42 protein-coding genes and 1 tRNA gene (1 of these 43 only partly in view) are annotated in these 57,671 nt (G+C 44.4%); 16 read left to right on the forward strand and 27 right to left on the reverse strand.

The window, feature by feature from the left end; translation table 11 throughout:
* The first annotated feature begins 40 nt into the window (after nt 1-40).
* A complete protein-coding gene (gene mdh / locus WG943_RS13195; protein WP_340409657.1) occupies nt 41-982 on the forward strand; it encodes a malate dehydrogenase in 942 nt (313 codons plus the stop codon).
* Nucleotides 983-1,224: 242 nt separating this feature from the next.
* Here mdh and WG943_RS13200 read toward each other — a convergent pair whose 3' ends face one another.
* The 3 genes from WG943_RS13200 to mutL all read right to left on the reverse strand — a co-directional run bounded on the left by WG943_RS13200 (nt 1,225) and on the right by mutL (nt 4,920).
* Nucleotides 1,225-2,136 (reverse strand): rhomboid family intramembrane serine protease, encoded by a 912-nt coding sequence (locus WG943_RS13200; protein ID WP_340409659.1) that lies wholly within the window; start codon nt 2,134-2,136, stop codon nt 1,225-1,227.
* Nucleotides 2,137-2,145: 9 nt separating this feature from the next.
* Nucleotides 2,146-2,925, reverse strand: a complete 780-nt coding sequence (locus WG943_RS13205) for a rhomboid family intramembrane serine protease (RefSeq protein WP_340409660.1) — start codon at nt 2,923-2,925, stop codon at nt 2,146-2,148.
* A gap of 129 nt (nt 2,926-3,054) precedes the next feature.
* Entirely contained in the window at nt 3,055-4,920 is a 1,866-nt protein-coding gene (gene mutL / locus WG943_RS13210; protein WP_340409662.1) for a DNA mismatch repair endonuclease MutL, read from the reverse strand.
* A gap of 455 nt (nt 4,921-5,375) precedes the next feature.
* Here mutL and WG943_RS13215 point away from each other — a divergent pair, with 455 nt between their 5' ends.
* The 3 genes from WG943_RS13215 to serA all read left to right on the forward strand — a co-directional run bounded on the left by WG943_RS13215 (nt 5,376) and on the right by serA (nt 11,500).
* A complete protein-coding gene (locus WG943_RS13215) occupies nt 5,376-8,300 on the forward strand; it encodes a glycoside hydrolase family 3 N-terminal domain-containing protein (RefSeq protein WP_340409664.1) in 2,925 nt (974 codons plus the stop codon).
* Nucleotides 8,301-8,373: 73 nt separating this feature from the next.
* On the forward strand, nt 8,374-9,510 hold the full coding sequence (bshA, locus tag WG943_RS13220) for an N-acetyl-alpha-D-glucosaminyl L-malate synthase BshA (protein WP_340409666.1): 1,137 nt from the start codon (nt 8,374-8,376) through the stop codon (nt 9,508-9,510).
* Nucleotides 9,511-9,607: 97 nt separating this feature from the next.
* A complete protein-coding gene (serA, locus tag WG943_RS13225; RefSeq protein WP_340409667.1) occupies nt 9,608-11,500 on the forward strand; it encodes a phosphoglycerate dehydrogenase in 1,893 nt (630 codons plus the stop codon).
* Nucleotides 11,501-11,584: 84 nt separating this feature from the next.
* Here the strand turns inward: serA and WG943_RS13230 are convergent, their stop codons facing one another.
* Nucleotides 11,585-12,115 (reverse strand): DUF7935 family protein, encoded by a 531-nt coding sequence (locus WG943_RS13230; RefSeq protein WP_340409668.1) that lies wholly within the window; start codon nt 12,113-12,115, stop codon nt 11,585-11,587.
* A gap of 159 nt (nt 12,116-12,274) precedes the next feature.
* Here WG943_RS13230 and WG943_RS13235 point away from each other — a divergent pair, with 159 nt between their 5' ends.
* Nucleotides 12,275-12,622, forward strand: coding sequence for a HesB/IscA family protein (locus WG943_RS13235; RefSeq protein ID WP_340409669.1), 348 nt, complete (start codon nt 12,275-12,277; stop codon nt 12,620-12,622).
* A 186-nt stretch (nt 12,623-12,808) separates the two neighbouring features.
* Nucleotides 12,809-13,006: a hypothetical protein gene (locus WG943_RS13240; RefSeq protein ID WP_340409670.1), complete on the forward strand. Its 198-nt coding sequence runs from the start codon at nt 12,809-12,811 to the stop codon at nt 13,004-13,006.
* Nucleotides 13,007-13,070: 64 nt separating this feature from the next.
* On the opposite strand, the gene WG943_RS13245 is transcribed toward WG943_RS13240, so the two are convergent.
* The 10 genes from WG943_RS13245 to WG943_RS13290 all read right to left on the reverse strand — a co-directional run bounded on the left by WG943_RS13245 (nt 13,071) and on the right by WG943_RS13290 (nt 24,357).
* A complete protein-coding gene (locus WG943_RS13245; protein ID WP_340409671.1) occupies nt 13,071-13,955 on the reverse strand; it encodes a ChaN family lipoprotein in 885 nt (294 codons plus the stop codon).
* 84 nt (nt 13,956-14,039) lie between these two features.
* Nucleotides 14,040-15,392, reverse strand: a complete 1,353-nt coding sequence (locus tag WG943_RS13250; RefSeq protein ID WP_340409673.1) for an ABC transporter permease — start codon at nt 15,390-15,392, stop codon at nt 14,040-14,042.
* Nucleotides 15,385-16,296 (reverse strand): ABC transporter ATP-binding protein, encoded by a 912-nt coding sequence (locus WG943_RS13255; RefSeq protein ID WP_340409675.1) that lies wholly within the window; start codon nt 16,294-16,296, stop codon nt 15,385-15,387. The genes WG943_RS13250 and WG943_RS13255 overlap by 8 nt, the downstream gene beginning before the upstream one ends.
* Before the next feature lie 203 nt (nt 16,297-16,499).
* Nucleotides 16,500-17,645 carry a molecular chaperone DnaJ gene (dnaJ, locus tag WG943_RS13260; protein WP_340409677.1) on the reverse strand — a complete coding sequence of 382 codons (1,146 nt, stop codon included), beginning with the start codon at nt 17,643-17,645 and terminating at the stop codon, nt 16,500-16,502.
* Between the two features lie 3 nt (nt 17,646-17,648).
* On the reverse strand, nt 17,649-18,218 hold the full coding sequence (locus WG943_RS13265; protein ID WP_340409678.1) for a nucleotide exchange factor GrpE: 570 nt from the start codon (nt 18,216-18,218) through the stop codon (nt 17,649-17,651).
* Between the two features lie 327 nt (nt 18,219-18,545).
* Complete coding sequence (gene obgE / locus WG943_RS13270) at nt 18,546-19,538, reverse strand: GTPase ObgE (protein ID WP_340409679.1); 993 nt, start codon at nt 19,536-19,538, stop codon at nt 18,546-18,548.
* A 21-nt stretch (nt 19,539-19,559) separates the two neighbouring features.
* A complete protein-coding gene (locus tag WG943_RS13275; protein ID WP_340409681.1) occupies nt 19,560-20,156 on the reverse strand; it encodes an adenylate kinase in 597 nt (198 codons plus the stop codon).
* 115 nt (nt 20,157-20,271) lie between these two features.
* Nucleotides 20,272-20,814 carry a hypoxanthine phosphoribosyltransferase gene (gene hpt, locus WG943_RS13280; protein WP_340409682.1) on the reverse strand — a complete coding sequence of 181 codons (543 nt, stop codon included), beginning with the start codon at nt 20,812-20,814 and terminating at the stop codon, nt 20,272-20,274.
* Nucleotides 20,815-20,908: 94 nt separating this feature from the next.
* Complete coding sequence (locus WG943_RS13285) at nt 20,909-23,161, reverse strand: sodium-translocating pyrophosphatase (RefSeq protein WP_340409683.1); 2,253 nt, start codon at nt 23,159-23,161, stop codon at nt 20,909-20,911.
* A gap of 281 nt (nt 23,162-23,442) precedes the next feature.
* A complete protein-coding gene (locus WG943_RS13290) occupies nt 23,443-24,357 on the reverse strand; it encodes a M20/M25/M40 family metallo-hydrolase (RefSeq protein WP_340409684.1) in 915 nt (304 codons plus the stop codon).
* Nucleotides 24,358-24,468: 111 nt separating this feature from the next.
* On the opposite strand from WG943_RS13290, the gene WG943_RS13295 reads away from it, so the two are divergent.
* Entirely contained in the window at nt 24,469-25,731 is a 1,263-nt protein-coding gene (locus WG943_RS13295) for a tetratricopeptide repeat protein (RefSeq protein ID WP_340409685.1), read from the forward strand.
* Here WG943_RS13295 and WG943_RS13300 read toward each other — a convergent pair.
* The 3 genes from WG943_RS13300 to WG943_RS13310 are packed head-to-tail and all read right to left on the reverse strand — an operon-like array spanning nt 25,728 to nt 29,084.
* Entirely contained in the window at nt 25,728-26,789 is a 1,062-nt protein-coding gene (locus tag WG943_RS13300) for a glycosyltransferase family 4 protein (RefSeq protein WP_340409686.1), read from the reverse strand. The two genes, WG943_RS13295 and WG943_RS13300, sit on opposite strands and share 4 nt — an antisense overlap.
* Nucleotides 26,786-28,006 (reverse strand): glycosyltransferase, encoded by a 1,221-nt coding sequence (locus WG943_RS13305; RefSeq protein ID WP_340409687.1) that lies wholly within the window; start codon nt 28,004-28,006, stop codon nt 26,786-26,788. The genes WG943_RS13300 and WG943_RS13305 overlap by 4 nt, the downstream gene beginning before the upstream one ends.
* Nucleotides 28,007-28,013: 7 nt before the next feature.
* Nucleotides 28,014-29,084: a glycosyltransferase gene (locus WG943_RS13310; protein ID WP_340409689.1), complete on the reverse strand. Its 1,071-nt coding sequence runs from the start codon at nt 29,082-29,084 to the stop codon at nt 28,014-28,016.
* 44 nt (nt 29,085-29,128) lie between these two features.
* Here WG943_RS13310 and WG943_RS13315 point away from each other — a divergent pair, with 44 nt between their 5' ends.
* Nucleotides 29,129-30,367 carry a hypothetical protein gene (locus tag WG943_RS13315; protein WP_340409690.1) on the forward strand — a complete coding sequence of 413 codons (1,239 nt, stop codon included), beginning with the start codon at nt 29,129-29,131 and terminating at the stop codon, nt 30,365-30,367.
* A 38-nt stretch (nt 30,368-30,405) separates the two neighbouring features.
* Here WG943_RS13315 and WG943_RS13320 read toward each other — a convergent pair whose 3' ends face one another.
* From WG943_RS13320 to asnB, 3 genes are all read right to left on the reverse strand, one after another.
* A complete protein-coding gene (locus WG943_RS13320) occupies nt 30,406-31,368 on the reverse strand; it encodes a UDP-glucuronic acid decarboxylase family protein (RefSeq protein ID WP_340409692.1) in 963 nt (320 codons plus the stop codon).
* A complete protein-coding gene (locus tag WG943_RS13325) occupies nt 31,369-32,721 on the reverse strand; it encodes a UDP-glucose dehydrogenase family protein (protein ID WP_340409694.1) in 1,353 nt (450 codons plus the stop codon).
* A gap of 96 nt (nt 32,722-32,817) precedes the next feature.
* Nucleotides 32,818-34,722, reverse strand: coding sequence for an asparagine synthase (glutamine-hydrolyzing) (gene asnB / locus WG943_RS13330; RefSeq protein WP_340409695.1), 1,905 nt, complete (start codon nt 34,720-34,722; stop codon nt 32,818-32,820).
* 154 nt (nt 34,723-34,876) lie between these two features.
* Between asnB and WG943_RS13335 the strand changes: the two genes are divergently transcribed.
* Nucleotides 34,877-35,773: an alpha/beta fold hydrolase gene (locus WG943_RS13335; protein ID WP_340409697.1), complete on the forward strand. Its 897-nt coding sequence runs from the start codon at nt 34,877-34,879 to the stop codon at nt 35,771-35,773.
* A 25-nt stretch (nt 35,774-35,798) separates the two neighbouring features.
* Nucleotides 35,799-36,044 (forward strand): hypothetical protein, encoded by a 246-nt coding sequence (locus tag WG943_RS13340; RefSeq protein ID WP_340409699.1) that lies wholly within the window; start codon nt 35,799-35,801, stop codon nt 36,042-36,044.
* 57 nt (nt 36,045-36,101) lie between these two features.
* Here WG943_RS13340 and WG943_RS13345 read toward each other — a convergent pair whose 3' ends face one another.
* The gene (locus WG943_RS13345; RefSeq protein ID WP_340409701.1) at nt 36,102-37,505 is read right to left on the reverse strand and encodes an FAD-binding oxidoreductase; all 1,404 of its coding nucleotides are present in this window, start codon (nt 37,503-37,505) and stop codon (nt 36,102-36,104) included.
* Between the two features lie 73 nt (nt 37,506-37,578).
* Here WG943_RS13345 and WG943_RS13350 point away from each other — a divergent pair, with 73 nt between their 5' ends.
* From WG943_RS13350 to WG943_RS13375, 6 genes are all read left to right on the forward strand, one after another.
* Complete coding sequence (locus WG943_RS13350; RefSeq protein WP_340409703.1) at nt 37,579-38,214, forward strand: C40 family peptidase; 636 nt, start codon at nt 37,579-37,581, stop codon at nt 38,212-38,214.
* Nucleotides 38,215-38,342: 128 nt separating this feature from the next.
* Nucleotides 38,343-41,528, forward strand: coding sequence for a TonB-dependent receptor (locus tag WG943_RS13355; RefSeq protein WP_340409704.1), 3,186 nt, complete (start codon nt 38,343-38,345; stop codon nt 41,526-41,528).
* Nucleotides 41,529-41,756: 228 nt separating this feature from the next.
* Entirely contained in the window at nt 41,757-44,888 is a 3,132-nt protein-coding gene (locus WG943_RS13360; protein WP_340409705.1) for a TonB-dependent receptor, read from the forward strand.
* Between the two features lie 467 nt (nt 44,889-45,355).
* A complete protein-coding gene (locus WG943_RS13365) occupies nt 45,356-48,625 on the forward strand; it encodes a TonB-dependent receptor (RefSeq protein ID WP_340409706.1) in 3,270 nt (1,089 codons plus the stop codon).
* 118 nt (nt 48,626-48,743) lie between these two features.
* Nucleotides 48,744-48,817 (forward strand) — tRNA-Ala (locus WG943_RS13370).
* Nucleotides 48,818-49,139: 322 nt separating this feature from the next.
* Nucleotides 49,140-51,863, forward strand: coding sequence for a family 10 glycosylhydrolase (locus WG943_RS13375; RefSeq protein ID WP_340409707.1), 2,724 nt, complete (start codon nt 49,140-49,142; stop codon nt 51,861-51,863).
* 89 nt (nt 51,864-51,952) lie between these two features.
* On the opposite strand, the gene WG943_RS13380 is transcribed toward WG943_RS13375, so the two are convergent.
* From WG943_RS13380 to WG943_RS13405, 6 genes are all read right to left on the reverse strand, one after another.
* Nucleotides 51,953-52,693 (reverse strand): DUF4184 family protein, encoded by a 741-nt coding sequence (locus WG943_RS13380; RefSeq protein WP_340409709.1) that lies wholly within the window; start codon nt 52,691-52,693, stop codon nt 51,953-51,955.
* A 161-nt stretch (nt 52,694-52,854) separates the two neighbouring features.
* The gene (cysK, locus tag WG943_RS13385) at nt 52,855-53,772 is read right to left on the reverse strand and encodes a cysteine synthase A (RefSeq protein WP_340409710.1); all 918 of its coding nucleotides are present in this window, start codon (nt 53,770-53,772) and stop codon (nt 52,855-52,857) included.
* An 11-nt stretch (nt 53,773-53,783) separates the two neighbouring features.
* Nucleotides 53,784-54,626 (reverse strand): serine O-acetyltransferase EpsC, encoded by an 843-nt coding sequence (gene epsC, locus WG943_RS13390; RefSeq protein WP_340409712.1) that lies wholly within the window; start codon nt 54,624-54,626, stop codon nt 53,784-53,786.
* A gap of 164 nt (nt 54,627-54,790) precedes the next feature.
* Nucleotides 54,791-55,900 (reverse strand): hypothetical protein, encoded by a 1,110-nt coding sequence (locus WG943_RS13395; protein WP_340409714.1) that lies wholly within the window; start codon nt 55,898-55,900, stop codon nt 54,791-54,793.
* A gap of 303 nt (nt 55,901-56,203) precedes the next feature.
* A complete protein-coding gene (locus WG943_RS13400) occupies nt 56,204-56,926 on the reverse strand; it encodes a hypothetical protein (protein WP_340409716.1) in 723 nt (240 codons plus the stop codon).
* Between the two features lie 292 nt (nt 56,927-57,218).
* Nucleotides 57,219-57,671, reverse strand: partial view of an MFS transporter gene (locus WG943_RS13405; protein ID WP_340409718.1) — the end only. 747 nt of this gene lie beyond the right edge of the window; 453 of the gene's 1,200 nt are visible here — the last part of the coding sequence; its start codon lies off the right edge, out of view; its stop codon occupies nt 57,219-57,221.

Raw genomic sequence — 57,671 nt, forward strand, 5'->3', positions numbered from 1 at the left:
GATAACCGAATTCTCAAACTAACATAAAGTATATCCGATAATGAAAGTAACTGTAGTTGGAGCTGGTAACGTAGGTGCTACATGCGCTGATGTGCTTGCTTACCGCGAAATCGCGAACGAAGTAGTTTTAGTGGATATTAAAGAAGGTTTTGCTGAGGGCAAAGCGCTTGATATCTGGCAGAAAGCCCCTATCAACCTATACGACACACGCACAGTAGGTGTAACAAACGATTACAGCAAAACTGCTGGTTCGGATGTAGTTGTGATCACTTCTGGTTTGCCACGCAAGCCAGGCATGACCCGCGACGACCTTATTTCAACTAACGCGGGCATCGTAAAATCAGTAACTGAAAATATTGTAAAGCATTCACCTGATGCGATCATCATCGTGGTTTCTAACCCACTTGATGTAATGACGTACGCAGCACACATTACTTCTAAGCTTCCACGCACAAGAGTAATGGGTATGGCCGGTATCCTGGATACAGCGCGTTACAGAGCATTCCTTGCTGAGGCGCTGAACGTATCTCCGAAAGACATCCTAGCAGTATTGATGGGTGGCCACGGCGATACAATGGTCCCGCTTCCGCGTTACACTACAGTTGGCGGTATCCCGGTAACGGAGCTGATCGGCGAAGAAGAACTGAATGCTATAGTTGAGCGCACTAAAAACGGTGGTGGCGAGCTTGTAAAACTGATGGGTACTTCTGCCTGGTATGCACCGGGTTCGGCAGCTGCTCAGATGGTAGAGGCTATCGTGCGTGACCAGCGTCGTGTATTCCCGGTTTGTGTGAAACTTGAAGGTGAGTATGGCATTGACGGTGTATACTTGGGCGTACCAGTTATACTTGGCAAGAACGGTATCGAAAGAATTATTGAGCTTGACCTGAACGAAGATGAGAAGCAACTGCTTGAGACATCTCGCGGTCACGTAAAAGAAGTAATGGACGCGCTTGACAACATTAACGCTGCCAAAGCTTAATACATAAAGTATACTTATTGATTTAAAAGCGCCGCTCCTTTACAGAAGCGGCGCTTTTTTGTTGAAAGCAGGTTAATGGGTTTAATGTATTTCTAGGATTACCTGCAGTGCCGCTTCCACCCCTTAGCCCCTCCTTGATTTTTAAAGAGGGGATAGGGGTGGGTGAAAGCGGTAACTACCGAAAAAAAAGCCAACCCTTGAACAGGATTGGCTTGTAAAATCTTAATGAAGCAGGATCTGTTCTACTCCTTCTGACTAGCCTGAAACAGCTTTTGCTTTTCCTCTTTAGATAAACTTTCGTAACCTGAGCTGGAGATCTTATCCAATATACGGTCTATCTCGTGCTGGCTTGGTTTACCGCTTGGCTGGGTAGTAGTGGTGCTACGGCCATTGGAGAAAGGATTGGCGGCACGGTGAGTTACCTTAAGCTTAGGACGTTTCTTAAACAGATTACCAAAGAAATCAGTGATCGCTAGTATAGGTCGGCCCAGGTCGATGCCCCGCTGCAGCTGTTTTACAAAGATCCAACCAATAAGCGCTCCCCCTAAGTGGGCAATGTTACCTCCTGCGTTTCCGCTTCCCTCGCGTGCAAATGCCCACGACATCAGCACAAGAGCAGCTGCGATCCATTTTATCTTTACAGGACCAATCAACAGCAGGTTAAAAGTATAATTAGGAAGCAAAGTAGCTGCACCCACCACTATGGCCAACGCACTGGCAGATGCCCCAATTAACTGTGCGTTTGCGCTTCTTGCAGAGAAGCCTGGTAACAGGTTATACATGGCTATATAAAGCAGTCCTCCAGCGATGCCCCCCAAAATGTAAAGGCTCAGGAGTCTACGGTTACCTAAGTACTCGTTTAGCAACATGCCAAACCAGTAGAGGTTAAGCATATTAAAGAGGATGTGAAAGAAACCTTCGTGGGTAAAGAAGTAAGTGATCAGTGTCCAGGGCTTCAGTATAAACTCCATTGGATCTGAAGGCAGGGACAGGTAATAAAGTGTAATCTGCTCTACCCAGGAGAATCCCATCCAGCTCAAAGGTGTGCCAATGATCAGAAAGAACAGGAACACGATCACGTTAATCAGGATAAGCTGCTTAAGTGTGTTGTTTGGCTGCCTGAAAGAGTGTTTTATATCTTCAAAAATGCTCATTAGTAGTCGTTAGTAATTATCCTGATAATCGCTGCGATGCCACATCTTTACAAGTATATACGCGAACAACATACCGCCAAGGTGTGCAAAGTGTGCTACGTTATCGCCGGGCATGCGGTTAAACCCGGAGTATAACTCAAAGGCGCCATACATCAGTACAAAGTACTTTGCTTTTATGGGTACCGGAAAGAACAGCAGCATAAGTTCGAGGTTCGGAAACAGCAATCCAAAAGCCATCAGTATACCGAACACAGCACCAGAGGCACCCAGCATTGGCACATCTATTAACCTATTATAAATCTCCTTTACCGCTCTTTTGCTCTCTTCTACATAAGTCGGATTATCTGGATTGCGCCTGTACTCTACCACGAACTGCCGCTCATACCTTCCTTCAAAATGGTCTTCTAGGTAGTTGTAGAAAGCCATTGGGCTAGGGCTTTCTATATAAGCTGCTGCATCTTCTTTTACCTGGTTCAGTTCATAAGCCCTAACCCCAGTGTAAAGCAAACTTGCTCCAAAACCAGTGATCAGGTAAAAAGCCAGGAAGCGCTGTGGCCCCCAAAAGCGCTCCAGCAATGGCCCGAAGATAAACAAGCTGAACATGTTGCTGAACACGTGTGCCCAGCCGCCATGCAGGAACATGTGCGTAAACAGCTGTACCGGCTGAAAAAACTCAGAGCTAAAGTGGTACAAAGCAAACTGCCCGGTCGGGAACAGCCTGTCCTGAAGTATAAATACGACCACGTTGATGATCAGGAGATTTCTGACCATTGGGGTGATGTTGAACATGCGATTTTTCTTTTTATAAGTATAGGTCCAAGCTTAAGCCCATTCTTATACTTTAAATCAGTAGTAGTGTTTTAAATTAAGCTACTTCCGACTCAACTATTAAACAATCAACAATTTTACAATTAACTACTATCCTTTTAGGAAAAGGTCGTGCAACTGACTTAGCTCCATAATGACTAACGTCTTCTGCCCGCCTGGCGTATAGTTTGGCACCTGGCAGGCAAACAGCTTATCAACTAGCGAATTCATCTCAAAGTCAGACATGCGCGCTAAAGACCTTGATGCCAAGCGTTTTGCCATAGCCCTTGCCAGATTTTCTCTTTTATCAAGCTTTAACGTAGTCAAATTGTTTTTGTATTGCTCGATTAGTTCTTCGAGCAACTCCTTTTCGTTGGCAGCGTGTACATCAGCTGGAATACCGTTTAGTATAATCGTATTGCCTCCAAAATCCTCGAACTGGAACCCTATATCCTTAAACTCGCCAGCTAGTTCTTTTACAAGTATAGCATCTGCCGGTGAGAGCTCTATAGTTTGCGGGAAAAGCAAAGCCTGCGAGGCACCTGTTTTCTTCTGCAGCGAGCTAATGTACTTTTCGTAAAGTATACGCTCCTGCGCCGCCTGTTGGTCTATGATCATCATCCCAGACTTTACCTGCACCAGCAAGTACTTTTGGTGTACCTGGATAGCCTTATTTGCACTACCAGCTCCTATTGATTCGGCTGCAAAAGCATCGTCCAGCAGGCCCATATCTGAGGTAGCTGAGCTTACACGCTCTTCCTGAGCTGGGTCGTTGCGCATTGGCTCGTACAGCTGCTCCCAACCTTTGGAAGTTGCCCTTCTGGCCGAAGCCGGCGGTGTAAAGCCCGGAAAAGATGTACTCCCTCCCCCACTGTTGCCGGAAGAGGTTCTGTCTTCGTTGTCAAACTCGTTAAACCCACCCTGCACGCGTATCGGCTGCAAAGGGGCAAAGTTTACGTCTCCGTCAAAATCAAGAGATGGTGCTATATTATAGGTGCCTAAAGCTTTCTTAACAGCTGCATGCACAATGGCGTACACCGTTTTCTCGTCCTCGAACTTGATTTCGGTTTTAGTGGGGTGCACGTTAATATCGATCTTCTCCGGTTCCAGCTCTATAAACAGCACATAAAACGGATGGCTGTCTTTTGGCAACAGACCTTCAAAGGCCGTCATCACTGCATGGTTCAGGTAGCCGCTCTTCACAAAACGGTTGTTTACAAAGAAGAACTGCTCGCCACGTGTTTTCTTGGCATGCTCTGGTTTTCCCACATAGCCTTTCACGCTTAAGAACGAAGTGTCTTCCTCGCAATAAGCCATCTGCTCTTTGTAGTTGCTGCCAAGTATGCCCACAATGCGCTGGCTCAGTTTGGTAGCTGGCAGGTTAAACACCTCCACATCATTGTGGTACAGACTAAAAGCAGCCTCCGGGTAAGCCAGTGCCACCCGCTGAAACTCATCCAGAATATGCCGCATCTCCACAGCATTTGTTTTCAGGAAGTTGCGTCGTGCAGGCACATTATAAAACAGGTTTTTAACAGAAATAGAGGTACCCTCTGGCGTTGCAACAGGTTCTTGCAGCACCACCGCAGATCCTTCTATTAGCAACTTAGTACCTGTATCAGCATCTTTGGTTTTTGTCTTAAGCTCTACCTGCGCTACCGCACCTATAGATGCCATAGCTTCTCCTCTAAAGCCCATTGTTCTGATGCGGAACAGGTCTTCGGTTGTGCTGATCTTGGAGGTTGCATGGCGTTCGAAACACATACGGGCATCTGTTTCAGACATGCCAATGCCATTGTCTACCAGTTGGATAAGTTGCTTTCCTGCTTCCTTTACAATTAGTTGTATACTTGTTGCTTTGGCATCTATGGCATTTTCCAGCAACTCCTTCACAACTGAAGCAGGGCGCTGTACCACTTCACCGGCGGCAATTTGGTTAGCAAGGAAATCAGGCAATAAGTGTATGATGTCGGGCATCCGGTAAATCAGTTTCCTTTATAACTATATTTTTATACTACGAATCAGGCGCTTAACTAAATTCCGGTAAAGTATTTGCTCTTTTATAAATTGAAAACAGAACTTATTCAGAATTAAAATTATTACTAATTTACAGACTGATTCATAATTAGACGTTCTGAAAAGTGCTAAAAGGTACGATGTTCTATTAATTTCCAAAAAAGAAATCAATATGTGTATCTGTGATGGGGCTGGTGGCGTTAGCATACTATAGGCTGCTACTCTTGGTGCCACGAAAGCTTTAGGCTGGCAATCAGGTTAATCGCCTTTCTCCCCGATCAGCAATTAGCCCAAGGCAGTACTTCTGATTAGTAGCCTTTTTTTCTGAACCGTCTATTGCAAAATTAGGCTTATTTTTTACTTGTTGCAATTAAATATAGGAGCGTAGGATGTTGAAGAGATTTAGCTTAGGGTTATTGATTTTAGTTTTTCTTGGAATGGGCTCACTGATGTCTTTAAAGTCATCAGACAATGTTATTGTGAGTTCTAAAGAGCAAAGCTGGGTTGATAGCGTTATGACTACTCTTACTCCAGAGCAGCGCATTGGGCAGCTGTTTATGGTGGCAGCCTACTCTAACAAAAATGAAAAGCACTTCCGTGAGATAGACACCCTCGTTTCTCGCTACAACATTGGCGGTGTGATGTTTATGCAGGGTGGGCCCTTACGCCAGGCAAAGCTCACCAACCGTTTCCAGAGCCGAGCCAAAGTACCAATGCTTGTAGCCATGGATGCCGAGTGGGGCTTAGGAATGCGCTTAGACAGCACCATGCAGTTTGCGCGCCAGATGACTTTGGGCGCCATGAACGACGAAAAGTATGTGTACCTGATGGGCCGTGAAATAGCACTGAAGATGAAGCGCCTGGGTGTAAACGTAAGCTTCTCGCCAGTGCTGGATGTGAATGTAAACCCTAACAACCCTGTAATCGGCAACCGTTCTTTTGGAGAAACCAAAGAAGAAGTTACCCGCAGAGGTATTGCTTATATCAGGGGCTTACAGGACCATGGTGTAGTAGCGGTTGCAAAACACTTTCCTGGCCACGGCGACACAGATGTAGATTCGCACCATGCCCTGCCGGTTGTAAATCACGACATGAAGCGCCTTACTGAGGTTGAGCTTTATCCATTCCATAAATCTTTTGAAGCCGGTGTGATGGGTGTAATGGTAGCGCACCTGTACATGCCTAAAATAGACAGCACAAAAAACCTAGCTACTACTTTATCAAAGCCGCTTGTAACAGGCCTGCTTCAAGAAAAAATGAAGTATAAAGGCCTTGTGTTTACCGATGCCCTTAACATGAAGGGTGTAAGTAAATATTACAAGCCCGGCGAGGTAGACTTAAAGGCATTGATGGCCGGTAACGATGTGCTTTTGTTCCCGGAAGATGTGCCTGCGGCAGTTAAAAAAATTAAAGGTGCTATTGCTGCCGGACAGATAGCACAGGAAGAAGTAGACCAGCACGTACGCAAAATCTTACATACAAAATACTGGGCAGGCCTGAATAGTCCTAAACCTGTTGCGCTGAATAATCTTGCAGAAGATATTACAAGGCCAGTTAGCCAGGTGGTACAAGAGCAGATTTATGACAATGCTGTAACTGTAGTACAAAACAAGAGCAGCATACTTCCTTTCCTTACTTTGGATACCTTAAGTATAGCTTCTGTAGCAGTGGGCGTTACTGAGGTTAACAAGTTTCAGGAGACACTAGGCTATTATGCACCGGTAAACAAATTCGCTATCTCAGACCGCTTTGCACCTGATTCTGCTTTTGCCAGGATCATCCCTAAATTAAAAGATAACAATGTGGTGGTGGTAAGTATCCACAACATGAACTCTACTGCTGCCAAAGATTTTGGTATTGGTTTGGGTACAAGAGCTTTTATTCAATACCTGCAAGAGCGTACTAACAAAAAAGTTATTGTAGCAGTAATGGGCAATCCTTATAGCCTCAAGTTTTTCGAGAAGGCAGATTGGTTACTTTGCGGCTACGAAGATAACCCAGTTGCACAGGCACTGGTGCCACAGGTAATGTTTGGCGCCAGACCAGCAAACGGCAAGTTACCTGTAACTGCCTCTGCTAAGTTTAAGGTTGGCACTGGTGTTGTAACCGGCACTCTGGGCCGCTTAAAGTATGGCGTACCAGAAAGTGTAGGTATGGATTCTAAAGTGCTGGCACAGATAGACAACGTAGCCCGCGAGGCCATTGCTTATGCCGCTACTCCGGGTGCTCAGGTAATGGTGGTAAAGGACGGTACAGTTATATTTAACAAGTCTTACGGCCACTATACTTATGACAAGACTAAACCGGTAACAAATAGCACAGTATATGATGTTGCCTCTATTACAAAGGTGGCTGCTACCCTGCAAGCTATCATGTTCCTGAAAGACCAAGGCAAAGTTGACCTAAATGCGAAAGTATCCACGTACCTGCCAGAGCTAAAAGGGACAAACAAGCAGAACATTGTGCTGCGCGATGTGCTGGCGCATCAGGCGGGACTGCAGGCAGGCTTACCTGCATGGCAAAACACCCTCAAGTCTATCGAAACAAAAAAACTTTTCTACGCCAGCCGCCAAAACGATATCTATACAAACGAGGTAGTACCGGGCTTCTACTCTATCAAAAGTATGGAAGACTCGCTTTGGACCTGGACAATGAAATCAAGGATGCTGCCGCCGCGTAAAGATGGCAAAGGCTACGACTACAAGTATAGCGACCTCGACTTTTACGTGCTGAAGCGCCTGGCAGAGCGAATGCTGAACCAGCCGCTGGATGAGTTTATGGACCAGAACTTTTATGCACCGCTTGGCCTTAGCACCATGACTTACAAGCCGCTGCTGAAGCATACACAAGATGTAATTGCCCCTACCGAGGATGATAAATACTTCCGTCATAACCTGTTGTGGGGTAGCGTGCATGACCAGGGAGCAGCCATGATGGGTGGAGTAGCTGGCCACGCTGGCTTGTTCTCTAATGCGAACGATCTGGCTATACTTATGCAGATGAATCTACAGAACGGCAGCTACGGCGGACACAAATACTTTAACACCGAGGTGGTAGCAGAGTTTTCTAAAAAGCAATTTAAGAACAGCCGCCGTGGCCTTGGTTGGGATAAGCCAGATCCTGAAAGTGGTGGCCCTACCTCAAGTATGGCATCGCTTAGCACCTTTGGCCATACCGGATTTACGGGCACAGGCGCCTGGGTAGACCCAGAGAACAACTTAATCTATATCTTTTTGTCTAACAGAGTGTATCCGGATGCAGGCAACAACAAATTAGTTACTTACAACATCCGAACCCGTATACATGATGTGATATATAAAGCGATAATTCCTAAAACTTAAAAGATATTATGTAGTTTAGCAGGTGCAGCCACTTTATATGGCTGCACTTGTTGTTTACATAGCACACGCAACTATGAGAATCGGAATAGTTTGTTATCCTACTTTTGGCGGTAGCGGGGTGGTAGCCACAGAGCTTGGCAAAGAGCTTGCACTTAAAGGCCATAAGGTCCATTTTATCACCTACAGCCAGCCAGCACGCCTCGATATTTTTAGCGAGAACCTGTTCTACCACGAAGTATACATTCCTACTTACCCCCTTTTCCAGTACCCCCCATACGAACTGGCACTAGCCAGTAAGATGGTAGACATCGTAAAATTTGAAAAACTGGATGTGCTGCACGTACATTATGCCATACCACATGCGTCGGCCGCCTTTATGGCCAAGCAGATTCTGAAGACAAAAGGCATTAATATACCTGTAATAACTACCTTGCACGGCACCGACATTACATTAGTTGGTAAAGACGCCTCTTTTGAGCCGGTAGTTACCTTTAGCATTAACCAGTCTGATGGCGTAACAGCTGTATCCGATAGCCTGCGCACCGAAACATACGAGTACTTCCAGATTGAGAAAGACATTGAAGTTATCCCAAACTTTATCAACTTAGATAAATTCCGCCGTCAGAAAAAAGATCACTTCAGGATGGCCATCAGCCCAAACAACGAAAAGCTGCTGGTGCATACTTCTAACTTCAGATCGGTGAAGCGTGTGGATGACGTAATACGCATTTTTGCACAGGTGCGCCAGCACATGCCAAGCAAACTGCTACTGGTTGGCGATGGCCCTGACCGTCCTAAAATGGAGAAGCTATGTCGTGAGCTGCAAATTTGCAATGATGTGCGTTTCCTTGGAAAACTAGAGGCTGTAGAGGAGGTATTATCCATTGCAGACTTATTCCTGATGCCATCCGAAAAAGAAAGCTTTGGCTTGGCTGCTTTGGAGGCAATGGCTTGTGAGGTGCCTGTTGTATCATCGAACACAGGTGGTATACCTGAGCTAAACATTGATGGCGTTACCGGTTTCACCAGCCCGGTTGGTGCCGTAGACGAAATGGTGCAGAACGCGCTTACTATACTTGATGATGCCAACCTACCCATTTTTAAAGCAAATGCACTAAAGCGTGCCCACGATTTCGACATTGATAAAGTGGTGCCGAAGTATGAGGAATTTTACCAGAAGATTATAGATGAGCAGCTGGCATTACTGTAAGCATCAGCTTGTTATTTTAAAAATCCGGTTGCGACATAAGTAACCGGATTTTTTTATGCCTATATTTAAGTAGACACCTTTTGCTAGCTTGTATACTATGAACAAGGACAAATACTTTATACTTGATTTCGACAGCACCTTTACCAAAGTAGAGGCGCTGGATGAGCTCGGAGAAATATCGCTGCGCAACGAGCAGAACAAGGAAGCCTTGCTTCAGGAGATAAAGAACTTAACCGACAGCGCCATGAACGGCACAAGTTCTTTCTCTGAGGGCTTAACCAAACGCCTACAACTGCTAAAGGCAAATCAAAACCATCTGCAGGAGCTCATCGCTATACTTCAGGAAAAAGTATCAGATTCCATTCATCGCAACAAAGCTTTCTTTGAAGAATATGCTGACCAGGTACTTATCGTATCAAGTGGGTTTAAGGAGTTTATAGTGCCTATTGTTTCGGCTTACGGCATAAAAGAGGAAAATGTATACGCTAACACCTTTCAGTTTGATGAGCAGGGCAATATTATAGGGTACGATCCGGAGAACGTGCTGTGCCAAGACAAAGGAAAGATAAAACTGCTGGACCAGTTGGGCCTGAGTGGGGATGTGTATGTGCTGGGCGATGGCTACACTGACTACGAAATAAAAGAGGCCGGACTAGCTAATAAGTACTACGCTTTCACAGAAAACGTAGTACGCGATAAAGTGGTAGAGAAAGCGGAGCATGTGGCACCAACGCTGGAGGAGTTTCTGTACCAGAACAAGCTACCCATGGCCATCTCTTATCCTAAAAATCGCATTAAGGTATTGTTGCTGGAGAACATCCATCCAAATGCTGTAGAACTTTTTGGCAAAGAAGGCTACCAGATAGAAACTATACCAGGGGCCCTAAGCGAAGAGGATCTTTGCGAGAAAATAAAGAATGTATCTATACTTGGGATACGGTCTAAAACACAGGTAACAGCCAAAGTACTGGAGCACGCCAACCGACTCATGAGCATCGGAGCTTTCTGCATCGGCACAAATCAAATTGACTTGGATGCTTGTCTTAAAGCTGGAGTTACTGTTTTTAATGCACCGTTTAGCAACACCCGAAGTGTGGTGGAACTGGCGCTTGGAGAGATTATTATGCTGTCGCGCAGGATTTTTGACAAAAGCATCAAAATGCACCAGGGCATCTGGGACAAGTCCGCTGCCGGAAGTATAGAAGTACGGGACAAGAAGCTGGGCATTGTAGGTTATGGCAATATTGGTTCGCAACTGTCGGTATTGGCTGAGGCGATGGGCATGCAGGTATACTATTATGATGTGGTAGAGAAACTGCAGCTAGGCAATGCCCGCAAATGCGAATCGCTGCAAGAACTGCTGCAAATAGCTGATTTTGTAACGCTGCATGTAGATGGCAGCCCAAGCAACACCAACATGTTTGGCAAGGCTGAATTTGATGCCATGAAGCCCGGAGCTATTTTCCTGAACCTGAGCCGTGGACATGTGGTGGAGATTACGGCACTGGTAGATGCGCTAAAATCTGGAAAAATAGCTGGCGCAGCGGTAGATGTGTTCCCGTATGAACCCGCCACCAACGACGAGCAGTTTATAAGCGAGCTGCGTAGTTTACCAAACGTTATACTTACACCGCACATTGGAGGCAGCACCACCGAAGCCCAGGAAAACATTGCCCGTTTCGTACCAAGCCGCATCATGCAGTATATCAACACCGGCAACACCTATCAGAGTGTCAACTTCCCCAACATACAATTGCCTGAGCTTAAAAACGCGCATCGCCTTATTCACTTACATGCCAACGTGCCGGGTGTACTCGCTAACATTAACAATGCTCTAGCTAAGAATGAGGTAAACATACTTGGGCAATACCTGAAAACAAATGAGCAGATTGGCTATGTAATTACTGATATAGACAAAGTGTATGATAAACAAGTAGTAAGTGATCTAAAGAAAGTGCCTCACACTATTAAGTTCAGGATACTATACTAGGAATGCCTATAGTACATAATTTTGACGAATTGCTTTGAAGCATAAGTGCAAAATCTTCACTCCCTAACGCTCTAACTCCCAAACTCAAAATACTTGTCCTATCTCCTGTTTCACGTAGCTAATGGCGCGGGCAGTAGGGTCGGTTTCTGAGGCTAGTATGGTTTCTAATATCTTCTTGGCTAAATCTGTTCCCTTGGCGTTCTCTGGAAGTTCGCGGTAAGTCTTATTGATCAGATTTGCTACCTCTTCTCGTGCATGCTTTACCTGCTGCCATGCTTGCTCCGTCATGTACACTTGCTGAGACATGTTGTGGTTAAACTCGTTACGGATTTCAGCTAAAAGCACACGATGATACTCTGCAGCTGATAGCCCTGCAGCACCTACGCGTAGCAACATATTGCTTGGTGTAATTCGCTCCAGCAACAGCACTACTCTCTCGTAAGCCTGCAATCTGATTGGCAATACTGTATCGGAGTTCTTCTTGCGCAGGTCCAGTAATCTAAGTTTATAGTCGCGTTCGTAATGCTTCTTTACAATGTAATACATGGCTGCTGCTACAATCAGAGCTGGTAATGTTATTTTTAAGAGTTCTATGATAAAAGCTACTACTTCCATGGCGGTATAATGTTGAACTATAAATATCGCAAAAAATTAATCTATTCCACATGAATCATTTCTAGGCTTTACCTGTTTAACTATTACAAGGGTTTGTCACAAGCATATTTAAGAAGAATTGCTTAAGTTTGTGGCTACAAATAATGAATAGCTTATACTATGGCAACAGAAACTAAAACTGCACCTATCACTCTGACGGAAAGGGCTTTAGCTGAGGTTAAAAATATAATGCAGGAAAAAAGTGTACCAGCGGAATACGGTTTGCGCGTTGGCGTGCAAGGCGGCGGCTGCTCTGGCATGTCTTACCTGTTAGGCTTCGATAAGCCGAAAGATTCTGATGAGATCTTCCAGTTGGAAGGCGTTAACCTGATTATGGACAAGAAGCATGCTATGTATGTTCTTGGCATGGAGGTTGATTTTCAGGATGGATTGAATGCACGTGGCTTCGTTTTTAACAACCCTCAGGCATCAAGCACCTGCGGTTGCGGAAGCTCGTTCTCAGCATAACACAGACCTTCTTTCTCTTTAGAATAGGCGAAGCCCGACTATAAAGTCGGGCTTCGCTGTTTTAGATCAGGATTTACAGGATTGCCTTCAGTACCGGGTCCAACCACCCCTGCCCCTCCTTGTCTAAGGCGGGGAATTTTCACTTACTACTTCAAATGCAATCACAATAGTTAAAGCCATTCCTCTTTGTCATCTTGGAAAGATCTTGTGAGAAGGGAGGTTAGGCATAAGCTACAGCGTTTATACTTAACTAAAGTAATACAGGGAATCTCCGCCTTAGACAAGGAGGGGCAGGGGTGGTTGGACCCGGTATTTCAGAAATACGAGTCTGGAGACTCGTACGCACCCAAAGTCACGGATTGGATACCCGCGCCAGAAGTATAATGGTAATAGGTCCGAAACAGCAGCTTATACCTCTCTAACTTGCAAACTCTCTAACTCCTAAACTCTAGTATGTTCTCGTCATACTTGCTGGTACCACAAGTATAAAATCGGCCTTATTTTTATGCTCATCCAGCAAATCCTCAAGATCCTCCTGAAGAACTGTGGTAATGGTAAGTGTTTTAGGCTGTGGCCTGCTTTGATTTAAATACCAACCTATACCTTCAAAATTATCGGAGTGGTAAGCGCCGTTAAAGTGCAGCAGCTTTTTACCATTATTTACTTGACTAAGTATAAAATGCGCCATGGTGGCATCTTTTAGAGCCTGGGCCTGCACAATGTTCTGGCTTTTGGTGTTGCCGTGCGTGCTGTTACCGAACATGGCTAGCATGTTCTTGTAACCAGGCAATTCCATATCCACTTTTACCGGAAGCGGGGCAATAAACTTTTTAGCATCCGAAGATAAATTATCTAAAGCTGTAAGGCTGCCAGCAGCTACGGTAGCTGCATAGCGGCGGGGTACATTAGTGGCAATAAAAGGCAGCTTGTTGTCTTTTGCATAGCGCACCAGCGGCTTGTAGTCTGTTTTGTAGTTCGTCCAGATGCGCGATTCCTGCTCAAAGTTGTTTTCCGGCACCTGCCCTGCCAAGTACTCATTTAGCACCAGCTGCACATCTGCCTCAAACATCTCGGCTCCTAAGGCAAAGTTCTGCTTGTGCTCCTTGTGCAGGTCTTTTGCTACTTCCAGCTGTAGCCAATGGGCAATCGGATCGTTATGCTGCTCCCCAAACAGTACTACATTTGCCTCCTTCAGTTCATCCAGCATTTTGCTATACTTTATACTTTTACCGCTTTTGGTAAACAGCTGGTAGGCCGGCTTATCTTTTTGCGCAAATGCTGTTTGTGTAGTCATCATCAAGAACAAAATGAGAGCAGGTACAATCTTTTTCATCAGGGTGTAGTTTTATACTTCAAGATACAAAAAAGCCGATACTATAGTAGCACCGGCTTTTTATACTTTATACTTATAATGACTTTATACTCTATAAAACAGCCACTTCGACAACTCTTTGTAGTTAATCTTTTTGCCGTACATCAGGATGCCGATACGGTAAATACGAGATGCAATCCAGGTGGTAAAGATAAAGCCTAGCACCAGGAGCGCCATCGATAACAGCAATTCCCAGGCAGGCACTCCAAACGGCACGCGTACCATCATCACAATCGGAGAGGTTAACGGGATAATCGACATCCAGAAAGCCACCGGTCCGTCAGGGTTTTTGAGAACCAATGTATAAGACATAATAAAGGAGATGATCAGCGGTATGGTGATCGGGAACATGAATTGCTGGGTGTCCGTCTCGTTATCTACGGCGGCGCCAATGGCTCCGAACAGCGAACCATACAGCAAGTATCCTCCTAAAAAGTAAAACAGGAAACAACCAAGTATAAGTGCAATAGGAAGGTTTGAAAACGCTGTCATACCTTCGCTTACCATTCTGGCAGCTTCGTCGTCCTGCTGTGCCTGCGTTGCCTCATCAGTATCTACATCCTGACCGAGTGCAGCATCGCGGCCGCTGGCCATTTGCTCTAAAGGCGTTGGCGGCGGTTTTACCCCAAACGCTGCCTGTACTCCTCCTACTACAATCAACGAAAGTATGATCCAGAGCAGAAATTGCGTTAAACCAACGGCAGCAATACCTACCACTTTGCCCATCATCAACTGAAATGGCTTAACCGAAGAGATAATGACTTCTATGATACGGTTGGTCTTCTCTTCTATTACACCGCGCATAATTTGCACACCGTACAAGAAGATAAAAAAGTAAATGATTACCGCACCGGCCACGCCAGCAATAGAGGTAACTACGGCATTATTGTCTTTTTCGCCTTCATCGCTGATGCTCACAGCGGTAAGCGAGATATTAGCTTTCATTTTCTCCAGCGTGCTGCGGTCTACTCCAGAAGCTACGAAACGTTGGTTTTCTATCTCCTTTTCAAGGGCATTTTCAAGGCGCACCTGTGTTTGCAGGCTGGTGTTCTTTTTAGAGTAGATTACAACACCTTCGGGATTATTAATATCAAACTCCTTCGGAATGTATAGCAGCGCTGTGTTATCTGTCTCTCGATATACCGTTTTGGCCTGATCCAGAGAGCCAGCCAGGGGCAGGTATTTAAGGTCTTTTTTATCTTCCAGCTTATCTTCGAACAACCCGCTTTGGTCTAGCACCATTACAGTTTCGGCACTATCAGATATTGTAACCAGCCAAGCAGGTATAACCATAAAGGCAGCCAGCAACAGTGGGGTAAGCAGCGTCATGATGATGAAGCTTTTCTTACGCACACGGGTTAGGTACTCACGCTGAATTATTAGCCAGATTTTATGCATGGTGGGTTTCGGTTACTTTTCGGATGAAGATATCATTTATACTTGGCACCAGTTCTACAAACGAGTGCACTTCCACACGCTGGATCAGGTATGCCAGCAGGTCGTTGGGTTTTGTATTGTTCAGTAATTTGATGTTCGCTCTGAAAACACCATGTGTATCATGTTGCTCCAGCACTTCAAAATCAGGGGAGGTAATTAGCAGATGACCATTGCCTATAACCTGGTAGGTGTCGGTTTTATACGCATCCTTTACTTCTTTTACGGGACCATCCAGCACTTTGTGTGAGCGGTTTATCAAAGCGATGTAATCGCAAAGCTCCTCTACCGACTCCATGCGGTGCGTTGAGAAAATGATGGTGGCACCACGCTCCCGAAGTCTCAGTATTTCGTCCTTTATCAGGTTTGCGTTAATTGGGTCGAAGCCAGAAAAAGGCTCGTCAAGTATAATAAGGGCCGGCTCGTGCATAACAGTTGCTATAAACTGCACCTTCTGCTGCATGCCTTTGGATAAGTCCTCAATGTTCTTTCCCATCCAGTCTTTTATCTCGAAACGGTCTACCCACACTTTTATCCTAGATTTAGCTTCGTCTTTACTTAGGCCTTTGAGTTGGGCTAAATATAAAAGCTGTTCCCCTACCTTCATTTTCTTGTAAAGGCCACGCTCCTCTGGCAGGTAACCGATATCTTTAATATGGTCTGGCTTTAGGCGCTCTCCCTTAAAGTATACTTTGCCGCTATCGGCTCCGGTAATTTGGGTAATAATTCGGATAAGGGAGGTTTTACCGGCACCGTTAGGCCCTAGCAAACCAAATATACAACCTTGCGGAATTTCAAAGCTCACATTATCAAGGGCGGTGTGGTTGCTGTAGCGTTTAGTTACGCCGTCAATTTTAAGGATGCTCAACGTTGTATGGCTTTTGATGTACTCAAATATAGCTTTATGCTATGTATAGGACAAATTTGTCTGAAGTAAAGCCTATGCTTTATCGACTAAGCAGCATATACGCCTGACAAATGAGAAAGTATAAAAGATGAAGAAGTATAAAAATAAAAAAGGCCACCTTCCACGTGGAAAGGCGGCCCTGATGTAGTTAATATCAGCTTTTGTTACTGAAAATAGTCTTTAACTTTCTCAAAAAAGCCTTTTTCATTTTTGCCCGGGTGTGGCGCAAAGTTTCTGGAGTCACGTAGGCTTTCCAGCGCTGCACGCTCTTCGTTGCTAAGCGATTTTGGAGTCCAAACATTAATGTGGATCAACTGGTCACCTGTGCCGTAACCGTTTATATCTTTTACGCCTTTGCCGCGTAGCCTAAAGATTTCTCCGCTTTGTGTACCAGGTTTAATGCTTATTTTTACTTTTCCTGTAATGGTCGGCACCTCAATTTCAGCACCTAAGGCAGCATCCACAAAGCTGATGTACTGATCAAAGATCACGTTATTGCCATCTCGCTTCAAGGTTGGGTGCTGCTCCTCCTCTATCTGGATAAGCAAATCGCCTGGTATACCACCACGCTCCGGCACGTTGCCTTTACCGCTCATAGATAGCTGCATGCCATCCATTACGCCGGCTGGTACATTTATGCTGATCACTTCTTCCTGAAGCTCTCTGCCACTGCCATGGCAGGTTTCGCAGTTGTGTGTTACTATGCGGCCTTCGCCGTTACAGCTAGGGCATGTTGCCGTAGAAACCATTTGGCCCAACATGGTATTAACTACCTTACGCACCTGACCTGATCCCTGGCACTGACCGCAGGTCTGCATATCGGTACCGTTCTTGGCGCCATTGCCACCGCAGGTACCGCAGGCTACATAACGTTTAACCTTGATCTTTTTCTCAACTCCGTTAGCTACTTCTTCCAGGTTAAGTTTAAGCTTGATGCGCAGGTTAGAGCCTTTACGGGTACGGCGTCCGCCACCTGAACGTCCACCTCCAAAGAAGCTTTCGAACGGGCTGCCGCCACCACCAAAAATATCGCCGAACTGAGAGAAAATATCCTCCATGTTCATGCCACCTCCGCCAAAGCCGCCGTTCATGCCCTGGTGGCCGAACTGGTCGTAACGCTGACGTTTTTGCTGGTCGCTCAGTACCTCGTAGGCCTCTGCAGCTTCTTTAAATTTTTCTTCTGCAGTGTGGTCATCGGGGTTTTTATCCGGGTGATGCTTGATGGCCAGTTTACGGTAAGCCTTCTTTATCTCTTCCTGGCTTGCACTTTTGCTTACACCTAAAACCTCGTAATAATCTCTCTTAGCCATTGCTTACGCTCCAATTATAACTTTTGCGAAACGGATTACCTTATCATTCAAAGTATAACCCTTCTCTATAACATCTACTATTTTGCCTTTCAGTTCTTCTGACGGCGCAGGTATCTGCGTAACGGCCTCATGCATATCTGCATCAAAATCGTCACCTGCCTGTAGCATCATCGGTTTCAAGCCTTTTTGCTGCGTTACATGCTTTAGTTTATGGAACACCAGCTCCAGGCCTTGCAACATCGCGTCCACATCTTTGGCAGCTTCCATCGACTGTCGTGCACGCTCCATATCGTCTAGTACTGGCAGCAGTTCTACCATTACATCCTGAGATGCTGTTTTTAGCAGCTCCTGACGCTCTTTGGCTGTTCTGCGTCTGAAGTTCTCAAACTCAGCCATCAGGCGCACAAATTTATCTTTCATTTCAGCCAGTTCAATGGCTGTAGTATCTTCTTGTGTAGCCTCAGCTGTTTCGTCCTGGTTCTGCTCTTCTTCCTGTCCGTTTGCTTCCGCATTAACAGGCTGGTCCTGCAGTTCCTCGTTCTCCTGTGCTTTTTTAGTGTCTTTCTCTGACATAATGCCTTAAAAGTTTAGGTTGTTAAGTCCGGTTTGTCTTTTCAATTAACTTGCCAAACCGCTGTTTGTGCCAAGATGGCATTGTTTAAATGTGAATGAGTGGTTGAGTGAGTGTGTGAATTATGATCTGACCTAAACCATACTTTGTAGTTGCCGCTTAACATCCCTTCCTCCAAGATTCCCCGGAACAAGTCCGGGATGTGCCACTTGCAAGATGACATAAAAGGGAATTCATTCACTCACTCGCTGATTCTCTCATTCAAAAAAAATCGGTAGAAAGCTTTGCAGCCCCTACCGATTTGTGCTATTAAGTAATCCGGGCTTTGCTTAGCTGTTAAGCGCGTTCCAGATCAAATCTTTCAGTTGGGTAATATTTTTGCCGGTTATACTTGAGATAAATACTGTTGGCAAGCCTTCTGGCAGCGTTTTGCGCATCTCCTCTTCCAGTTCCTCATCCAGCATATCGGATTTGGTAATGGCAAGTATGCGTTTTTTATCCAGCAGCTCCGGGTTGTATGTCTCCAGCTCGTTTAGCAGTATTTTATACTCTTCCGCAATATCGGCGCTATCACAAGAAACCATAAACAGCAGCATGGAGTTCCGTTCGATGTGTCGCAGGAAGCGCAACCCAAGTCCTCTGCCTTCAGATGCACCCTCTATGATACCCGGTATATCGGCCATCACAAAAGAGCGGTAATCGCGGTAGGCTACCACCCCAAGGTTAGGCTCTAAGGTAGTAAAGGCGTAATTCGCAATTTTAGGCTTAGCCGCTGATACAACTGATAGCAACGTAGACTTACCTGCATTCGGGAAGCCCACCAGACCAACATCGGCTAACAGCTTAAGCTCCAGAATAACCCACTCTTCTATACCCGGCTCACCTGGCTGCGCATAGCGCGGTGTCTGGTTAGTAGCAGATTTATAGTGTGCGTTTCCCTGGCCGCCGCGGCCACCTGGTGTAAGTATGATTTCCTGGCCGTCTTCTGTGATCTCGCACATCAGCTCGCCGGTTTCGGCGTTTCTGGCAATAGTACCCAGTGGCACCTCCAGCACTTCGTCGTGGCCTTGCGCACCCGATGAGTGGCTTGGTCCTCCGTTCTGGCCGTTTTCCGCAATTATGTGCTTGCGGTACTGCAGGTGCAGTAGTGTCCAGAGCTGTGAGTTTCCACGAAGTATGATATGCCCGCCACGGCCTCCGTCGCCCCCGTCGGGGCCACCTTTTGCCGTTTGCTTGTCACGGTGCAGGTGGGCTGAGCCGCCGCCGCCGTGACCAGATCTTGAGCAGATCTTAACGTAATCTATAAAGTTGCTTTGAGCCAAATTGGGTAAGCGTAAGTATGCTTATTTCTTCTCTTCCTGTTTTTCTTTCAGGGTATCAATCTGCTTGCACAGCGCCTGAAAAATATCATCAATCTCACCAATACCTTCTACTGCACAGAATTTACCCTGTCCGGCATAGTAATCTGCTACGGGGCGGGTTTTGGTGTTATACTCCTCCACACGCTTACGAATCAGCCCTTCGTTCTGATCGTCGGGGCGACCTGAGGTCTGGCCACGAAGCAACAGGCGCTTTGTAAGTTCTTCATCGTCCACTTTCAGAGCAATCATGCACGATATTTCAGTGCCGTTATCCTGCAGTAACTTATCTAAGCCCTGCGCCTGTGGTACTGTGCGCGGAAAACCATCAAAAATAAAGCCGGCAGCATGGCGATGCTCCTTCACTTTGTTTTCAATCATTCCTATAACCACTTCATCCGGCACAAGCAGACCGTTATCCATCAGCTTTTTAGCTTCCAGGCCAAGGGCAGTTCCGGCGGCAATCTCAGAGCGAAGCAAATCGCCTGTAGAAAGGTGTATCAGGTTGTATTTATCTATCAGTTTTTGACTCTGGGTACCTTTACCGGCTCCTGGAGGACCAAACAATACGATGTTAAGCATATCTTATAGCTAAATAAAAATCAAAGGTAAGTATAAATATGTTTTAAGCCTAGTTTAGATGGAAGCGAAGCCCTTGCTCTTAAAGGCCTGCTAACGCAATTTTCCCTAAAAAGGGTTACGATACTATTTTATAAATGTCACGCAGGTTTCGGCCCAGTCCATTGTAATCAAGTCCGTAGCCCACTACAAAGTCGTTTGGGATAGAAATAGCGGCATACTTAATATCGAGCGGATGCTGCAGGCAATCGGGCTTGATAAGAAGTGAAGCTACTTCTACAGAAGCAGGCTTGTGCTCTTTCAGTTGGCCCAGCAGGTTGTGTACCGTGTGGCCGGTATCAACGATATCCTCCAGCACTACCACATGCCTGTGCTCTAAATTCTCAGTAAGCCCCAATACCTCTTTCACACTGCCGGTGCTAGCCATATCCTGATAAGAAGAAAGGCGAATAAAAGAAATCTCGCAAGGTATACTCACACGCTTTAGCAGGTCTGCGGCAAACATAAAAGAGCCATTTAGCACAGCCAGAAAAAGTGGTTGCTTTTCTGCATAATCCTTGTCCAGCTGCTCTGCCAGCATAGTAATGCGGGCAATAATCTCCTCTTCACAAATGTATGATTTAAACTCGCAGTCGTGCAGCTGTATGTTTCTCGGATTCATGGGATAAAAAGTTTGTGCCTAGACAAAGGTAAGTATAAATAAAAAATAAGCCCAACTATAAGGTTGGGCTTATGCAATTTTAAATAGTGAAAATTTAGTTTTTGAGAGCGATATGGCTAAGTACCACTGTGTTCTCCTTATTTATTTCTGCTTTTCCGGTTGCCGGCGTTGGCTGCACGGCCTCCATATTTAGTTGTGGCTCTTCAGGAATAGGCGGCTCCTGGTCCAAAGCAATATGCGGTGCAATTACCAGTGATACAATCGACATCAGTTTGATCAGGATATTCATACTTGGACCTGAAGTGTCTTTAAAAGGATCGCCTACGGTATCACCAGTTACAGATGCTTTGTGCGGTTCTGAGCCTTTATACTCCATCACCCCGTTTATCATCACCCCTTTTTCAAAAGATTTTTTAGCGTTATCCCAGGCACCACCGGCATTAGACTGAAACATGGCCATTAGTACACCAGAAACTGTTACACCAGCCAGCAAACCACCTAAAATCTCGGCGGCGGGTGTATCTTCAAAAACTCCTCTAAAACCAAAGCCTACCACAATAGGCACAATTAGAGCGATAGCACCTGGCAGCATCATTTCGCGAATGGCAGCTTTAGTAGAAATGGCTACACACTTCTCATACTCTGGCTGACCTGTACCCTCCATAATACCTGGAATTTCGCGGAACTGGCGGCGTACTTCGTGCACCATGGCCATGGCTGCCCTGCCTACCGCAGCAATTGCCAGGGCAGAGAACACAAATGGAATCATGGCACCGATAAACAGACCAGCCAGAACAGGTGCCTTATAAAGGTCTATACTATCGATACCGGCTATACCAACGAAAGCTGCAAATAACGCAAGCGATGTAAGGGCAGCAGAGGCAATAGCAAATCCTTTACCTGTGGCAGCTGTCGTGTTACCAACAGCATCCAGAATGTCAGTACGCTCTCGCACCTCTTTTGGCAGTTCAGACATCTCGGCTATACCACCGGCGTTATCAGCAATAGGGCCGAAAGCATCTATAGCCAATTGCATGGCCGTAGTAGCCATCATACCAGCTGCCGCAATAGCCACACCATATAAACCTGCCGAAGCATAAGAAAGCACGATACCTGCCGCCAGCACGATCATAGGTAAAACAGTAGAGTGCATACCCACTGCCAAACCAGCAATGATGTTTGTAGCATGCCCCGTAGAAGATTGCTGCACGATAGAATTCACCGGCTTTTTACCCATGGCCGTATAGTACTCTGTAATAATACTCATGAGCGTACCTACCACTAAGCCAACAATTACCGCAATAAATACGCCGTTAGCTGTAAAGTCGAAATTACGTAGGTTCATGTTCTCTGGCAGTAGCCATTGTATGGAAAAGTATGCTCCGATTGCTGTAAGTATAACCGATATCCAGTTGCCGCGGTTAAGCGCTGCCTGTACATCACCGCCTTCGCTTACCCGTACAAACAGCATACCTATCAAAGAGAAAACAATACCCAAGCCTGCAACCAGCATTGGAAGTATAACCGGGGATAACCCGCCAAAATTATCTTCTGCGATTACTTCACGGCCTAAAACCATAGTTGCCAGAATAGTAGCTACATAAGAGCCAAAAAGGTCGGCACCCATACCAGCTACGTCACCTACGTTATCGCCTACGTTATCGGCAATGGTGGCAGGGTTACGCGGATCATCTTCCGGAATACCGGCTTCTACTTTACCTACAAGGTCGGCGCCTACGTCGGCCGCTTTAGTATAAATACCGCCACCCACACGGGCAAACAACGCTATACTTTCAGCACCAAGCGAGAAACCAGTAAGCACCTCTAGGGCTACTTCCATTTCATGGCCATTCACGTCGCCGCCTACACTGTACACAAAACTATAGTAGAGCACAATAAACAGCGAGCCCAAGCCCAGAACAGCCAGACCAGCCACACCCATACCCATTACCGTGCCTCCTGCAAAAGACACATCAAGTGCTTTAGAAAGGCTGGTGCGGGCAGCCTCGGAAGTACGCACGTTGGCTTTAGTTGCAATGCGCATGCCGATAAAACCAGCAACAGCCGAGAAAAAGGCACCGATAATAAATGCGATAACGATTGTCCAGTGTGAGTTTTCGCCGGTGTACCCTAGGTAAAACAGGAATACAGAAGCGATGATCACAAAGTATGTGAGTACTTTATACTCTGCTTTTAAGAAAGCCATAGCACCGTCGGCGATGTGGCGTGCAATATTGCTCATGCGCTCGTTGCCAGCAGGCTGTTTTGTAACCCAGGCCGACCTGATAAAAGTATAGATCAGTGCCGCCAGTCCAAATCCAGGAATTGCGTAAAGAATAGGTTCCATTCAAAAAGATTAAGGTTAGAGATATAGGTATGTAACTATTAAAGAAAGGAGTTTATATAGACATTTGCAAATATTATGTATGCTTTGATAACTATATTAATGCAATGCTATACGTCTATTACCGAACAGATTGCATCAGATAGCGGTATAAATTCTTTTTCAGCAAACCAAAGGGCATAAAAAAGCCGGTTTATGTTTAAACCGGCTTTGAATTATAAAAATCAAATCTGCAAATCAAGATTCCTCTTTTTTAAAAACGCATAGAAGACATAAGTATACTTTTATAGCTTCTGCATCAGCACCTCATATAGTGCCACCATACTTTCGATGTCTTTTTTGTGAACGATTTCGTCAGGGGTGTGCACATTGTCTTCCGGTGCACCTATAAAGCACCAATCCCAAGGGTAAGCACTGTGCTGTAGTTCTTTGGCGTCGCTGCCTCCTGCACCCTCTACTTCTAATTGGTAAGGTATACCGGCCTCTTTAGCGATGCTGATGATCTTCTGTACATAAGAGCGGCGCGGTATCAGGCTGTCACGCATCGAGATAACTACGCCCTCACCGGCATGCACGCCTTCCGTGATCCAGGTAATATCAGAAATAATGCCCTGCTTTACGCCGTAGTTTTCGTAAATATACTTTGCCAGGTAGGCCACTGATCCACCGCCATGTTCTTCCCAGCAGCTAAAGGCGATAATACCGTTCTCCAGCGTTTCGGCTACTTTCAAAGCACTCCATACACCTAACCGGTTGTCTAGGTAACAACTTTGCACAGTCTCTTCCGTCTCCCTGAAATCACACTTAAAAACTAGTTCTGTGCCTCGCTCAATTTCACGGTGGTACTCGTAATGCAGGTCGCCTTCTTCCTCGTTGCAGTTAAGCGTACACTCAATTTTCCCTTCTTTGTCCTCGCCTACTAATTTATACCCTGCTTCTATACTTGGTCCTCCTATTTTCACCAGTTGCTTGCCGTAGCGTACAGTAAATCCGATGGAATCCATGTGGGCAAAAATGGCGGCGCGAGGCTCACCAAATATCAACAAAATACAATCCTGAAAACCTTCACCTGACAGTATAGTTGGCTGCACTTTCCATTGAACTTTATGCGCTTCTATATAGTTAAGCAGAAATTCTGAAAGGTTTTTTTCGTTTCCTGAAGGAGCATGTATCTTGCAAAGTTGTTCTAGAAGTTTCATAAGTAATTTCCATTTATGGAATTCAAATGTAATATAATTGTTGTACTTTTAGCACTTACGGCTTTAAAACAGGAAGCATAGCTTAGCAGCACAGAAATACAAATTTAATACATGAAGAAGTTAATATTTACAGTCTTCGCGCTTACTACATCACTGCTTGCAGTTGCACAATCTCCTACCGATACCACGGCTATGCGTCATGTTACCATTGAGTCTATTGAGGTAATACCAGAAGCTACCAGGGTTAAGGGCATGCTGCTGCTAAACAAAGATGTGCAGTATGAACTGGAGGGCGCCGTAGACAACATGTATAACTTCAAGTATGAAATTGCCGAAAAGCAGTTTAAATCTATACGCCGCCGCTACCCGGAGCATCCACTTCCATACTTTTTAATGGGCCTGAGCCAGTGGTGGAAAATTGTACCTACCAATATCCAGACACTGCAGCACGATGACCTTTTCTTTGCTTATATGGACTCAACCATACAAAAGGCTGAGAAGATGTACGATGAAGACTCTAAGGACTTTGAAGCTTCTTTTTTTCTTGCCGCTGCCTATGGTTTTACAGCCCGCCTGCACTCAGAGCGTAGCAACTGGCGCAAAGCTACTGTTGCCAGCAAACGCTCTTTAGAGTATATGGAGCGCGCAAAAGCCGGTAATGGTCTGAGCCCTGAGTTCTTGTTTGGAGAGGCGCTGTTCAATTACTACTCTGTGTGGATACACGAAGAGTACCCGATGCTGCGCCCTGTGCTGGCGTTCTTCCCAAACGGCGACAAACGCCTTGGCTTAAAACAGCTGCGCTATGTGGCCAATACAGGCTTCTACACTGGCACAGAGTCTAAAACATTCCTGATGAAGATCTATGCGAATGAAGAAGGCAACATGGCCGAAGCCCTTAAAGTATCGCAGGATCTTGCATTAAAGTATCCTGACAATGCGTACTTCCAGCGTTTTTATGCGCGTTTGCTGTTTGTGCAGGGGCACTTTACAAGAGCAGAGCGTATTTCACAGGACATCCTTAGCAAACTAGCCCAACGAAAGCCAGGTTATGAAGCCGTAAGCGGACGTTACGCTTCTTATATTTTAGGATACATTAATCAGAATAAATACCGTGATTTTGATAAGGCAAAGAAGCATTATCAGGATGCGATTATGTACGCAGAGATGAGTAATGAGCGGGAATCTGGTTATTTTGTAAACTCCTATCTGAATCTTGCCCGAATTGCAAATCATGAGAAAGATATTGCCACAGCCAAACAGTACTACACAGTAGTGCTGCAGCAGTCTGAAGACAAGAAATCAGCAAATTATAAAGAGGCAAAGAAATACCTGAAAGACCACAGAAAAGCAGGAAAGCCTGTTAAGAGAGGCTAATTAAATAGGTTGAGGAAAGTATGCTGATGCGTGGTTAAACTATACTTCTCAGCTACCCATTCACGGCCATCTGCTCCCATTCTAGACCTTAATTCGATATTTAGCAGCAATCTTTCTAGGCTTTTATACCAATCCCGTTCCGTAGTACAAGTATAGCCAACATTACCATGTGGTACAGCCGCAATATTAGCTCCTACCGCCGATACCACAGCCGGAATACCAAGCGCCATATACTGCAACGCCTTAAAAGCACATTTTCCTTTTGCCCATTCTGTTTCGGGCAAGGGCATCACTCCAATATTAAGCTGCAACAGGTTTTCTACCTCCACTTCTTCACGCCAACGTACAAACTTCAGCGATTTTAGCGTTAGATCTGGCTCTCTATCCGCAATTACAACGAAATCAAAAGTATACTGCTGTTCCAGTTGCTGCAGCACAGGCTCTATCAGCTTTAAGTATGGCAACGTAGAATGCGATCCTATCCAGCCGATTACAACTCTTTCTGTTTCCTGATTTTTAAGGCGGTTATACTTTGCAAGATTTATGGTAGTAGGTAAATATACTGACTGCTCGTTGAACTGCTGTGCGTACTCCTGCAAGTACCTGTTGCCTGCACTAATTTTATAGCCCCAAGTGCATACTTTGGCAATTTTGTGGTGCTGCTTATATGTTGAGGCTTTTTGATTTTCAGCTGACGTATTTTCCAGCCAAATCGCATCGTCAAAGTCAAAAATCAGCTTTACTTTAAAAACTTTCGCCGCCAACCATTCAAACCAGGGAGGACCGACAGGTGTAGCCTCTCGATGTATGAAAATATAGTCATACTGCTGTAGTTGCAGCACAAGTGCTACCCTCTGAAGAAAGCCTTGCAGTGTACCAGCTATTTTCCTGAGTATATTGCCACCTTTATAAAGTATGGCAAAGGTATCTCTGCTCCAAAAGGGTACTAGTTTATACGATATACCTGTGGCCTGCAAGTATGGCAGAAACTGCTCTACTCTAAAGCGTTGCGAAGCGGCTCTGCCAACAGGATAAGGTACTATAAACAGAACATTCATCTGTCGGCTCCCTCTTCTTTAGCCTTTCCAAAAAAGTATTCGAATGCCTCTTTTAGTCTCTCTGGAGACCTATACTTTTGAGCTAATTCCGGAATTTCCTGACGGTGCTGTGGGTTTTCCAGTATTTCTAATATTTGCCTTATTGCCTTTTCCACACTGCCTTCTTCTTGTAAATTAAATAAAGCGCCTCCACCTTCTTTTTTAATAATATCGCTGTCATCTCCCACGCCTTCTGTTAGTAGTACCGGCAAGCCATTAGCCCAGTATTCACCTATTTTAACGGGGGAAAGGTATTTTTTAGAAGGCCCAGGTTTATATGTAGCAAAGGCAAAATCGGCAGCAGAAAGGAAAGCTGGCACCTGTCCGTGCGGCACTGAGTTAATATGAATCCAGCTAAGGTTCAGCTCAAAATTCTTTAGCTGAGTCACAATCTCTTCTCTTGGTTGAGGAGAAAGTATAATCAGTCTGAAATCCGGAATTAGTTTAAAGCAAAGACGGTAAATCTGGAAAGCTTCACGGTTATAGTACAATCCGCCAAACTTTCCTACATAAATACCTATTACCGCATTTTTCCAATGTAATTGCCTGCGCATATCTAATCTATGCTGTTCATTAACTTCAAAAGCAACCGCATTAACAGAGCTCGGTATTACAAACACCTTTTGTGAGGGTACACCTTCCTCAATTAACTTGTTTCTAAAGCATTCTGAAACAGGCATCAACCCCGTTGCATGTTTTTTTTGCAGGTATTCCCATCTTTTCTGCAGTCTATATTTTAATCCATACTTACTCCACACACCAGATTCATGCATATAGTCTGCATGGGGCTCAAAAAGTGTGACATAATAGGGGATAGACATACCTTTTAAAGCTTTATTGGCAACAGATCCGGCTGGTGCTCCATGAGCAACAACTACATGGACATCATTGTCAATTGCAATCTTCTTTAGTTGCTTACAACCATTTCGGTAATCTGCTATCTTGCCTAATATCTTACTCTGATGCCTAGATGTTGTTAATGGCATCCACTTCACCTTTCGATTATTTATTAGAGTACATACAGCAGCATTACTACTATCTTGAGGAGCATCTTCAAGTGTTATAAGTATAATCTTTGTAATATTTGGAAAATCTACCAAAAATTGAAGATATGGAGTTACTGTGGAAACAGTAAGCCCATCTTCTAATTTCCAGCGACAAAGAAATGCTAAATTCACGACAAACTTAGGGCAGGTACTGTTTATACAAAGCCTCTAGCTGACTCAAGTACTTATGTTTATGAAATACTTTTGCTCTTCCCCGACCAGCTATAGATAATTTATTTCTTAGTTCAGCATTTTCAGCCAGTTCTGTTATGCGGGTAACACAGTCTTCCGGGGAACTTAAATCAAAAAAAATTGCGTGCCCACCGGTAACCTCTCTGTTAGGCTCTATATCAGACAGAATACAAGGTAATCCTACTGCCATTGCCTCAATTACTGCCAGGCTCATTCCTTCATAAGTGGAAGAAAGCATAAATATATCGTATTTGTGGAGAAGTTCATGCATATTGTTGCACTTTCCTAACAATCTAACATTTCTCAAAGCATTTGCTTCTTTAATGCATTCTAATTCTTGCATCAAAGGCCCTTCACCCATAATGTCCAAGTATACTTCCCTATCCTTTAGTAATGCTATCGCTTTTAATAAGAAGTGATAATTCTTTTGGCGCTTTAAAGTACCTACAGCTACAATGTTTAAAGCATTATTCTCACCTGGCTGATTTTTAGCGTTTTTCTCAATGTAAAACTTATCTGCAACAAAGTTATAAAGTACTGATGCACTTCCTTTGATCCGTATAGTCTTATTATAGTCTTTCTTAACTGCCTCAGATACAAATATTGCATGCTGGCTGCTTCGATAAGTAAATTTCTCTAAGTAATAACTTAGGCGATTTAATGAGAAGGCATCTTTGCTTAAGGGATTATGAACTGAAAATAAGAGCGACACAAAAGGTGGTTTCGCAAATCGCGCAAGTACTGTTGGCCAATAATGGTGGGCATGTATCAAATTAACATTTTCCTTTTTAATTATTCTTCGCAATTGAAGGATACTCCATAAAAAGCTACGTTTACCTTTATAATTAAGACAATATATATTATCAGCTTTAACCTCTGGCAGGAGCGTAGTAATTGGCCTCATGTATACAAGAATATGCCTATACTCGTCGGTAATATCCTTAAGGGATTCCGTAAGCAAAACTTCCGCTCCCCCTATTGCCAGCGATTCTATTATATGTAGCACAGTTGCTTTCAAATTATATTAACTGTAGGTAAATTAGCATAAGTAAACTTTTATACATGGTAACTAAACCAAATTTACTCATTGTTGGCGAATACAACCGGAAAGATTATATAGATTTATTTAAAGCTAGTCAGCACTCTTTCAATTACTATTTTTTAGAATACATATCCCCTAAAGAAGTTAAAAACAAGTATTACAAAAACTTTGGAAAAGCAATATTTTGGGGAGACTATAAAAGTGCTAATGATCTGTTACAAATTATTAGACCTGATAAGGTAGTTTTTTTCTTTATTGAATCTTACTTCCATGTGATACTAAACTTGGCATGCAAAACACAGAACATCTCTACATACTTAATGGATCATGGTATAAGAGACTCAAATATTAACATTAGATTAGAACAGCATTTTGTTATTGGCCAGCGTACTTCTGTGCCTTCAAGAATAAAAAAAATATTCCATTTCAAAGAACATATCAAAGCACAAATATTTTTGCGTAATTCTATTAAAGATTTATCTAAGGAAGAATTATTCTTCTTTAGTGCATTCTATAATATAAGAAGTAAAAACGACTTTATTAACACTTTCAAAATAATTGATTCTCCTCTTAGAACAGCGAATATCTATATTTCATTCAGTTCTAAAACTTTTGATGTACATAAGTATTATGATCACCTTTCGAACAATAAGAAAGTACATTTTATAGGAATACCAAGTTATGACCACTTAGTAGATCTAAAACCTAAAACTAAAGCAAAATCACAAATTCTATTTATCGATCAGGGATTAGTAACAAGGAGGTTTTTTGGTTGGACTGAGGCTATTTATAAGCATTTTATAGTACAATTTAATAAAATTTGCAGTATACATGGCTATCAACTCCTTGTAAAGCTCCATCCAATACAACCTGAAACAGATATAAAGCTTTGGTCTTCTCTTTCCAATGCCCGAATAATAGAAAATGAGGATCTAATGCTACAGTTGCCCTTTACAAGATTAATTGTTGGCTTTTCCTCTACCTATTTACTTCCGCTTGCAGCTTTAGAATATACCACATTGATAACCCTCGAAAACCATCCTGCTGGTAAGCTAGATGTCTCAAAGTCATTTATAGATGCCGGAGTAGCTCACCCTGTTTATAAATTGGAAGAACTGCATCAGATTCTGCCCAACATAGCGCAATTTCACCAACAGCAGCTACCCAATAAAGCTAAATTTACAGAAGAGTGGATGTATAAGTTTGATGGGAAAAGTGGGGAAAGACTACGAAATATACTTCTTAGCAATGAGCTATAACAAAGAGAGGCTATCTTATAGGATAGCCTCTTCTGTATTTATACTTCCTGCGGTGCAGGTGTTGGTATTTTTTCCTTAAAGTATTCCAAGGTTCTTTTTAAGCCTTCTGCACGGTCCACTTGCGGTTCCCAACTCAGAATCTCTTTTGCTTTAGAGATATCCGGCTGGCGCTTCTGCGGGTCGTCCTTCGGAAGCGGCTGGTACTCCACTTTCAGTTCCACGCCTGTAAGCTTACAGATCTCCTCGGCAAACTCCTTAATCGTGATCTCAGAAGGGTTACCAACGTTCACTGGCAACGCATAGTCGCTCAACAGCAGGCGATAAATTCCCTCCACCAGATCATCCACATAGCAGAAAGAGCGTGTCTGGCTGCCGTCGCCGAAAATGCTCAACGGCTCGCCTCTCAGCGCCTGGCTCAGGAAAGCTGGCAACACACGGCCATCATCCAGTCGCATGCGCGGACCGTAAGTATTAAAGATGCGCACAATGCGTGTCTCCAGCCCATGATGCATATGGTACGCCATTGTCATGGCTTCCTGAAACCGTTTGGCCTCGTCGTAGCAGCCGCGTGGTCCCACTGGGTTAACATTGCCCCAGTAATCCTCCGTTTGCGGGTGCACTAGCGGGTCACCATATACTTCAGAAGTAGAAGCAATTAGCATGCGTGCGCCTTTTGCCTTGGCAAGTCCTAGCAGGTTGTGCGTACCCAATGAACCCACCTTCAATGTCTGGATCGGGATTTTCAGGTAATCGATCGGGCTGGCCGGCGATGCGAAGTGCAGGATGTAATCCAGCTCACCCGGCACGTGCACAAACTTAGACACGTCGTGGTGATAAAACTCAAAGTCCTCCAGCTTGAACAGGTGCTCAATGTTCTCCAGATTACCCGTTATCAGGTTATCCATGGCAATAACATGGTAACCTTCTTTTATAAATCTGTCACACAGGTGGGAGCCTAGAAAGCCGGCTCCGCCCGTGATCAATACTCTTTTCTTAGTCATCTATGCTATCTCTTTCTCTTGCTGTACATGCTGTTTGACGCCGATGCCGTAGTAGGCGAAGCCCTTCTCGGCCATCTCGGCGGCGTCGTAGATGTTTCTGCCGTCGAACACTACCCTGTCCTTCATCAGCTTGCTCACCACGGCGAAGTTAGGGGAGCGGAACTCGGGCCACTCGGTCACCAGCAGCAGGGCGTCGGCGTCGATCAGGGCCTCGTACTCGTCCTTGCCGTACTCGATCGTGTCGCCCAGCGTGTGGCGGGCCTCCTTCATGGCCACCGGGTCGTAGGCTCTCACCTTGGCCCCCTGCTCCAATAGCTTCTGGATGATCACCAGCGAGGGCGCCTCGCGCATGTCGTCTGTCTTGGGCTTGAACGAGAGGCCCCACACGCCGAAGGTCTTGCCGGCGATGTCGCCGTTGAAGTGGGCCATGATCTTGTTAAAGAGCACTGACTTCTGTTTCTCGTTCACGCTCTCCACCGACTGGAGCACCTGCATCCGGTAGCCGTTCTCCTCGGCCGTCCTGATCAGAGCCTTCACGTCCTTGGGGAAGCACGAGCCGCCGTAGCCGATGCCCGGGTAGATGAACTTGTTGCCGATGCGCGCGTCCGAGCCGATGCCCTTGCGCACCATATTCACATCGGCGCCCATGATCTCGCACAGGTTGGCGATGTCGTTCATGAAGCTGATCTTGGTGGCCAGCATGGCGTTGGCCGCGTACTTGGTCATTTCCGCTGACGGGATGTCCATGAAGATGAGCGGGTGGCCGTTCATCAAAAAGGGCTTGTAGAGCTTGCCCATCACCTGCTCGGCCCGCTCCGAGGCCACGCCCACCACGATGCGGTCGGGCTTGAGGAAGTCCTCGATGGCGGCGCCCTCCTTTAGGAACTCCGGGTTGGAGGCCACGTCGAAGGGGATATCCACGCCGCGGGCGGCGAGCTCCTGCTCGATGGCCTGCCGCACCTTCTGGGCCGTACCCACCGGCACAGTGCTCTTGGTCACCACCACCATGTAGTCGGTCATGTTCTGGCCGATGGCACGGGCCACAGCCAGCACGTGCTTCAGGTCCGCCGAGCCGTCCTCACCCGGGGGCGTGCCCACGGCGATGAAGGCGGCCTCGCAGCCGCAGCCTTGTATGCTGGAGGCAAGGTCGGTGGAGAAGGAAAGGCGCTCCTTCTGCGTGTTGCGGAGCACCATCTCCTCCAGCCCCGGCTCGTAGATGGGCAGGATGCCCTTCTTCAGGTTCTCTATCTTCCGCTCGTCGATGTCGATGCAGGTCACGTCGATGCCTACCTCGGCAAAGCACGTGCCCGTAACAAGGCCTACGTACCCCGTGCCAACTACTGATATTCTCATAAGTAAATGTTTTCTAAGATTACAAATTTAACCTTTCTATTCTGTAATTTAATTATCTCGTATTAAATGATCCTCTTTAACAGATTCAGTATACTTTTATGCCATATATTTCTTCCACCAGAACTGAAACACCAATAAACTCCAAAGTTTAGTGTATTCTCCTCCTCCAACACTTTCTCCTAGCTTTCCACGCATAAGTTTTATTTCCTCTGAGCAAAATATTTTTTGTTCCCTTATAAAGTCTTCTGACAAGAGTTCATCTATCAATGGCTTTCCTGCCGATGACAGAAAATCCTGTAAAGGCACTTCAAACCCTTTCTTCGGCCTTTTCAGCAGTTCAGCTGGTAGTACATCTTTAAATGCATCTACCAAAATACGCTTTTGGCCAATTTTATTTATTTTAGAACTGGCTGGCAAAGAGAAAGCAAATTTCACTAACCTATGGTCTAGAAAAGGGCTGCGTATTTCGAGCCCATTGGCCATACCCATCAGGTCAATTTTGGGTAACATATCATTAGCAAGTACCATTTGCCAATCGGCACACAGTACGTTATTTAGGTCGTGGAGGTTTTTGTTAAGGCAATCGAGCAAACGGCTTTTGCGAGCAAAGTATAGTCTGCTGACTGCTGACGCACGATGAGTGGTTTCTAACAGTTGCAAAGCTTCTTTTTCGTTCTGCCAGGTAGCCCAATACCAGTACCGTTCCTGTGGAGACAATTTAGCACCTTCAGCAAAGCGTTGTAGTTGTCTTACCTTGTTTGCAACAAAAGAGTTTCTGGATTTTGGCAGAAGTTTCCATAAAAAATCTAGCTGTGAAACGGCAGTTACTCCCGGTCCTCCCGTTATTACCTTATATTCAGCGAGATGCTTATTATACCCTCCAAATAATTCATCAGCCCCATCGCCAGATAACACTACTTTCAGCGAGTGGCCAACATGTCTGCTCAGTGCATGTACAGCTAGTGCCGATGAGTCTGCAAAGGGCTCGCTTATGTTTTCTAAAACTCCATATAGATTATCATGAAGGTCATTAGTGGTAAGTAATATCTCGGAGTGGTTTGTTTTATACTTTTCAGCAACTAACCTGGCATACTTTGTTTCGTCAAAGTATGGGTGCTCTGGAAAGCCAACCGAAAATGTCTGTAGGTTAGGAGTTTGCTCAGCAGCCAGGGCTGTAACAATAGATGAATCTATTCCTCCGCTAAGCAGAGCGCCAACTGGCACATCTGCCAATAGCCTGTCTGAGACCGCTTTCCGCAGTAAATGGTTCAGTTTTGCCTGCTGCTGCGCATACGTCAATGTATTCTGTGCTACCTTTTCGAGGCTGTAAGGAAGCTTATACCAAGATGTTTCCTTTACTCTACCATTTTTAATGTGTAACGAATGGCCGGGTAGTAGTTTTCTAACGCCAACCAGCATAGTTGCCGGCGCTGGCACATAGGTAAGCTGCAGGTACTGGTAAAGCGATGTATAATCCAATTCACGTGGAACACCCAAAGAGATTAACGCCCCTAATTCAGAGCCAAATAAAAACTTATCAGCATCCTTGTAATACAGAACTGGCTTCTCACCAAATCTATCACGAGCAATAAAAAGACTCTCCTCTACTTTATCAAAAATAGCCAATGCAAAAAAGCCTCTTAACTTCTTTAAAAATTCTTGCCCTTCTTTTATATATAAAGCTAAGGCTACTTCAGTGTCAGAGTCTGTTTTAAAAGTATAGCCACTATTAATTAAATCGGCGCGCAGCTTTTTGTAATTAAATATCTCGCCGTTCAAGATTATTGTAAAACGACCGCTGGTATCTGAAAGTGGCTGATTTGCTAAGGAGGAAGGAGCAATTATAGACAGCCTGCTGTGCACCATGCCAAAACTTCTGTACCGAAATACTCCCTCTGCATCCGTGCCCCGGTGCTTGATAGCAGCCGCCGCCACTGGTAACAAGTCAAGTGCTTTGCTACCGTTTTCTGTAAAGGCATATACTCCCGCTATTCCGCACATAATTGTTTTTTTGCTGCTGGCAGCTTTTGTTCTTGGCTATATATAACTGTACACCCGCCAATATTTGTACCACAGACAACCTTATTTTTATGTAAAATTAACAACCTGTCATCTGTATCAAAGTATAGTTTAATAAATACACCCTATACTTTCTATGAAACCAGAATGGTTGGATACGAAAGAGTATCCCTTTAAATCACACTATCTACAGCTGGAAGCTGGCAGTATGCATTATATTGACGAAGGCAAAGGAGCGCCCATTATAATGATACATGGCACACCTGCCTGGTCTTTTCTATACCGTAACCTGATTAAAATACTCCGTAAAAAATACCGCTGTATCGCCATGGATCACCTTGGCTTCGGACTCTCCGACAAGCCAGAGGACTTCAGCTATAAGCCACGCGCCCATGCCGCCAACTTCGAGAAGCTAATGGAGCACCTCAATTTAAAGGATGTTACTCTTTTAGTGCATGATTTTGGCACTCCCATAGGACTTGCTTACGCTATAAAGCACCCTCAGAACGTTAAGCGAATTGTTATGCTCAACTCCTGGACCTGGTCGCTATCTAAACACCAGACTTTTGGCAAAACAAGTAAATACCTTGTAGGCCCATTAGGCAAGTTTCTGCATTCAAAGCTTAACGTATCTGCCAAAACATTGGTTAATGAGCTCTTCAAAAAGGAGGAAGAACTGCCAGAGCCAATAAAACAGCATTATATACAAGCGTTAGGCAATCCGCACCAGCGGGTAAAAAACCTAGCCTGCGCACGCGAATTGGTGGGAGTTACCAAGTGGTACGAAGAGCTTTGGAAAGAGCGCAAGCAAATACAAGACATTCCCACGCTTATACTTTGGGGTGAGCGTGATAAACTTATAAAAATTGAAGCACTACAGCGCTGGAAAAAATTTTTCCATGAGTGCTACGTTATTCATTTTGAGGATGGTGGCCATTTTCTCCAGGAAGATAATGCCGATGAAGTTGCGAACTATGTTAAAAACTTTGTAAAGGAAGAGGAGAAAAAGCAGGAAGCAGTACACCATACCTAATTATATAAAACTAAACCCGATTTTCATGAAAACGAACAAATCTTATAAAGAAGCTATATTAAGAGCCTACCCTACTGAAAAAGACAACACACAGGAACAGGAGCGACTGTTAGCCCTAAAGCAGCAAAAACAAGGCAGCCCAAGCGCTGAGGCATACTCCTCTGAGACACCTATCATAGAAACATCAAAGAATTTAATGAGGTCTTGGTTAAACTTGAGAGGATTAGATCAACAACTGGAGAAAGGTGAAAGCAAAAATAAAAAGAGTTGATAAAAATAAATTCAACTCAGAACAGGCGCAAAGTATAAACTTTGCGCCTGTTCTGCTTTAAAATATCTTGCCCGGGTTAAGTATACCGTGTGGGTCGAAGAGTTGCTTAATTCCCTTCATTAAACGCAGCTGCACTTCGTTTACAGCAATACCAATGTATGGCCGTTGCACCAAGCCAATGCCGTGCTCTCCAGAAATGGTACCTCCCAGCGATACACAAAGCCTGAAGATTTCTTTTATACCCTCGGGCAACTTATACTTCCAATCATCATCCGACATGTTGTCTTTCACGATATTTATGTGCAGGTTACCGTCGCCAGCATGGCCGTAACAAACTGATTTAAAGTTATACTTTGCGCCGATCTCTTTTACACCTTTCAGTAGCTTTGGAAGCTCGGCACGCGGCACCACAGTGTCTTCTTCTTTGTAAATGGAGTTGCTTTTAACGGCATGGCCCACACTACGGCGGAGTTGCCATAGGTCTGCCTTCTGCTTTTCGGTGTCGGCCACTAGAATTTCGCCTACATTATACTTTTCCAGCACCTGGTATACATCTTCGGCATCTTTATACAGCTGATCCATATCTTTACCATCTAGCTCAATCAGCAGGTGTGCTTGTATATCTTCGGGTAAATCTACGGCGATGTTCATGTACCTGGAGGCCCACAAAATAGCATCACGCTCCATAAACTCCAGGGCGGAGGGCACGATGCCCGCCATAAAAATCTTTGACACAGCATCACAGGCCTCTTCTTCGTCGTGGAAGGGCACCAGCATAACTAAGTTTTGCGGCGGGTAAGGGATGAGCTTAAACACAATTTTTGTGATGATACCTAGTGTGCCCTCGCTTCCTACCATCAGTTGCGTCAGGTTATACCCTGTAGCATTTTTGAGTACGTTGGCTCCTGTCCAGGTAATTTCGCCAGTTGGCAGCACTACTTGCAGGTTCAGCACATAGTCTTTGGTCACGCCATACTTTACGGCTCTTGGCCCTCCGCTGCTCTCGCTCAGGTTACCGCCTAAAAAGCAGCTACCTCGGCTCGATGGGTCTGGAGGATAAAAAAGTCCTCGCTCAATCACCGCCTCCTGAAAAACCTGGGTAATAACTCCTGGTTCTACTGTAGCTTGCAAGTTGCGCTCATCAATATGAACAATCTTATTTAACCTCTCCGTGGAAAGTATAACTCCTTGATGCACAGCTAATGCGCCACCACTTAAACCTGTGCCTGCCCCACGAGGTGTAACCGGTATAAAATTTTGATGGCAAAACTGCATAATATGGCTTATTTCTTCAGCGTTTGCAGGTTTAAGGACTACCTCTGGCAAATAGCGCAGGTCTTCGGTTTCATCGTGGGTGTACTGCATCATGGCATCGGCAGCAGCAGGCAATATGATATGCCCGGCACCAACTATGGCTGTAAGCGCCTCAACAGCCTCAGGGGTTACTTTATTAAATTTCATTTTTAAAAAGAATTGCTAATCTGTAAATTAGCATGCTCTAATATTGAGATCACCTATATTACTAAGTTACGCTTTGAGATCACTATTTACTACTTCTGCCTTATTTATCTTTTTCCTTTTACTGGCAGCATCCTGCCAGACCTCACAGCCTACTTTTAGTAAACGTGGCGAAGATTACCGCTCTGCCCGCGAAATAGCTGAGGCAAAGCGACAGGAAAGAAAAGCACGAAGACTTGCCGCTAGAAATGGCGGTAAAGACGCTCCCCTTGCCTCTAAAGACCGCACCAGCCGCACCCGCGTTCCCCGCAACCTAGACGAACAGGTTTCTACTGTTATCAAAACAGCACGCTCTTACACCGGCACACCTTACAAATGGGGAGGCACCACAAGAATTGGTATGGACTGCTCCGGCTTGCTGTGCACCTCCTTCCAAAGTATAGATGTTATACTTCCGCGCACTTCTGATGAGCAGAGTCGCTATGGAGATGAAGTAAGAGTAAAAAATCTTAAAGAAGGTGATCTGGTGTTTTTCGGTGCAACTAAAAACAGCCGCCAGATTACGCATGTAGGCATGGTAACAGAAGTAGTGAGTAACGATGATATACGCTTTATTCACGCCTCTACTTCATTGGGTGTTATAGAGAATAATCTGTTTTCCGATCACTACCAGAAAATATTCATAAAAGCAGTAAGACCTCCAGTTTTTTAGGTAAACATACAGATTATGTTAGCCAAAAGAACAGCCCCTGTTATTACATAAATTTAATATAACACAACTACAACATAGGTACTTAAAAGCTAGTAAAAGTAATTGTTTATCAACTAGTTAAAAGTACCATGAAAACTTTCTACAGATTCTTTTTCCTGTGCCTTTACATGCTGTTATCAGCACAATTGTTATGGGCACAGGGTACTACTACGGCTGCTATGAACGGAGTTGTTCAGGACCAGGGCGGCACTCCTTTACCAGGCGCTACTGTTGTTGCAGTGCATACCCCCACTAACACGCAATATGTGGCTGGCACCAATACCGAAGGCCGTTACAACATCCAGAACATGCGCGTGGGAGGGCCTTATACCATTACAACATCTTATGTGGGCTACCAAGAGCAAAGGTTCGAAAATATTAACCTGGCACTAGGTCAAAACTTCAGGCTTGATATTACCTTATCAGAGAGCACCACAACACTAGGTGAAGTAGAGGTAACAGCCACACAGGATAAGATTATAAACTCTGATAGAACCGGGGCTGCCACAAACGTTTCTGCAGAGCAAATACAATCGTTGCCAACTATCTCCAGAAGCTTAAATGATTTTACCAGGATAACACCACAGGCTTCCACTTCAGGGGCTGGTATTTCTTTTGCAGGCCAGAACAACCGCTTTAACAACTTCTCTATAGACGGTACTGTTAACAACGACGTATTTGGATTATCCGCCTCCGGCACAAACGGAGGGCAAACTGGTGTGCAGCCTATCTCGCTGGACGCCATCGAAGCCATACAAGTAGTTATTGCACCATTTGATGTACGCCAGAGCGGCTTTACGGGAGGTGGTGTTAACGCTATCACAAGGAGTGGCTCCAACAGGTTTACCGGATCTGCCTATTATTTCTGGAACAATGAGAAACTGGTGGGCAAAAGCCCCGACGAAGAAAGAACAAGACTACCAGACTACACAGACTACCAGACCGGACTAAGAATTGGAGGCCCAATCCTGAAAGATAAACTTTTCTTCTTTGTAAACGGCGAGTTAACAAAAAGAGAGGCACCCTTACTGTTTGAGCCAGGCACCCCTAGCTCTAACATAACCACAGAAGAGGCAAACAGAGTATTGGCAGCAGCCAACCGTTTAGGATACGACCCAGGCAGTTTCAGCAGCATCAACGACGAAACCACCAGCGAGAAGATATTTGCCCGCCTGGACTGGAACGTAACTAATAATCACCAACTGACACTGCGACACAGCTACGTACAAGCTGAGAACACAGACAACAGCAGAACCCCTAACGCATTGCGTTTCTCTAACAATGCTGAATTTTTCCCTAGCACAACTAACTCCAGCGTATTGCAACTTAGAAGTCAATTTGGCTCAATGTATGCTAACGAAGCCATTATTGGCTATACAAGAGTGCGCGACGATAGAGATATTATCGGTGATCCTTTCCCAAGTGTAACACTCAGATTATCGGGTGGCAGAACTATATCTTTTGGCAGTGAGCCGTTCTCTGGGCAGAACCAGCTAGACCAGGACGTGTTTACTATCACCAACAACTTTAACATTTTTGCAGGCAAGCATACAATCACATTAGGTACACACAACGAGTTCTACAAAACATTTAACCTCTTTATCAGACAGGAATTCGGCGCTTACGAATATAACTCTATTGAGGCTTTTGAGGCAATTGGAACACCAGACGAGCAGGCTCCTTCTGCATACTTTAGAAACTATTCCAGAACAGATGTTCGGGAGCAGGGAGCCGATTTCTCAGCTTTCCAGCTCGGTTTTTATGTACAGGATGAGTATGCCGCACTTAACAACCTGAAGCTTACTTTAGGCTTAAGACTGGATATTCCGACATTTAACGATGACCCTCCGGCCAACCAAGAGTTTAACGAGGCATTTGCATCACGTGGACTTGCCACCGACCGCACGCCAGGTGCCCAGTACATGCTATCACCAAGGTTTGGTGTAAACTGGGACGTGTTTGACGATGGTAACACACAGATACGCGGTGGAGCAGGTATTTTTACGGGTCGTGCCCCGTTTGTATGGATCGCAAACCAATACACCAATACCGGAGAACTACTAGGCAGTCTCTCCCTGACAACAGGAACTACTCCAAACCCTACACTAGAACAAATCAGGTTTGAAACAGACCCCGCTTCTCAGCCTACTGCTTCATCGCTGGGATTATCAGACAGAACTGCTGAGATAAATATAACAGACCCTGATTTTAAATTTCCGCAGTTATTCAGGGTAAACGCAGCTGTTGACCAGAGGCTACCAGGCGGTTTTGTAGGCACCCTGGAAGGTATCTATTCTAAAAACCTGAACAATATATACTATCAGAACCTAAACCTGGAGCAGAACGGCACACTAACCGGAGCCGATGACCGTCCTGTTTTCCGCAGAATACCAAATAACAGCTTCCAGGACATTATTTACCTGACCAACACAAGCGAAGGCTTTGCCTATAGTATAACAGGCCAGGTACAGAAGGCTTATGAAATGGGCTTGTCCGGATCTCTTGCCTACACTTACTCTCGTGCAAAAGATGTAAACCCTGGCAATTCGAGCCAGGCGCGCTCTAACTGGATAAATGTAAACCAGGTGCGCGGCCTGAATAATGTGGAGGAAGCTTTTGCCGATAACGATATCCGTTCCAGGATAGTAGCAGGCTTAACCTATGGAGTAGAGTATTTAGGTTTTGCCGCAACTACACTTTCCCTGTTCTACAATGGCCAGACTGGTTTGCCGCTATCCTACATATATAACGGTGATGTGAACAACGACGCCGGCAGAACGAACGACCTAATTTACATACCAAGAGACGCATCAGAAATAAACCTTGTACCGTTAACTGACCGTTCGGGCCAGGTAATAGCAACACCAGAGGAACAATGGGAAGCACTCGATGCATTTATTTCTGATAACGAATACCTTAGCGAGAGAAGAGGCCAATATGCCGAGCGTAACGGAGACCGCTTGCCATGGACTAACCAGGTAGATCTACGTTTGACACAGGAATTTAAGTTAAAACAGCAGGACAACGATCACAGACTTCAAATCACTTTTGATGTGTTCAACTTCACAAACCTGCTCAACAAAGATTGGGGCCGACAGTATACGGCATCCTTTAATGCTTTCCAGGCAATTGATTTTGTGGGCTATGTGCAGGGCACCACCACACCTCGCTTTAACTATACAGGTAGAGGTTTAACAGATGGCGATCCATACTTTGTAAATGATTTTTCCTCTAGATGGAGAGGCCAGCTGGGAGTGAGGTATATATTTAATTGATCAAAATACTACCGTAAGGTTTCCTTATTTTAAAAAACAAAGGCGAGGACTTTTATCCTCGCCTTTGTTTTTGTGCTTTAAATCCACTTTTACAGCGCTGAAATATAACACATTTTTTTGTTGATAAAAACTTATAACACCACATAAATATTAATAATAATTTAACGCCGGAGTAGTTGGAATTCAAGTAATAGCATCTAATTTTGCGCCAAAATCAACCTATCATTTATGAAAAAGTTTTATAGTACGCTATGTCTTTTCCTAGCTATGGTACTTACAGTACAGTACAGCTGGGGACAAGGAGCTACCACCGCTGCGATGAGCGGAACAGTAAAAGATCAGAGTGGAGTAGCATTACCAGGCGCAACGGTAATTGCAGTACACACTCCAACAAACACTCAGTATGTTGCCGGCACAAACGCTGACGGTAACTTTAACATCCAAAACATGCGTGTTGGCGGTCCTTACACCGTAAGAACATCTTACGTTGGCTACCAAGAGCGTAAAATTGAGGGTGTAATGCTTAACCTGGGTCAAACAGCCCGCGTTGACTTCTCCATTAGCGAAGATAACCGCCAACTTGGAGAAGTACAGATTGTAGGTCAGAGGGACGATGTTTTTAACCAAGATCGTACTGGTGCCGCAACAAACGTTTCACGTGAGCAGATCGAAAACCTGCCTACTCTAAGCAGAAGCTTACAAGACTTCACTCGTCTTACTCCGCAAGCTTCTGGCAACTCAATTGGTGGTTCTAACAACCGCTACAACAACATCACTATTGACGGCGCCGTGAACAATGACGTATTTGGTCTTTCTGGTAGCGGAACACCAGGTGGTTCAGCTGGCACACAGCCTATCTCGCTGGATGCAATCCAGGAGATCCAAGTAGTTGTTGCCCCTTACGATGTTAAAATGGGTAACTTTACAGGTGGTGGTATTAATGCCGTAACACGCTCTGGAACAAATGATTTCACTGGATCAGTTTATACTTTTGGCCGTAACCAAAACACAATTGGTAAAGCTGTAGAAGGCCCAAGAGTAAAAGCTGATGAATTTACTAACTACCAGTATGGCGTTCGTGTAGGCGGACCAATCCTACGTGATAAATTGTTCTTCTTTTTAAACTACGACGCAACACGTATTTCTGAGCCGGTTCGTTTCGCCCCAGGATCATCTGAGTCACAAATACCATCTGCCACTGTACAGCAGCTTGCAGACTTTGTGAAAGATAATTATGGTTATGATGTAGGATCTTTCGGAGCTATTGACAGAAAAACAGAAAGCAATAAAATCTTCGCTCGTTTAGACTGGAACATCAACAACAATCACCAATTCACCATCCGTCACAACTTTGTTGATGCATTTGATGACAACATTTCAAGAAGCCGTAGCTTTGTACGTTTAGGAAATAACGCATATCAGTTTACAAGCGTTACTAACAGCACTGTAGCTGAATTAAACAGCCGTTTTGGCAACAACATCGCTAACAACCTTATCTTGGGTTACTCTCGCATTAGAGACAGCCGTGATATTGCTGGTAGCATGTTCCCTCAAGTAACGATCAACGATGCAGTAGGTACTATTGAGTTTGGTGCTCAGCGTTCTTCGACTGCTAACGAACTAGATCAGGACATCTTCGAAATTACTGATAACTTAACTTACCAGTTAGGCAACCACAATTTCACAGTAGGAACTCACAATGAGTTTTTCAGCTTCCGCAACTTATTTATTAACAATATGAACGGTCGCTGGGACTTTAACAGCCTTGAAGATTTCTATATTGGCAAAGCTAGCCGTGTACAGGCAACTTACGCACTAGATTCAAACAACCCTCTTCCTGCTGCTGAATTCAACGCTATGCAGCTTGGCTTCTATGTTCAGGATGAATTTACAGCTTCTGAGAAATTAAAATTAACATTAGGCTTACGTGCCGATCTTCCAGTATTCCCAGATGCTCCAACACGCAACGAGAAATTTGAAAACAATTTCGGTGCGCTGTACCCAGGCTTAAGAACTGACCGCACACCAGGTGGCAACATCCTTTGGGCTCCTCGTTTTGGCTTTAACTATACACCAACTGAAGATCGTTCTTTCCAAGTACGTGGTGGTACAGGTATCTTCACTGGACGTGTTCCTTTTGTATGGTTATCTAATCAATTCACGAACACAGGTACAGTTTTTGGCACAGTATTCCAAAACAACCCTAAGAAGTTCGTTACTGAGGTAGAGGACCAGCGTAACGCAGGTGCATCAGACAAAACAGTTGAAGTAAACGTAGTTTCTGAAGACTTCAAGTTACCACAAGTATGGAGAAGCAACTTAGCAGTTGATTATACACTTCCAGGAGAGGTTGTAGCTACAGTTGAAGGTATCTATTCTAAAACACTGAACGATGTAGTTTACAGAAACTTGAACCTGACAGCACCGGTAGGTACCCTTCCAGGTGTAGACAACCGTGATGTTTATGCTTCTTCAACATCTGCCCGTCGTGTAAATAATGATTACACAAACGTTATTCTTCTAGATAACACCAATAAAGGCTACCGTTATAGCGTTACTGGTCAGTTAAGAAAGAACTTCACAAATGGCTTGAACTCGTCTATTGCCTATACTTACGGTGAGTCAAAAGATGTAAACAGTGGCACAAGCTCTACAGCGCTTTCTAACTGGGAGTATAACCAAATTGTAAATAACCCTAATGATCCTGCACTGGAGTACTCACGTTATGATGTACGCCACAGAATTGTAGGAACAACAGGTTATACCGTTAAGTATGCGAACAACTTTGCTACTTCAATATCAATGTTCTATGAAGGCCAGTCTGGCTTGCCATTTACTTACCTGTACTCTCAGGACCTTAACAATGATGGTAACCGCGGTAATGACTTGATGTACGTACCACGTGATCGCAGCGAGATCAACCTTGTTGACCTAAAATCTAATGGAGTAGTTACAGCAACTGCAGATGAGCAGTGGGCAGCGCTAGATGCTTTCATAGCTGATGATGATTATCTGAACTCACGTCGTGGCCAGTACACAGAGCGTCATGGCGCACGCATGCCTTGGACACATCAGTTTGACCTTCGCTTACTTCAGGACTTTTATGTTAAAGGTGATAATGGTAAATCACACACATTACAGATCACTTTTGACGTATTTAACGTAGGTAACTTAATTAACAAGGATTGGGGCCGCCAGTACTTTGTAAATAACAGTGCTAACGAGTTAGTACGTTACGCAGGAAGAAACAGCGCAGGTGAGCCAACGTTCACTTTCAACCCTAACAGCAGAGGTTATAACGTTTCTCAGTTTGCTTCAAGATGGCAAGGCCAGTTAGGTCTTCGTTACATCTTCAACTAAGCTTAATACTTAGACCATATACCAAAAAGGGGCAGCAATCGCTGCCCCTTTTTGGTATATATTATTTTATAATTGGTAAGTTTTGCTTTTAAAAAATTAATAATCTTTCTGTGTTAAACTATTTATAGATATAATAATTTCATCAAATCACAAATTCAATTCACTCTTGCCTTCTACTCCTCCTGGCAGGCAAGTAGCAGTTGCTACAATTTAACTTAGCTGAAAGGCACTACACCTTATGTTACAGTCTAGATAAGGAAACTTCTCTAGAGTACCCTTTAGTCCAACATACTTTGCTCTTTTAGACTTGCTGCTACCTTTATAGTATTAGCTTATAGGCTACCTATGTTAACTACTATAATCGCTAATACGAATTAGCGCATACAGTAACAATAAAATAATATTACACATGATTAATATATAAAAGCTGTCAATTACTTTTGCACGCAAAATCAATCAACCCATTTATGAAAAACTTTTATAAAAAGTTGTCATTATTTATCGCCCTCATGCTGATGACTCAGCTGGCATGGGCTCAAGGAAGTACTACTTCCGCAATGAACGGTAGGATCATCGATGAAAGCGGCATGGGCTTACCAGGAGCCACTGTGATCGCCGTACACAATCCTACTAACACCCAATATGTAGCAGGCACTAACGCCGATGGCCGCTACAATATTCAAAACATGCGTGTTGGCGGTCCTTACACAATCAGGACAAGCTACATAGGTTATCAGGAGCAGCGTTCCGAAAATGTATACCTAAAGCTTGGTCAAACCCTTAGCCTTGATTTTAAACTTGCTTCAAGCAATGTTAACTTAGGAGAGGTTGAAATTGTGAGTAAAAAGGACAATGTAATCAACATCGATCGTACTGGTGCAGCTACTAACGTGGCACGTGATCAAATCGAGAAGCTTCCTACATTGAGCCGTAGCATCCAAGACTTTACTCGTCTTACGCCACAGGCAAATGGCAACTCTTTTGCAGGCCGCAGCGGCAGCTTTAACAACACCACTATTGACGGTGCGTTATTCAACAATTCTTTTGGCCTACAATCTAACGTAGGCTCCCAAACAGGTGCGCAGCCAATTTCATTGGACGCTATTGAGCAAATTCAGGTAAACCTGGCACCTTACGACGTGCGCCAGGGAGGTTTTACAGGTGCCGGCATCAACGCAGTAACCCGCTCTGGTACAAATGAATTTAGTGGATCAGTTTACTTGTTCGGCCGTGATGAGAGATTAGTAGGTCGCAATGTGGGTGACACCAAGATGCCAAAGCAAGAGTTTTCTCTTTCTCAGCGTGGTGCCCGTGTGGGTGGTCCTATCCTGAAGGACAAATTGTTCTTCTTCATGAACTATGAAGAAGAAAGAATGTCCTCTCCTGGGGCTAGCTTTATTGCATCACGCCCTGGTTTGACTGGCTCAAATGTTTCTTCTGCTGACGCCGCTCAACTTGATGCGCTTAGCAAGTTCTTGAAAGACAAGTATGATTATGAGACAGGGCCGTATGAAGGCTATACCATGGATACTTACAATGACAAGATCAATGCAAAAGTAGACTGGAACATCAATAAGAATCATACTTTCTCCTTCAAGTATAACTACCTGAAGTCTTGGAAAGATATTCCAGCATCTAACTCTGGAGCCCCGAACAATAACCGCCAACCAAGTATCACGGCACTTCCATTCAAAGCATCAACTTATATTATCAATAATAATCTTAACTCTTATATTGCAGAGTTAAACAGCCGTTTTGGTGATAAATTTGCAAACAACTTAATCATCGGCTACACAGCATTCCGCGATTTCCGCGAAAGCAGCGGTGGAGTATTTCCTCTTGTTGATATTGAGAACGGTAACAAGTCTAGCTTAACAACTTTCGGTTACGAGCCTTTCTCGGCTAATAACAAGCTTGACTCTGACGTTTACCAGTTCAGCAATAACTTCTCAATATTCGCAGGGAAACACGTAGTAACTGTTGGTACTTCAAACGAAGCATATAAGTTCACCAACGGTTTCGCCCCTAACTATTATGGCCGTTATCGCTATGCTTCTCTACAGGATTTCTACGATGATGTAAACACAGGCACAGCAAAAGCAAAAGAATACCAATTGCAGTACTCTGCTCAGCCTGGAGGTTTCCCTTTTGCTGTAATCAAAGCAATGCAGCTTGGCCTATACGCACAGGATGAGTGGGCTGTAACCAATAACCTGAAACTGACTGCAGGTGTCCGTGCCGACATGCCGATCTTCAACACAGATCTGCTGCGCAACGAGCAAGTGGAAGACCTTACATTCCGTGACGGAGAGAAAATAGACGTAAGCAAGCTACCAGAAACTAAAATCCTATGGTCTCCTCGCTTCGGCTTTAACTGGGACGTAAAAGGTGACCAGACAATGCAGGTTCGTGGTGGTACAGGTATCTTTACTGGCCGTGTTCCTTTCGTTTGGGTCTCTAACCAGGCATCTAACAACGGTGTATTGTTTGGCTCATTTACTGATAAAGATGCTGCAGTTCGTCCGTTTACTCCTGATGTGACTGCATACATACCAGCTAATGCAGCGGCAGCTTCACGTTACAACCTTGCAGTTACAGCTGAAGACTTCAGATTCCCACAGGTATTCAGAAGCAATCTGGCTATAGATAAGCAACTGCCTTTTGGCATAGTGGCCACTCTAGAAGGTATCTTTACAAAGGATGTAAATGCTGTTTACCACAAAAACGTAAACCTGCCTAACGCATCGAGAACTGCCAAAGGTGCTGATAACCGCCCAATCTTCTACGCACTTGATCAGAACGGCAACATTAAGTTTGACTCTAAAGGAAATCCTGTTACACAAAACAAGATTTACAGCAGCGTCCCAGATATTACTGACGCTATCGTAATGGAGAACACTAGCAAGGGTTATTCATATACAGTAACTGGTCAGTTGCAGAAGTCTTTCACTAACGGTTTGTTTGCAAGTGTTGCATATACATATTCTGATGCGCGTTCAGTAAATGATGGTGGTTCTATCGCTCAGTCAATTTGGAGAGACAGACAAATTTCAGGAGACCCTAATTCTCAGGCATTGTCTTATTCTAACTTCCTGACTAGACACAGAGGTATCCTTGCTTTGTCTTATAGAAAAGAGTACTTCAGTCACCTAGCGACTTCCATCTCTACATTCTTTGAGGTTTCTTCTGGCAACAACTTCTCTTACACCTACTCAGGCGACATCAATGGTGATGGCCAGTCGTCAAACGACCTGATTTACATCCCACGTAATGCTGACGAAATAAGATTAGTAGCTGCTGACAAAGATGACACTCGTGATGCTGGCACTATCTGGAACCAACTGGATGCTTACATCTCTCAGGATGCATATTTGAACTCTAGAAGAGGTCAATATGCAGAGCGTAACGGTGCAGTAGCTCCTATAACTACACGTATGGATGTTCGTATCCTACAGGACCTATTCACTAACATAGGTGGTAAAAAGAATACTCTTCAGCTAAGCTTTGATGTGTTCAATATTGGCAACATGTTGAACAAGGATTGGGGAATAATTCAAACTCCTAACAGAACAAACCTTATCAACTTTATGGGCTATGAGACTGATGGTACGCCAAAGCTAGCATTCCCTTACTTAGATAAGGCTACTTCAACTCCTCTTTCTAAGACTTTCCGCGATAATACAGGTGAGTCTTCTCGTTGGAGAGCTCAGGTTGGGATTCGTTACATCTTCAACTAAGCATAGACTTATACTACATAAAAGGGGGCAGCAATCGCTGCCCCTTTTTCTTTTATACCTATTTTATACTTCTAAATTTTGCATTTCGCAAAAAACATCTATTTTTGTGAACACAAACGGGGGATTAGCTCAGCTGGCTAGAGCGCTTGCATGGCATGCAAGAGGTCATCGGTTCGACTCCGATATTCTCCACTGAAGGCAACCAGATTGGTTGCCTTTTTTCTTTTGTGTCCATCAACAGGTGATTCTTTTTAGTAGCACAGGTTTAACTTTCAAATCCTGATACCTACCTGATACTCAATACAACTTCACAATTTTTCTGAGACTGCTAACGCATTACCCAGAGCGGTTATAAAAATTTATTTTCCTAAAAACATAGCTCCATTTAAATATAAGAGGGGTTTAATATGTTTTGCAGGGTTTTGCAATATCTTAGTACAACCATAATTAATTTGTTGCGTTTCTCCCCTTATTCTTAACAACTTCATGCATAAACACTTAAGATCGGTTGCTTATGAAAACACCTCTACTCATTATTCTTTTATCCTTAGTTACACTTTTAAGCGGTGTAGCACAAAACGCACCTAAGCGGGAATTCCGTGGTGCCTGGATAGCTTCTTATTTTGGCATAGACTGGCCAAACAAAAATCAAACCCCAGCTCAACAGCGTGCAGCCTTTATTGCTATTGTGGATCATCATAAGGCAACTGGTAAAAACGCATTGTTTATCCAGGTTCGTAACCAGTGCGACGCCTTGTACCCCAGTGAAACTGAACCCTGGTCTGCCGACCTGACAGGCTTACAAGGGAGAGCGCCAAGCCCCAGTTGGGACCCAATGCAGTTCATGATTGAAGAATGTCACAAAAGAGGTATAGAGTTTCATGCCTGGATAAACCCTTACCGTGCTATAGCCAATTATGCCAACATCGGCACGTTTGACCCAAGCCACGTGGCAAAACGCCATCCGGAATGGCTATTGGCAGCCGGAGCACAACGCATTTTAAATCCTGCGCTGCCGGAGGTAAGAGATTATGTAAACAGCGTGATAGAAGACATTGTACAACGCTATGATGTTGACGGTATACATTTTGATGATTACTTCTATCCTAACGCTGCCTTTAACGACGATGTGAACTATCTGGCAGATCCGAGAGGCTTTACTGACCGGGGAGACTGGAGAAGAGATAACGTAAATTTGCTGATTCAGCAGGTAAGTGAAAGTATAAAAGACATAAAGCCCTGGGTGAAGTTTGGTATTTCTCCATCAGGTATTTACCGCAACAGCACTAACCCGGAGATAGGCTCTGCTACAAGCGGCTTACAGCACTATACAACCCTTTATGCAGATTCCCGCAAATGGCTACAGGAAGGCTGGATCGACTACCTTGCTCCTCAGGTTTACTGGTATATGGGACAGCCAGGCGCAAATTATAGCGTTTTAATACCATGGTGGAACAACAACTCCTATGGCCGACACATCTATATAGGTATGGCTGGCTATAAAGTAAACGATCCGGCACAAGGGGCACACTGGGCAAACCCGTCCCAGATACCTAACCAAATGCGCCTGAACAGAGAGCACAGCAATGTATATGGACAGGCAATTTATAATACCAGCAGCCTTCGCAGCACAACAAAACTTGGTTTTAGAGATTCGTTGCGTTACGATTTTTATAGCAAACCTGCCTTACTTCCAAACATGCCGTGGCGCGACAACACGGCACCAGCCGCCCCCGCTCAGCTGATCGCGGAACGGTATGCCAACGACTCGGTAATGCTGAAGTGGACAAAACCAGCTGACACCAGCGATGAGATGAATAAGGTGAAAAGGTTTGTGATATACCGTTCACTAACGCCTGAGATCGATCTTGAAAACACAGATAATATCTTAGCAATTACTGACACTGACACCGACATATTTGTAGATAAGGCTTTGGCATCCAGCTCTACATATTACTATACAGTAACTGCCCTGGATCGCTTTCATAATGAGAGTTCACCGTCTAATGTAACCGATTACCTGGCACCTGTAATTGCCAGCATCAGCAACCAGGAGCTTTCACTAGCACTTTCCTGCTCAGCCAGTTTACCAGACTATAGTAGCCTTGTAACTGTAAGCGATGACGTTTCTTCTACGGATGAGATCATACTTACACAGCAACCGGCTGCCGGCACAGTGATAAATGGCGCAGGAGAGATGCAGATCACAATTACGGCAACAGATGCTTCAGGCAAATCCTCTAGCAGCAGCTTTATACTTACAAAGAAAGACACAACACCTCCGGTTATACTTACACAGAACATTACCCGCACCCTTAGCAATGGCTCTGTAAGTATTACAGCAGCAGATATTGATAACGGTACCTGGGATAGCTGCGAATTAGATGTAAGCAGCCTAAGTATATCCCGAAGCACTTTCGACTGTAGCAACATCGGAGAGAACCTGGTTACATTCACAGCCAGAGATCTTAGTGGCAACGTAGCATCAGCTACTGCTGTAGTAACTATTACAGGCACTGTACCACAAGCTACTATTAGCCTAAGCAAATCTGATAACACCTACACAGGTTTACCAGACAATACAATTGCTTTAGGTTACGGAGCACAGAAGCTAACGCTTGCAGCAGCTAACGCAACATCTGATGAAGGTAGCACAACTTATAAATGGAGCCCTGTAACTGGGCTGAGCATTACAACAGGGGCAGCGGTTGAGTTCTCTCCTACAGCCGCCGGAGACTATACTTTTACTGTTACCGCTACTAATCAATATGGCTGTACATCAACAGCTTCGATTTCTGTACATGTTATTGATGTGCGCAGCGGCCATAACAATAAGGTATTAGTATGCGTGAATGGCCAGAATAGTAATTCAGTTGCACCTAGCGCAGTTGCAGCACTGCTAACAAAGGCAGGCGCATCATTGGGTAATTGCGACTCTACTGCTCCAGTAGTTTCATCTCAGCAGGTGAACCAACCAGTTGTGTTAAAAGCCTACCCTAACCCATTCACGACTCAGACTACTGTTGAGTTTAGCCTGAGCAATGCAGAAACACAAGCAGTACTGGCAATTTACGACCTGCACGGCAATCTAGTACAGCATCTATTTGAAGGGAGCACAGAGGCAGACAGAACATATAACTTTAAGGTTAAGACAGGATCTATGAAAGGTAGTTTATACATTGTCCGCCTGATCACTAGCAACAAAGTACACACATTCAGACTGCTGAAGGATAATTAAAACAAAGAGAACAGTTACTAAGAAGCCCCTGCTGACTCCTCAGCAGGGGCTTCTTAATTTTCCAAAGTATAAATATTCCAAATAGGAATCTACTTTAGATTATACTTTACAAAGCAAGAAGAAACAGTAACACCTATCAGAAAAGCAGAGATAGAGGTTATAATCATATTCCAATAAGCTTCAGCCTCTAAACTAAAAATTCCTCTTAGCACTACAATAAAAAGGGCAATAACTAAAACTGAGGGCCAGTACAGGCTCCAATAGTTAGCAAATTTTAGATTTGCCTTTTTAGGCTTTACTGGTAAAAAAAGTATAAAGCCTAAGATAAAAATTGCTCCTAACACCGAGCCCAGTATATCCAACAGGTGGTATAAGGCAAATTTAGAATCCCAGATAGTTACTCGTTTCGATAGAAAGCCTAACAACTGCACACCTAGCCCCTCTCTGTGTGTAATACTATCCCAACCAATGTGAGAGACTGCCCCGAACAAAATGCTTAAAACTATAACAAGATATTTTTTTCTGAAGTAGCTGCGCCAATCAAAAGCCACATAACGCACAAAACGTTTTTTTAGAGGCTTAGGCAGGTTATATATAAGCGGATTGCGCACCACATCGTGAAACAGGAAAGCTAGTAAAATACCCAGAGGAAGGTTAAACCAAAAAATTCCCTCCCAAGTATGGCTAATAGTATTACCGGGAGCCATTTTCAGGAACTTCTCAAAGTCGGGCATTAAGCTACCAACAATCAAACCTGTAACAGACACCCATTTTCTGGGAAGTAGGCAAAGCGGTAGAACAACTGCAGGATGTGAGAAAGTAAAAGGCATGTTTAAGGAAAAAGTATAGATTTAAGCTATCAGCATTTGACTTAGAAAGCCGCTAAACCAATGGAAGTATAACCGCTAAGAGCCAATGCTAAGCCTGCTCCTGTAATAGAAGGAGGCAACTTTACAAGCTGCCTCCTTCTAAACTTCTTACCGCTATTGTTTTATATAAATAGATCCTCTACCGATAGGTAACGCTCGCCAGTGTCGTAGCAGAATGTCAGAATTCTTGTTCCGTCAGGTAAGTCCTCCTCTATTTTCTGAGATACCGCACTTAGCGATGCTCCTGATGACACACCAATAAATAAGCCTTCTTCGCGGGCAGCACGACGTGAAAAATCGAAGGCAGCGTCGCGCTCTACTTTTATTACACCGTCTAGCAGCGTGGTATCCATGATACTTGGAATAAAGCCAGCACCAATGCCCTGCAGCGGGTGCGGTCCTGGCTGTCCGCCACTTAGCACAGGAGATGCGGCAGGCTCAACGGCAAACACTTTTAAGTTAGGGAATCGCCCTTTCAGCACTTTAGCTACACCTGTTATGTGCCCACCTGTGCCTACACCGGTGATAAGATAATCAAACCCCTCCGGAAAATCTTCCAGTATCTCTCTGGCTGTAGTATCAATATGTATCTGCACATTAGCTTCGTTATCAAACTGCATGGGCATCCAGGCATTACTATTCTCCTGCACTAATTCACGTGCTCTCTCGATGGCTCCTTTCATACCTTTCTCGCGCGGGGTAAGCTCCAGTTTGGCGCCATAAGCAGCCATAAGCCTGCGCCGCTCCACCGACATAGACTCCGGCATTACCAAAATCAGGTCGTAACCTTTAACAGCAGCCACCATAGCCAGGCCCACACCTGTATTTCCCGATGTCGGCTCCACTATTATACTATCCTCTTTCAGTAATCCTTTTTGCTCGGCATCTTCTATCATAGCCAGCGCAATACGGTCTTTTATACTTCCACCGGGGTTACTGCGCTCCAGCTTCATCCATACTTCTGCCTTGTCGTTAAATAGTTTGTTGATACGCACATGCGGTGTGTTACCTATAGTGCCTAGTATAGTAGTTGCTTTCATAGTATACTTTGTTAGATTGAAAAGTTTATGAGATAAGCCGGATCAGGCGTTTGCCGCACCTGTATCTGAGGGCGATGGTAAACCCTGGAGAAAGGCGGCACGCTTTCGGTAAGCCAGACATTACCACCGATAACACTATTTTTGCCAACTACTGTTTTACCTCCTAGTATAGTTGCCCCGGCATAAATAACCACGTTATCCTCTATAGTGGGGTGCCGCTTCACATTAGCCATTGCCTTATCTACGCTGGCTGCGCCCAACGTTACGCCCTGGTATACTTTAACATGGTTACCGATATCAGTGGTTTCTCCAATTACCACACCTGTACCATGGTCTATGCAGAAAGCAACTCCGATAGTTGCCCCGGGGTGTATATCGATTCCAGTTTTAGCATGGGCATGCTCTGAGTAAATGCGCGGCAGCAGCGGCACCTGCATCTTATAAAGCAAATGCGCTATTCTATACACAGCCACAGCATAAAACCCAGGATATGTACGTATTACTTCGTCGGTGTTTACAGCAGCTGGATCGCCTGCTTCTATTGCCTGCGCATCGTCCAGTAGCTGATAGTAAATAGATGGCAGTTCATTAAAAAAGGCATTCACAATACCTGCCGGCGAATCAGGAAGCCTTTCTTCCAGCTTAACCAGTATAAGCACCAGGTCCGACTCCAGCACACGTAAATGATGCTCTACTTCTTTGCCTGAGGCTATATTTTGTTCAGCTAGGGGCGGGAAGAGCAGTTGCAGCAGGCCATCCAGGAAAGCACAGCTAACTGAACGCGGCACCACATGTGCGGAGCTAAGATGACTGTTGGCCAGATGTTCTATAAACCTTCTTTTATCCGAGAGCATAAAATTACCAGGGTAAACTGCAGTAATGTTTATACTACAATTAATGGGAGAGGTTGTTTTAGTAAGAGCCTATAAACTGATTTGTTTCACTCCTATAGCATAAATGAAGACGCCTGCAGTTTACATGCTGCAGGCGTCTTTTATAATTTTATGGTAGGCTCTGATTATTTACAATGAGGCACTCCCATTTTGCCGTTGTTGTAGGCATCCAGTATTCCTGCCCATTCTGTTAATTTGTTTCTGTCAGGGGTTGTACCACCGTTAAAGTATGAAGTCGCATTATCATATACAGTTTGCACGTTAGCAGGCATTGTAGCACCTGCTGCGAGGTTAAGCTTAGCTGCAATATACTGATGAGCTAAGATAATGTATGCACTTCCTTTAGGTGGCGTCTTTAAAATCTGCAAGTAAGTTTTTCCGCTTGAGAAGAAAGTAGCATTTGCCAGATTTCCCCAGGCTGGATCTGCTTTCTTACCGGTAACATGATTTTTCCAGTAACCCTGTGTTCTTGTACAGCCTCTAAGCTCACCTGTTGGTTTATCTACACAGAACACAATGTTGTCTATTGCGCCAGATCCCACCGAAGTACCAACACCATCCAGCACCACAATTAGCTTTTTAGCATTGGCAACATTTAACTGTACCGTCTGCACACTTCCTTCCTGCTCATAGGGGGTAAGCGGAAAGTTATACTCTTGGTTATTAGTATCAATCACACGCACATAAGACTCATTTTCCAGTACCTTGTTCTTATCAACATCCACAACATCTATAGATTTCAGCATAACGGGATGCGCAATACCAGAAAAATCCATCTCCAGTGTTGCACCCCAAGCATTATCACTAGCATCGGAAAACTTGTGGCCTAGCGGATCAAGGCCATTCGGGTTAGCTGCTACCTCTTCCGGTGTATATTGGTTTGCAATCAACATTTTACCTAAATAATCAGGACTACCCAGGTCATGGCCATCATCTCCGGTATGTACTCGTGCATCGTATACACGTGCTACATTAACACTGGTATAGTCGTCACTTACAACGCCTTCTGCTCTCTTTTGGGCAAGTATACCTACTGTACCATAGCTACCAGTTACTTGACTGATCGGAAAATCATTAGCTGAGAAGTTCTCAAAATCGATTGTGTGGCAATTTTCACTTAAACTATTTTGGCTGCTCAAAGCACTTAAATTCATGGCATCGTCTTCTTTTTCACAACCAAAAAACACTAGGGCACTTAAGCACAGGGTTCCAATTTTAGTTAATTGTTTCTTCATAATTAATCATTTTCATAGTTTAACAAAAGGTTTAAAAATATCACTTAACCCGGCGCAGCACTTCCATGCCACTAAAATTAGCGCACCGGCGAAATCAAAATCTGTGTTAAAGGGTGTATTAATCAATGGCCATTTCTGGCTTTGCAAAGGAGGAAGCGGGTAACTATAGGGCATAAAAAAAACCGGATAAGCCAAGACTATCAGGTTTTGGATTTGTGTATACTGTGTTACAGAAAAAAAGTATACAAATTTAAAGCTTAAATGCTGCCGCCTGTTTAACAGGCGGCAGCATTTAAGCTTTTTTTAGTCTCTGCAGAACTCGATTACATCTATGGCGCCAGAGCCATTGCTTGTACCTTCGCCACCAAACGTAACACGAATCTTAGCCACTCCTGGTGTTTCTTCTGTGTTCAATCTTGTAGCGCCGTAGGCACCTGTTACAGGTAAATTAAAAGTTTTAATAATCTTACCGTTCTTATCAATCAGATCAAGTTTAGAATCAGCTTCGTTCTGCTCTATATCAAGCACATGTATACCATTTAAGGTAATAGTACCCATTTCAGAAAAATCCATTTCGAGGCGGCTGCCTTTATTATAAATAGCCGTTGAGTTACCTTGCTGTCTACCAACTGTCAACACATTGCCCATCGGCCTGATGGCATTATTGTTTGGTGTTCTGTAGTTTTTGTTACGGTTATCAGGCTGGCTGGTATTGTAAAGCACTGCAGCATTGTTGTTCAGGTAAACACCTCTTTCTGTATCGATGTTGTTTCCTCTGGCTGATCTAAGCTGCGCCGAGATGCGCACTGGCGTACCTTCGCTGTAAACTGTTGTTACGGCGCCTCCACCTGTTACAATATCATTATATCCGTCAAATTCAATTATTTCGCAAGATGTCGGCGATGTACCAAAGTTCTTGGTATCGTTTGCTGCAAATGGTGTAGCCGAATCGTTGTCTTTTTCACAACCCATCAACACAAAGCCAAACGCAAAAACACATACTGATCTTAAAGTAAACTTTTTCATACTACACTTTATAAGAGATTAAAACATACTACCAGTTCTTTTCCCTCCCGGCAAAATGATACTTTACACCTGCCGCGCTCCCGCACCAGGTTAAAGGAAAATGCCATGCTATATAAGCTAAGGTAATTTAGAAGGGAACTGTAAGAACTGCTTTGGGGGTATTTACGGAAGACTTTGAAAAGGTGTTAGCAAATTCTCAAAATTTTTAGTGAAATTTTTTGCACTAAAAAATTAACCTATAGTATAGCAAAACAACAATTTATAAAAACCAACATATGTAAATAATACAATATTACGAGTTGTATCTAGCTAAGAAGCTTGGTCGCTCCAGTTGGTTTTTGGATAACAGCATGAGGTACAGAAAAGCAACTGCGGCACAGGCTGCTGATGTCCAGAAAGCAAGCGTAAAATTAGCTGCGTTGTTGTCATATAGCCATCCGGAACTTAGAGCTCCCAAGCCTATACCGGCTTCAAGAGCAATATACATGGTAGCCATAGCCCTGCCCCGGTGCGCCACATGGCTAAGATCTATTGTCCAGGCGTAAACTGTAGGTGAGTTCATGCCTGTGGCTACTCCAAATAATACTCCGGCCAGCAGCAGTTCCGTTGCGGTACTACATAAACCTACTACTATCATAGCCAATGTTAACAGGCCTGTACTAATGCGAAGTACGTTTATGCGGCCATACTTATCAGAGGCCCTACCTGCCAGAAAACGAATAGCCAGCGAAGAAACGGTGAAACT

The sequence above is a fragment of the Pontibacter sp. H249 genome (assembly GCF_037892465.1).
Taxonomy (GTDB): domain Bacteria; phylum Bacteroidota; class Bacteroidia; order Cytophagales; family Hymenobacteraceae; genus Pontibacter.

What these genes read in the sequence shown, in the direction of transcription:
- asnB (WP_340409695.1), bottom strand. Translation starts at nt 34,722, where the DNA reads ATGTGCGGAATAGCGGGAGTATATGCCTTTACAGAAAACGGTAGCAAA.
- WG943_RS13335 (WP_340409697.1), top strand. Translation starts at nt 34,877, where the DNA reads ATGAAACCAGAATGGTTGGATACGAAAGAGTATCCCTTTAAATCACAC.
- cysK (WP_340409710.1), bottom strand. Translation starts at nt 53,772, where the DNA reads ATGAAAGCAACTACTATACTAGGCACTATAGGTAACACACCGCATGTG.
- WG943_RS13295 (WP_340409685.1), top strand. Translation starts at nt 24,469, where the DNA reads ATGAAGAAGTTAATATTTACAGTCTTCGCGCTTACTACATCACTGCTT.
- dnaJ (WP_340409677.1), bottom strand. Translation starts at nt 17,645, where the DNA reads ATGGCTAAGAGAGATTATTACGAGGTTTTAGGTGTAAGCAAAAGTGCA.
- WG943_RS13290 (WP_340409684.1), bottom strand. Translation starts at nt 24,357, where the DNA reads ATGAAACTTCTAGAACAACTTTGCAAGATACATGCTCCTTCAGGAAAC.
- WG943_RS13395 (WP_340409714.1), bottom strand. Translation starts at nt 55,900, where the DNA reads ATGAAGAAACAATTAACTAAAATTGGAACCCTGTGCTTAAGTGCCCTA.
- WG943_RS13315 (WP_340409690.1), top strand. Translation starts at nt 29,129, where the DNA reads ATGGTAACTAAACCAAATTTACTCATTGTTGGCGAATACAACCGGAAA.
- WG943_RS13235 (WP_340409669.1), top strand. Translation starts at nt 12,275, where the DNA reads ATGGCAACAGAAACTAAAACTGCACCTATCACTCTGACGGAAAGGGCT.
- mutL (WP_340409662.1), bottom strand. Translation starts at nt 4,920, where the DNA reads ATGCCCGACATCATACACTTATTGCCTGATTTCCTTGCTAACCAAATT.
- WG943_RS13285 (WP_340409683.1), bottom strand. Translation starts at nt 23,161, where the DNA reads ATGGAACCTATTCTTTACGCAATTCCTGGATTTGGACTGGCGGCACTG.
- WG943_RS13200 (WP_340409659.1), bottom strand. Translation starts at nt 2,136, where the DNA reads ATGAGCATTTTTGAAGATATAAAACACTCTTTCAGGCAGCCAAACAAC.
- WG943_RS13375 (WP_340409707.1), top strand. Translation starts at nt 49,140, where the DNA reads ATGAAAACACCTCTACTCATTATTCTTTTATCCTTAGTTACACTTTTA.
- WG943_RS13340 (WP_340409699.1), top strand. Translation starts at nt 35,799, where the DNA reads ATGAAAACGAACAAATCTTATAAAGAAGCTATATTAAGAGCCTACCCT.
- WG943_RS13245 (WP_340409671.1), bottom strand. Translation starts at nt 13,955, where the DNA reads ATGAAAAAGATTGTACCTGCTCTCATTTTGTTCTTGATGATGACTACA.
- hpt (WP_340409682.1), bottom strand. Translation starts at nt 20,814, where the DNA reads ATGAATCCGAGAAACATACAGCTGCACGACTGCGAGTTTAAATCATAC.
- WG943_RS13345 (WP_340409701.1), bottom strand. Translation starts at nt 37,505, where the DNA reads ATGAAATTTAATAAAGTAACCCCTGAGGCTGTTGAGGCGCTTACAGCC.
- epsC (WP_340409712.1), bottom strand. Translation starts at nt 54,626, where the DNA reads ATGCTCTCGGATAAAAGAAGGTTTATAGAACATCTGGCCAACAGTCAT.
- mdh (WP_340409657.1), top strand. Translation starts at nt 41, where the DNA reads ATGAAAGTAACTGTAGTTGGAGCTGGTAACGTAGGTGCTACATGCGCT.
- WG943_RS13400 (WP_340409716.1), bottom strand. Translation starts at nt 56,926, where the DNA reads ATGAAAAAGTTTACTTTAAGATCAGTATGTGTTTTTGCGTTTGGCTTT.
- WG943_RS13205 (WP_340409660.1), bottom strand. Translation starts at nt 2,925, where the DNA reads ATGTTCAACATCACCCCAATGGTCAGAAATCTCCTGATCATCAACGTG.
- WG943_RS13355 (WP_340409704.1), top strand. Translation starts at nt 38,343, where the DNA reads ATGAAAACTTTCTACAGATTCTTTTTCCTGTGCCTTTACATGCTGTTA.
- WG943_RS13265 (WP_340409678.1), bottom strand. Translation starts at nt 18,218, where the DNA reads ATGTCAGAGAAAGACACTAAAAAAGCACAGGAGAACGAGGAACTGCAG.
- WG943_RS13230 (WP_340409668.1), bottom strand. Translation starts at nt 12,115, where the DNA reads ATGGAAGTAGTAGCTTTTATCATAGAACTCTTAAAAATAACATTACCA.
- WG943_RS13320 (WP_340409692.1), bottom strand. Translation starts at nt 31,368, where the DNA reads ATGACTAAGAAAAGAGTATTGATCACGGGCGGAGCCGGCTTTCTAGGC.
- WG943_RS13250 (WP_340409673.1), bottom strand. Translation starts at nt 15,392, where the DNA reads ATGCATAAAATCTGGCTAATAATTCAGCGTGAGTACCTAACCCGTGTG.
- WG943_RS13365 (WP_340409706.1), top strand. Translation starts at nt 45,356, where the DNA reads ATGAAAAACTTTTATAAAAAGTTGTCATTATTTATCGCCCTCATGCTG.
- serA (WP_340409667.1), top strand. Translation starts at nt 9,608, where the DNA reads ATGAACAAGGACAAATACTTTATACTTGATTTCGACAGCACCTTTACC.
- WG943_RS13275 (WP_340409681.1), bottom strand. Translation starts at nt 20,156, where the DNA reads ATGCTTAACATCGTATTGTTTGGTCCTCCAGGAGCCGGTAAAGGTACC.
- WG943_RS13360 (WP_340409705.1), top strand. Translation starts at nt 41,757, where the DNA reads ATGAAAAAGTTTTATAGTACGCTATGTCTTTTCCTAGCTATGGTACTT.
- WG943_RS13325 (WP_340409694.1), bottom strand. Translation starts at nt 32,721, where the DNA reads ATGAGAATATCAGTAGTTGGCACGGGGTACGTAGGCCTTGTTACGGGC.
- WG943_RS13380 (WP_340409709.1), bottom strand. Translation starts at nt 52,693, where the DNA reads ATGCCTTTTACTTTCTCACATCCTGCAGTTGTTCTACCGCTTTGCCTA.
- WG943_RS13300 (WP_340409686.1), bottom strand. Translation starts at nt 26,789, where the DNA reads ATGAATGTTCTGTTTATAGTACCTTATCCTGTTGGCAGAGCCGCTTCG.
- bshA (WP_340409666.1), top strand. Translation starts at nt 8,374, where the DNA reads ATGAGAATCGGAATAGTTTGTTATCCTACTTTTGGCGGTAGCGGGGTG.